This is a genomic window from Streptomyces sp. NPDC102406 (assembly GCF_044765725.1).
Lineage (GTDB): Bacteria > Actinomycetota > Actinomycetes > Streptomycetales > Streptomycetaceae > Streptomyces.
In genome coordinates this window covers 226,086-283,756 of the sequence record NZ_JBIWKP010000003.1, presented here as the reverse complement: position 1 = coordinate 283,756, position 57,671 = coordinate 226,086, and the positions used below count along the sequence as shown (strand labels likewise).

46 protein-coding genes and 2 pseudogenes (1 of these 48 only partly in view) are annotated in these 57,671 nt (G+C 70.3%); 19 read left to right on the top strand and 29 right to left on the bottom strand.

Annotated features, from left to right (window positions below):
- The 5 genes from ACIRF8_RS14880 to ACIRF8_RS14860 all read left to right on the top strand — a co-directional run.
- Positions 1 to 327 carry the end of a DUF3000 domain-containing protein gene (locus ACIRF8_RS14880; protein WP_404214722.1) on the top strand. It extends 339 nt beyond the left edge of the window, so 327 of the gene's 666 nt are visible here — the last part of the coding sequence; its start codon lies beyond the left edge, outside the window; the stop codon is at positions 325 to 327.
- Positions 328 to 579: 252 nt separating this feature from the next.
- Positions 580 to 1,242, top strand: a complete 663-nt coding sequence (locus ACIRF8_RS14875) for a response regulator transcription factor (RefSeq protein WP_353945341.1) — start codon at positions 580 to 582, stop codon at positions 1,240 to 1,242.
- Positions 1,243 to 1,350: 108 nt separating this feature from the next.
- The gene (locus tag ACIRF8_RS14870; protein ID WP_404214720.1) at positions 1,351 to 2,625 is read left to right on the top strand and encodes an HRDC domain-containing protein; all 1,275 of its coding nucleotides are present in this window, start codon (positions 1,351 to 1,353) and stop codon (positions 2,623 to 2,625) included.
- A gap of 200 nt (positions 2,626 to 2,825) precedes the next feature.
- A complete protein-coding gene (locus ACIRF8_RS14865) occupies positions 2,826 to 4,052 on the top strand; it encodes a thiolase family protein (protein ID WP_404214718.1) in 1,227 nt (408 codons plus the stop codon).
- Complete coding sequence (locus tag ACIRF8_RS14860) at positions 4,049 to 6,181, top strand: 3-hydroxyacyl-CoA dehydrogenase NAD-binding domain-containing protein (protein WP_404214716.1); 2,133 nt, start codon at positions 4,049 to 4,051, stop codon at positions 6,179 to 6,181. The genes ACIRF8_RS14865 and ACIRF8_RS14860 overlap by 4 nt, the downstream gene beginning before the upstream one ends.
- A 93-nt stretch (positions 6,182 to 6,274) precedes the next feature.
- Here ACIRF8_RS14860 and ACIRF8_RS14855 read toward each other — a convergent pair whose 3' ends face one another.
- Positions 6,275 to 7,306, bottom strand: coding sequence for a hypothetical protein (locus ACIRF8_RS14855; protein WP_404214714.1), 1,032 nt, complete (start codon positions 7,304 to 7,306; stop codon positions 6,275 to 6,277).
- 60 nt (positions 7,307 to 7,366) lie between these two features.
- On the opposite strand from ACIRF8_RS14855, the gene ACIRF8_RS14850 reads away from it, so the two are divergent.
- Complete coding sequence (locus ACIRF8_RS14850) at positions 7,367 to 7,717, top strand: NTP pyrophosphohydrolase (RefSeq protein ID WP_404214712.1); 351 nt, start codon at positions 7,367 to 7,369, stop codon at positions 7,715 to 7,717.
- Between the two features lie 18 nt (positions 7,718 to 7,735).
- Here ACIRF8_RS14850 and ACIRF8_RS14845 read toward each other — a convergent pair whose 3' ends face one another.
- The 9 genes from ACIRF8_RS14845 to ngcE form a co-directional block, all read right to left on the bottom strand.
- The gene (locus ACIRF8_RS14845; protein ID WP_404214710.1) at positions 7,736 to 9,274 is read right to left on the bottom strand and encodes an amino acid permease; all 1,539 of its coding nucleotides are present in this window, start codon (positions 9,272 to 9,274) and stop codon (positions 7,736 to 7,738) included.
- Between the two features lie 106 nt (positions 9,275 to 9,380).
- Positions 9,381 to 11,312, bottom strand: a complete 1,932-nt coding sequence (dxs, locus tag ACIRF8_RS14840) for a 1-deoxy-D-xylulose-5-phosphate synthase (protein WP_404215900.1) — start codon at positions 11,310 to 11,312, stop codon at positions 9,381 to 9,383.
- 203 nt (positions 11,313 to 11,515) lie between these two features.
- A complete protein-coding gene (locus ACIRF8_RS14835) occupies positions 11,516 to 12,805 on the bottom strand; it encodes a sugar ABC transporter permease (protein WP_404214708.1) in 1,290 nt (429 codons plus the stop codon).
- The gene (locus ACIRF8_RS14830; protein WP_404214706.1) at positions 12,802 to 13,593 is read right to left on the bottom strand and encodes an ATP-binding cassette domain-containing protein; all 792 of its coding nucleotides are present in this window, start codon (positions 13,591 to 13,593) and stop codon (positions 12,802 to 12,804) included. Before ACIRF8_RS14830 ends, ACIRF8_RS14835 begins: the two co-directional genes overlap by 4 nt.
- A 193-nt stretch (positions 13,594 to 13,786) precedes the next feature.
- Entirely contained in the window at positions 13,787 to 14,911 is a 1,125-nt protein-coding gene (locus tag ACIRF8_RS14825) for a sugar ABC transporter substrate-binding protein (protein WP_404214704.1), read from the bottom strand.
- Positions 14,912 to 15,032: 121 nt separating this feature from the next.
- Positions 15,033 to 16,232, bottom strand: coding sequence for an ROK family transcriptional regulator (locus ACIRF8_RS14820; protein WP_404214702.1), 1,200 nt, complete (start codon positions 16,230 to 16,232; stop codon positions 15,033 to 15,035).
- Between the two features lie 200 nt (positions 16,233 to 16,432).
- Positions 16,433 to 17,386, bottom strand: a complete 954-nt coding sequence (locus ACIRF8_RS14815) for a carbohydrate ABC transporter permease (RefSeq protein ID WP_404214700.1) — start codon at positions 17,384 to 17,386, stop codon at positions 16,433 to 16,435.
- 14 nt (positions 17,387 to 17,400) lie between these two features.
- A complete protein-coding gene (locus tag ACIRF8_RS14810; RefSeq protein ID WP_404214698.1) occupies positions 17,401 to 18,324 on the bottom strand; it encodes a carbohydrate ABC transporter permease in 924 nt (307 codons plus the stop codon).
- Positions 18,325 to 18,433: 109 nt separating this feature from the next.
- Entirely contained in the window at positions 18,434 to 19,891 is a 1,458-nt protein-coding gene (gene ngcE / locus ACIRF8_RS14805; RefSeq protein WP_404214697.1) for an N-acetylglucosamine/diacetylchitobiose ABC transporter substrate-binding protein, read from the bottom strand.
- A gap of 864 nt (positions 19,892 to 20,755) precedes the next feature.
- Here ngcE and ACIRF8_RS14800 point away from each other — a divergent pair.
- Positions 20,756 to 21,088: a hypothetical protein gene (locus tag ACIRF8_RS14800; protein WP_404214695.1), complete on the top strand. Its 333-nt coding sequence runs from the start codon at positions 20,756 to 20,758 to the stop codon at positions 21,086 to 21,088.
- Between the two features lie 177 nt (positions 21,089 to 21,265).
- The gene (locus ACIRF8_RS14795) at positions 21,266 to 25,108 is read left to right on the top strand and encodes a GH92 family glycosyl hydrolase (protein ID WP_404214694.1); all 3,843 of its coding nucleotides are present in this window, start codon (positions 21,266 to 21,268) and stop codon (positions 25,106 to 25,108) included.
- Positions 25,109 to 25,175: 67 nt separating this feature from the next.
- On the opposite strand, the gene ACIRF8_RS14790 is transcribed toward ACIRF8_RS14795, so the two are convergent.
- Positions 25,176 to 25,943, bottom strand: coding sequence for a class I SAM-dependent DNA methyltransferase (locus tag ACIRF8_RS14790; protein ID WP_404214692.1), 768 nt, complete (start codon positions 25,941 to 25,943; stop codon positions 25,176 to 25,178).
- Between the two features lie 154 nt (positions 25,944 to 26,097).
- Here ACIRF8_RS14790 and ACIRF8_RS14785 point away from each other — a divergent pair, with 154 nt between their 5' ends.
- Together ACIRF8_RS14785 and ACIRF8_RS14780 are read left to right on the top strand one after the other, a co-directional pair.
- On the top strand, positions 26,098 to 26,934 hold the full coding sequence (locus ACIRF8_RS14785; protein ID WP_404214690.1) for an arylamine N-acetyltransferase: 837 nt from the start codon (positions 26,098 to 26,100) through the stop codon (positions 26,932 to 26,934).
- Positions 26,935 to 27,239: 305 nt separating this feature from the next.
- Positions 27,240 to 28,253: a hypothetical protein gene (locus ACIRF8_RS14780; RefSeq protein WP_404214688.1), complete on the top strand. Its 1,014-nt coding sequence runs from the start codon at positions 27,240 to 27,242 to the stop codon at positions 28,251 to 28,253.
- On the opposite strand, the gene ACIRF8_RS14775 is transcribed toward ACIRF8_RS14780, so the two are convergent.
- Positions 28,223 to 28,660 (bottom strand): ATP-binding protein, encoded by a 438-nt coding sequence (locus tag ACIRF8_RS14775; protein ID WP_404214686.1) that lies wholly within the window; start codon positions 28,658 to 28,660, stop codon positions 28,223 to 28,225. The genes ACIRF8_RS14780 and ACIRF8_RS14775 overlap by 31 nt on opposite strands.
- Positions 28,661 to 28,773: 113 nt before the next feature.
- On the opposite strand from ACIRF8_RS14775, the gene ACIRF8_RS14770 reads away from it, so the two are divergent.
- Both ACIRF8_RS14770 and ACIRF8_RS14765 read left to right on the top strand, forming a co-directional pair.
- The gene (locus tag ACIRF8_RS14770) at positions 28,774 to 29,622 is read left to right on the top strand and encodes a Scr1 family TA system antitoxin-like transcriptional regulator (RefSeq protein ID WP_404214684.1); all 849 of its coding nucleotides are present in this window, start codon (positions 28,774 to 28,776) and stop codon (positions 29,620 to 29,622) included.
- On the top strand, positions 29,619 to 29,849 hold the full coding sequence (locus ACIRF8_RS14765; RefSeq protein WP_404214682.1) for a DUF397 domain-containing protein: 231 nt from the start codon (positions 29,619 to 29,621) through the stop codon (positions 29,847 to 29,849). The genes ACIRF8_RS14770 and ACIRF8_RS14765 overlap by 4 nt, the downstream gene beginning before the upstream one ends.
- A gap of 60 nt (positions 29,850 to 29,909) precedes the next feature.
- Here the strand turns inward: ACIRF8_RS14765 and acnA are convergent, their stop codons facing one another.
- Entirely contained in the window at positions 29,910 to 32,624 is a 2,715-nt protein-coding gene (acnA, locus tag ACIRF8_RS14760; RefSeq protein ID WP_404214680.1) for an aconitate hydratase AcnA, read from the bottom strand.
- Positions 32,625 to 32,949: 325 nt separating this feature from the next.
- Here acnA and ACIRF8_RS14755 point away from each other — a divergent pair.
- Together ACIRF8_RS14755 and ACIRF8_RS14750 are read left to right on the top strand one after the other, a co-directional pair.
- Positions 32,950 to 33,149: pseudogene (locus ACIRF8_RS14755) on the top strand (DUF4236 domain-containing protein).
- A gap of 75 nt (positions 33,150 to 33,224) precedes the next feature.
- The gene (locus ACIRF8_RS14750; RefSeq protein WP_404214679.1) at positions 33,225 to 34,754 is read left to right on the top strand and encodes a helix-turn-helix domain-containing protein; all 1,530 of its coding nucleotides are present in this window, start codon (positions 33,225 to 33,227) and stop codon (positions 34,752 to 34,754) included.
- A gap of 15 nt (positions 34,755 to 34,769) precedes the next feature.
- Here ACIRF8_RS14750 and ACIRF8_RS14745 read toward each other — a convergent pair whose 3' ends face one another.
- The 3 genes from ACIRF8_RS14745 to ACIRF8_RS14735 all read right to left on the bottom strand — a co-directional run bounded on the left by ACIRF8_RS14745 (position 34,770) and on the right by ACIRF8_RS14735 (position 37,311).
- Positions 34,770 to 35,894 (bottom strand): hypothetical protein, encoded by a 1,125-nt coding sequence (locus ACIRF8_RS14745; protein ID WP_404214677.1) that lies wholly within the window; start codon positions 35,892 to 35,894, stop codon positions 34,770 to 34,772.
- A gap of 128 nt (positions 35,895 to 36,022) precedes the next feature.
- Positions 36,023 to 36,727, bottom strand: a complete 705-nt coding sequence (locus ACIRF8_RS14740; RefSeq protein WP_404214675.1) for a cysteine hydrolase family protein — start codon at positions 36,725 to 36,727, stop codon at positions 36,023 to 36,025.
- Positions 36,727 to 37,311 (bottom strand): isochorismatase family protein, encoded by a 585-nt coding sequence (locus tag ACIRF8_RS14735; protein ID WP_404214673.1) that lies wholly within the window; start codon positions 37,309 to 37,311, stop codon positions 36,727 to 36,729. Before ACIRF8_RS14735 ends, ACIRF8_RS14740 begins: the two co-directional genes overlap by 1 nt.
- A 120-nt stretch (positions 37,312 to 37,431) precedes the next feature.
- On the opposite strand from ACIRF8_RS14735, the gene ACIRF8_RS14730 reads away from it, so the two are divergent.
- A complete protein-coding gene (locus ACIRF8_RS14730) occupies positions 37,432 to 38,451 on the top strand; it encodes a GlxA family transcriptional regulator (RefSeq protein WP_404214671.1) in 1,020 nt (339 codons plus the stop codon).
- Between the two features lie 26 nt (positions 38,452 to 38,477).
- On the opposite strand, the gene ACIRF8_RS14725 is transcribed toward ACIRF8_RS14730, so the two are convergent.
- From ACIRF8_RS14725 to ACIRF8_RS14715, 3 genes are read right to left on the bottom strand one after another with little or no spacing between them, the layout of a single operon-like run.
- A complete protein-coding gene (locus ACIRF8_RS14725; RefSeq protein ID WP_404214669.1) occupies positions 38,478 to 39,314 on the bottom strand; it encodes an alpha/beta fold hydrolase in 837 nt (278 codons plus the stop codon).
- Positions 39,315 to 39,341: 27 nt separating this feature from the next.
- Positions 39,342 to 39,746: a RidA family protein gene (locus tag ACIRF8_RS14720; RefSeq protein WP_404214667.1), complete on the bottom strand. Its 405-nt coding sequence runs from the start codon at positions 39,744 to 39,746 to the stop codon at positions 39,342 to 39,344.
- A complete protein-coding gene (locus ACIRF8_RS14715; protein ID WP_404214665.1) occupies positions 39,743 to 40,909 on the bottom strand; it encodes an acyl-CoA dehydrogenase family protein in 1,167 nt (388 codons plus the stop codon). The genes ACIRF8_RS14720 and ACIRF8_RS14715 overlap by 4 nt, the downstream gene beginning before the upstream one ends.
- Positions 40,910 to 41,039: 130 nt before the next feature.
- On the opposite strand from ACIRF8_RS14715, the gene ACIRF8_RS14710 reads away from it, so the two are divergent.
- Entirely contained in the window at positions 41,040 to 42,686 is a 1,647-nt protein-coding gene (locus ACIRF8_RS14710; protein WP_404214663.1) for an AMP-binding protein, read from the top strand.
- A 4-nt stretch (positions 42,687 to 42,690) separates the two neighbouring features.
- Complete coding sequence (locus ACIRF8_RS14705; protein ID WP_404214661.1) at positions 42,691 to 43,560, top strand: PaaX family transcriptional regulator C-terminal domain-containing protein; 870 nt, start codon at positions 42,691 to 42,693, stop codon at positions 43,558 to 43,560.
- Here the strand turns inward: ACIRF8_RS14705 and ACIRF8_RS14700 are convergent.
- Positions 43,544 to 45,832, bottom strand: coding sequence for a bifunctional salicylyl-CoA 5-hydroxylase/oxidoreductase (locus ACIRF8_RS14700; protein ID WP_404214659.1), 2,289 nt, complete (start codon positions 45,830 to 45,832; stop codon positions 43,544 to 43,546). The genes ACIRF8_RS14705 and ACIRF8_RS14700 overlap by 17 nt on opposite strands.
- A gap of 7 nt (positions 45,833 to 45,839) precedes the next feature.
- On the bottom strand, positions 45,840 to 46,670 hold the full coding sequence (locus ACIRF8_RS14695) for an enoyl-CoA hydratase family protein (RefSeq protein ID WP_404214657.1): 831 nt from the start codon (positions 46,668 to 46,670) through the stop codon (positions 45,840 to 45,842).
- A gap of 297 nt (positions 46,671 to 46,967) precedes the next feature.
- Here ACIRF8_RS14695 and ACIRF8_RS14690 point away from each other — a divergent pair, with 297 nt between their 5' ends.
- On the top strand, positions 46,968 to 47,420 hold the full coding sequence (locus tag ACIRF8_RS14690; protein ID WP_404214655.1) for an ATP-binding protein: 453 nt from the start codon (positions 46,968 to 46,970) through the stop codon (positions 47,418 to 47,420).
- On the opposite strand, the gene ACIRF8_RS14685 is transcribed toward ACIRF8_RS14690, so the two are convergent.
- From ACIRF8_RS14685 to ACIRF8_RS14665, 5 genes are all read right to left on the bottom strand, one after another.
- Positions 47,377 to 48,834 (bottom strand): amino acid permease, encoded by a 1,458-nt coding sequence (locus ACIRF8_RS14685; RefSeq protein WP_404214653.1) that lies wholly within the window; start codon positions 48,832 to 48,834, stop codon positions 47,377 to 47,379. The genes ACIRF8_RS14690 and ACIRF8_RS14685 overlap by 44 nt on opposite strands.
- 120 nt (positions 48,835 to 48,954) lie before the next feature.
- Positions 48,955 to 49,971, bottom strand: coding sequence for an ornithine carbamoyltransferase (argF, locus tag ACIRF8_RS14680; RefSeq protein WP_404214651.1), 1,017 nt, complete (start codon positions 49,969 to 49,971; stop codon positions 48,955 to 48,957).
- A gap of 91 nt (positions 49,972 to 50,062) precedes the next feature.
- Positions 50,063 to 51,289, bottom strand: coding sequence for an arginine deiminase (locus tag ACIRF8_RS14675; protein ID WP_404214649.1), 1,227 nt, complete (start codon positions 51,287 to 51,289; stop codon positions 50,063 to 50,065).
- A gap of 82 nt (positions 51,290 to 51,371) precedes the next feature.
- Complete coding sequence (locus tag ACIRF8_RS14670; protein WP_404214647.1) at positions 51,372 to 53,924, bottom strand: polynucleotide kinase-phosphatase; 2,553 nt, start codon at positions 53,922 to 53,924, stop codon at positions 51,372 to 51,374.
- Positions 53,921 to 55,420: a 3' terminal RNA ribose 2'-O-methyltransferase Hen1 gene (locus ACIRF8_RS14665; RefSeq protein ID WP_404214646.1), complete on the bottom strand. Its 1,500-nt coding sequence runs from the start codon at positions 55,418 to 55,420 to the stop codon at positions 53,921 to 53,923. Before ACIRF8_RS14665 ends, ACIRF8_RS14670 begins: the two co-directional genes overlap by 4 nt.
- On the opposite strand from ACIRF8_RS14665, the pseudogene ACIRF8_RS14660 reads away from it, so the two are divergent.
- Positions 55,320 to 55,547: pseudogene (locus ACIRF8_RS14660) on the top strand (PT domain-containing protein); the annotation flags it as partial. The gene ACIRF8_RS14665 and the pseudogene ACIRF8_RS14660 sit on opposite strands and share 101 nt — an antisense overlap.
- A 60-nt stretch (positions 55,548 to 55,607) precedes the next feature.
- Here ACIRF8_RS14660 and ACIRF8_RS14655 read toward each other — a convergent pair.
- The 3 genes from ACIRF8_RS14655 to ACIRF8_RS14645 form a co-directional block, all read right to left on the bottom strand.
- Positions 55,608 to 56,528 (bottom strand): LLM class F420-dependent oxidoreductase, encoded by a 921-nt coding sequence (locus ACIRF8_RS14655; protein WP_404214644.1) that lies wholly within the window; start codon positions 56,526 to 56,528, stop codon positions 55,608 to 55,610.
- A gap of 107 nt (positions 56,529 to 56,635) precedes the next feature.
- Positions 56,636 to 57,127 carry a DUF6099 family protein gene (locus tag ACIRF8_RS14650; protein WP_404214642.1) on the bottom strand — a complete coding sequence of 164 codons (492 nt, stop codon included), beginning with the start codon at positions 57,125 to 57,127 and terminating at the stop codon, positions 56,636 to 56,638.
- Positions 57,128 to 57,295: 168 nt separating this feature from the next.
- Positions 57,296 to 57,643: a nucleotide pyrophosphohydrolase gene (locus ACIRF8_RS14645; RefSeq protein WP_404214640.1), complete on the bottom strand. Its 348-nt coding sequence runs from the start codon at positions 57,641 to 57,643 to the stop codon at positions 57,296 to 57,298.
- Positions 57,644 to 57,671: the final 28 nt, after the last annotated feature.

The window sequence follows — 57,671 nt, the reverse complement described above, 5'->3', positions numbered from 1 at the left end:
TGGTCGTGGCTGACGGGTGCGCTGGCGGCGCGCGGTCTCGGGTACGGGGAGCCCTCCGGCACGGTCACCCGCGCCGGTTCGCACTATTTCGGCGGGATCGGGGACCGGCCTCCCGCCTCGCAGATCGAGATTCGCGCGTCCTGGACGCCGCGCGAGGGGCCTGGCGGCATCCCGGACACGGCCGCGCATCTCGCCGCGTGGTGCGAGTTGTTGTGTCAGGTCGCGGGTCTGCCCCCGGTGGTGGGGGTGAACGGCCCGAGCGGTCAGATCGGTTCGGACAGCGCTGTGGTGTCCCTGCCGCAGCGCCGGGGACCCCGCCCCGCCTGATCCCGCACTATCACGGAGGGTCTGTTTTCGGCCGCGTCGGCGCATGTCCGACGCGGCCGTTACTCGTTTCGATTCGGTTTGATCTTCGGATGATCGATACTGTGTCTGAATTGCGTGGATTGTTACTCACCAAATCGTGATCTTTCTCTAAAGGCGGGCGGGTTTACTGCCGAAGACCTCTGTGACCTTGAAAGCACGGTTCGTCCCGGCTTCACCCCCGAGCCGGCTCCGTCCCGCACCCCAGGAGGCCTGGTGTCCGTTCTCCTCGAGCAGCCCTCAAGCCTGGTCGCCTACCGCCCGAACAAGCCGACCGCCATGGTGGTCGTGGCCGACCCGCGCGTCCGCTCCACCGTCACCCGCCATCTGTGGGCGCTCGGTGTTCGCGACGTGATCGAGGCCTCGTCCGTCGCGGAGGCTCGTCCCCGCATCGGCAACCCCCGCGACATCTGCGTAGCCGACGTCCACCTCCCCGACGGATCCGGCCTGACGCTCCTCTCCGAAACCCGAGCCGCGGGCTGGCCCAATGGCCTCGCCCTCTCCGCCGCCGACGACATCGGTGCCGTGCGCAACGCCCTCGCGGGCGGCGTCAAGGGCTATGTCGTCACCGGCACCCGCACGAACGTAGGACTCCCCACCCGTCCCGGCGCCGCCCCCATCGGGTCCGCCGCCGCCCGTATGCACCGCCGCCCCCCGGGTGCCCCGAGCCACCCGGGCGGCTACCGCGAACTGTCCGGCCGCGAGGTGGAGGTGCTCCGCCTCGTCGCCGAGGGCCAGTCGAACAAGGCCATCGGCGTCTCGATGGGCCTGTCCGCCCTGACCGTCAAGAGCCACCTCGCCCGGATCGCCCGCAAGCTCGGCACGGGCGACCGTGCCGGGATGGTGGCGGTCGCCCTGCGCACCGGAATCATCCACTGAACCGACCTGTCACAACCTGGCCGGATCTTTCCGGTTCACACACCTTCAGCGCCCGTCGACGGAACGTTCCGTCGACGGGCGCCGTCCGTTCACAGATACCCTTGACAGGTGACCGACGCCCAAGAGACCGCAGCAGACAGTTCACTGCGCACCACCGGAGGCGCCCCTCCGGACGACGTCGAGACGGCGCCGATCCCCCTGCTCGAACCGCGCGAGGGCATTCCGCCGGTGATCGCCGACGAGGCCGCGCTCGCGCAGGTGGTCGCGGCCTTCGCCGCGGGCACCGGACCTGTCGCCGTCGACGCCGAGCGCGCTTCCGGTTATCGCTACGGACAGCGCGCCTATCTGGTGCAGTTGCGCCGCGAGGGCGCGGGCAGCGCGCTCATCGATCCCGTCGCCTGTCCGGACCTCTCCGGTCTCGGCGCGGCCGTCGAGGACGCCGAGTGGGTGCTGCACGCGGCCACTCAGGACCTGCCCTGCCTGCGCGAAATAGGCATGGTGCCCGTCGAGCTGTTCGACACGGAACTGGCCGGACGGCTCGCCGGATTCCCGCGCGTCGGCCTCGGCGCGATGGTCGAGAACGTGCTGGGCTTCGTCCTGGAGAAGGGCCACTCGGCGGTCGACTGGTCCACGCGGCCCCTGCCCGAGCCCTGGCTGCGCTACGCGGCCCTCGACGTGGAGCTGCTCGTCGATCTGCGCGACGCCCTGGAGAAGGAGCTCGACCGGCAGGGCAAGCTCGACTGGGCCCGCCAGGAGTTCGAGGCGATCGCCTCCGCGCCGCCCGCGCCGCCGCGCAAGGACCCCTGGCGGCGGACGTCCGGCATGCACAAGGTGCGCAGGCGCCGGCAGATGGCCGTGGTCCGTGAACTGTGGACCGCGCGGGACCGGGTCGCGCAGCGCCGTGACGTGTCGCCGGGCAAGGTCCTCGGTGACACGGCGATCGTCGAGGCCGCGCTCGCCCTGCCGCCCAACGTGCACGCGCTGGCCGCGCTCCCCGGCTTCGGGCACCGCATGGGCCGACGCCAACTGGAGCAGTGGCAGGCCGCCGTGGACCGGGCCAGGGAGTTGCCGGAGGCGGAGCTGCCGCAGCCCGGGCAGCAGATCGCCGGACCGCCGCCGCCCCGGGCCTGGGCGGACAAGGACCCGGCGGCGGCGGCCCGGCTGTCCGCGGCGCGGGCCGCGGTGTCGACGCTGGCCGACACGTTGAACATGCCGCAGGAGAACCTGATCACGCCCGACACCGTGCGGCGGGTCTGCTGGGAGCCGCCGTCGGTCGTCGACCCGGAGTCCGTGGCGGCGGCGCTCACCTCGCACGGGGCGCGGCGCTGGCAGGTGGAGCAGGTCACTCCCGTACTGGTCGCGGCGCTGGCGTCCCGGGCGTAGGGGTTGGCTGTCCGCGGGCCGGTAAGGGGCTGAGCGCGCGTTCCCCGCGCCCCCACCGGCCCGCACCCGGCGATGTGACGTTCGCCGCTCCGGCCCGGGGGGCTGGGCAGCATGGTTACTCGCAAGTAGCATGAGGGCATGAGCGCGCGCTCAGCCGCGCGCCGTGGCAGTGCCGTCCCGCATCTTGGAGGAGAGCCATCGTGCCTCGTACCGTCAGGGACGTCGTCTTCGTCGACGGCGTCCGCACCCCGTTCGGCAAGGCGGGCCCGAAGGGCATCTACCACGAGACCCGGGCCGACGACCTGGTCGTGAAGGCCATCAGGGAGCTGCTGCGCCGCAACCCGAACCTGGACCCGGCCAAGATCGACGAGGTCGCCATCGCCGCGACCACCCAGATCGGTGACCAGGGCCTGACGCTGGGCCGCACGGCGGGCATCCTCGCGGGGCTGCCGCAGTCCGTCCCGGGCTACTCCATCGACCGCATGTGCGCCGGTGCGCTCACGGCCGTCACGACCGCCGCGGGCTCCGTCGCGTTCGGCGCGTACGACGCCGTCATCGCCGGTGGTGTCGAGCACATGGGCCGCCACCCCATGGGTGAGGGCGTCGACCCGAACCCCCGCTTCGTCAGCGAGAAGCTGGTCGACGAGTCCGCCCTGTTCATGGGCATGACCGCCGAGAACCTGCACGACCGCTACCCGCACATCACCAAGCGGCGCGCCGACGAGTACGCCGTGCGCTCGCAGGAGAAGGCGGCGAAGGCGTACGCGAACGGCAAGATCCAGCAGGACCTCGTCCCGATCTCGGTGCGCAACACCAACGCCGAGGTGGGCGAGACCGGTTGGGGGCTCGTGACCGCTGACGAGCCGATGCGGCCGGGCACGACGCTGGAGAACCTCGCCGGGCTCAAGACGCCGTTCCGTACGCACGGCCGCGTCACGGCAGGCAACGCCGCGGGTCTGAACGACGGCGCCACCGCGTCGATCATCGCGAGCGAGGAGTTCGCCCGCGAGCACGACCTGCCGGTCAAGATGCGCCTCGTCTCCTACGCCTTCGCGGGCGTCGAGCCGGAGGTCATGGGCTACGGCCCGATCCCGGCCACGGAGAAGGCGCTCGCCAAGGCGGGCCTCGCCATCGAGGACATCAACCTCTTCGAGATCAACGAGGCGTTCGCCGTCCAGGTCCTCGCGTTCCTGGACCACTACGGCATCGCCGACGACGACGCCCGCGTCAACCAGTACGGCGGCGCCATCGCGTTCGGCCACCCGCTGGCCTCCTCGGGTGTGCGTCTGATGACGCAGCTCGCCCGTCAGTTCGAGGAGCAGCCGGAGGTCCGTTACGGCCTCACCACCATGTGCGTCGGCTTCGGCATGGGCGCCACGGTGATCTGGGAGAACCCGCACCACAAGGACGCCGGAGGCGACAAGTGAGCACCACCACCGCTGAGCTCCTGAAGGGTGCCGCCGAGCTGTTCCCCGGCGAGGTCGTCACCTCCGCGCACGTACGCCACCTCGACCTCCCGTACGGGGCGGGCCGGTTCGCGCTGATCACGCTGGACAACGGCTTCGACCACACCAAGCCGACCACCTTCGGCCCGGGCTCGCTGGCGAACCTGAACACCGCGATCGACCAGGTCGAGGCCGAGGCCGCGGCGGGCGACATCGTCGGTGTCGGCATCACCGGCAAGCCGTTCATCTTCGCGGTCGGCGCCGACCTCAAGGGTGTCGAGCTGCTGAAGAACCACGATGACGCGCTGGCCATCGGCAAGGGCGGCCACGAGGTCTTCAAGCGCCTCTCGGGCCTCGCCGTGCCGACGTTCGCGTACTACAACGGTGCCGCCATGGGCGGTGGCGTCGAGGTCGGTCTGCACTGCTCGTACCGCACCGTGTCGAAGGCGCTGCCCGCCTTCTCGCTGCCCGAGGTCTTCCTCGGTCTGGTCCCCGGCTGGGGCGGCTGCGCGCTGCTGCCGAACCTGATCGGCGCGGACCGCGCGGTCTCGGTGATCATCGAGAACTCGCTCAACCAGAACAAGCAGCTCAAGGGCAAGCAGGTCTTCGAGCTCGGCATCGCCGACGCGATCTTCGAGGGCGCCGACTTCCTGGAGCAGTCGCTGCTCTGGACCGCCCAGGTGCTCAAGGGTGACGTCAAGGTCGAGCGGCCCGACGTCGACCGTGGCGAGGCCTGGGACCAGGCCGTCGCGCGCGGCCGGTTCATCGCCGACTCCAAGGTGCACGGGGCGGCCCCGGCCGCGTACCGCGCGCTCGAGATCATCGCCGCCGCGAAGAGCGGGGACCTCCAGGCCGGGTTCGACGCCGAGGACACGGCGCTCGCCGACCTCATCATGGGCGGCGAACTGCGCGCCGGTATCTACTCGTTCAACCTGGTGCAGAAGCGCGCCAAGCGGCCCGCGGGCGCGCCCGACAAGTCGCTCGCGCGCCCGGTCACCAAGGTCGGCGTCGTGGGCGCGGGCCTGATGGCCTCGCAGCTCGCCCTGCTGTTCCTGCGCCGCCTGGAGGTGCCGGTCGTCCTGACCGACATCGACCAGGAGCGCGTCGACAAGGGTGTGGGCTACGTCCACGCCGAGATCGACAAGCTGCTCGGCAAGGGCCGCGTCAACCAGGACAAGGCCAACCGTCTCAAGGGCCTCGTCTCCGGCGTGCTCGACAAGGCGGAGGGCTTCTCCGACGCGGACTTCATCATCGAGGCCGTCTTCGAGGAGATCGGCGTCAAGCAGCAGGTGTTCGCCGAGGTCGAGGCGGTCGCCCCGGCGCACGCGATCCTCGCCACCAACACCTCCTCGCTGTCGGTCTCCGAGATGGCGTCGAAGCTGAAGCACCCCGAGCGGGTCGTCGGCTTCCACTTCTTCAACCCGGTCGCGATCCTCCCGCTCCTGGAGATCGTGCGCGGTGAGAAGACCGACGACGCGGCGCTGGCCACGGCGTTCGGCGTCGCCAAGAAGCTGAAGAAGACCGCGGTGCTCGTGAAGGACGCCCCGGCGTTCGTCGTGAACCGCATCCTGACCCGCTTCATGGGCGAGATCCAGAACGTCATCGACGAGGGCACCCCCGTCGAGGTCGCCGAGAAGGCCGTCGAGCCGCTCGGACTGCCGATGTCGCCGCTGGTCCTCCTGGAGCTGGTCGGCCCGGCCATCGGTCTGCACGTCTCGGAGACCCTGAACCGCGCCTTCCCGGAGCGCTTCACCGTCTCCCCGAACCTCGCGGCCGTCGTCAAGGCGGGCAAGCGCGGCTTCTACGTCTACGATTCCGGCAAGCCGGAGCTGGACCCCGAGGTCGCCGCGCTCCTCAAGCAGGGCGATGTCGTCCTGACCGAGGAGCAGGTCCGCGACCGTGTGCTCGACGCCGTCGCCCAGGAGATCGGGCTCATGCTCGACGAGGGCGTCGTCGCCGAGGCCCAGGACATCGACCTGTGCCTGATCACGGGCGCCGGCTGGCCCTTCCACCTGGGCGGCATCACGCCGTACCTGGACCGCGAGGGCGTCTCGGAGCGGGTGAACGGCAAGCGGTTCCTGGAGGCGGGCGTCGCGAGCGTGCCCGCGTAAGCGGTAGCGCTCCCGTCCCGGAACACCGAGGGGCGTGGGGAACCGCGGACCAGTTGGGGCTGGTCGGCGGTTTCCCGCGCCCCTTCCGGCTGCTCAGAGCACGCCGCGCCATGCCTCCAGGGCGAGCCCCGGTTCTTGCTTGCGGCGGGTGAGGTGCATCTGGGGCGGGTTGCCGGGGACGTAGGTCGCCGCCACCACCCGGCCGTGCGCGTCCTCGGCCAGCGCGATCCGGGCGTCGGGCGGCAGCGCCGGGCCCGACTCCGTCCACCACGCGCCGGCCGACTCCATCTCCGTGGGGTACGCGGCGAAGGCGACGCGGCCGCTGCGGGCGCGCTGGGCGAGCAGGGTGCAGTCCACGCCGTCGAGCGAGCAGCGGATCGCCGTCACGGAGCCGGGGCCCGCCGCGTCCATCAGGCGCACCGGGGCGTCCTCGCCGCGCCAGGCCCACAGGGCGTCGTCCTCGTCCGTGTAGAAGAGCGTGGTGTGCTCGGCGGAGGTGGCGAGGGCCCACAGCGTGTCCGGGCGGACCGCGACCTGCTGCGGCTTCTCGTCCTCGACGGGGACCGCGCCGGGCTCCTGCTGGCGCCAGCGGAAGATGCGCTCCTCACCGGCCGCGTACAGGGTGATCAGTCCCGACTCGCCTGTGACGGCGGCGAGTTCACCGCGGACGCGTCTGCCCTTGAGGTCGCGCCAGGGGCCCCAGCCGCCCTTCTCCAACTGGGCGCGCATGTTGACGCCGCCGCCCCTGTTGCGGACGAAGACGTGGGCGCGGCCCTGCGCGTCGACGGCCACGGCGGGCGGGCCGGTGCGGTCGCCCGTCTTGTTGGGGTGGCCGATGGGGGTCCAGTCGAGCGCCGCGAGGTGCGGCTGGAAGTGGGTCGAGTGGACGAGGCCCGACTCGCCGGGGACGGTGGGCCGCCAGGACACCAGATGAACGTATCCGCCGGGGGCCTGGGCGAGGGCGAGCACGGGGTGCAGGCGCTGCTCGCCGCCGACCGTGCGCGCCTCGGACCAGGTGCCGCCCGGCGTCCGCTCGGTGCGGCAGACGACCGCGTCGCCGTCGGGATGGTGCGCGTAGGCGCAGAGTCCGCCGTCGCGTCCGCGTATCAGCCAGTCGCCGTTCACCGCTCCATTTTAGGTGGCGGCGGACGCTGCCCCGGTCCCGGCCCCGGTACGGTTTCCGGTATGACGACTCTCCTGGTGGTGGACGGTGCGAACGTCGTCGGGTCCGTCCCCGACGGCTGGTGGCACGACCGGCGCGCCGCCGCCGTCCGCCTGCGGGACCGTCTCGCGGTCTACGCCGAGCTCCACCCCGGCGAGGAGGTGGTGCTGGTGGTCGAGGGCCGGGCACGCGGCATCGAACCGGTGCCCGGGGTCAGGGTGGAGGAGGCGCCGGGCGAGGGCGACGACCACATCGTGGCGGTGACGGCCGGCGCGGCGGAGGCGTGCGTGGTCGTGACGGCCGACCGCGAACTGCGGCGCAGGGTCGAGGAGTCGGGGGCGCGCTGCGTCGGCCCGCGCACGGTGTACCCGTAGCGGTCGCGGGGTCGAGAGTCACGCACTGTCGCGGCGGCCGAGCTTGCTGTGGGTGCGGCCGTACGCGGAGTAGATGAGCAGGCCGAGCACCATCCAGGCGAGGAAGCGCAGCCAGGTCTCGACCGAGAGGTTGAGCATCAGCCACACCGACGCGGCGACCGAGGCGATCGGCAGGACGGGCACCCAGGGGGCGCGGAACGCGCGCGGCAGGTCGGGGCGGGTGCGGCGCAGGATGATCACGCCGAGGGCGACGACGACGAAGGCGAACAGGGTGCCGATGTTGACGAGCTTGGAGAGCTCTTCGAGGGAGACGAACCCGGCGAGGACCGCGGAGGCGACGCCGAGGATGACCGTCGAGCGGTAGGGCGTGCGGAACTTCGGGTGGACCTCGCTGAACACCTTCGGCAGGAGGCCGTCGCGGCTCATCGCGAAGAAGACGCGGCCCTGGCCGAGGAGCAGGATCATGACGACGGTGACGAGGCCGATGATGGCGCCGAAGTTGATGAGGCCCGCCCAGAACGGCTGGCCGATCGCCTTGAACGCGTCGGCGAGCGGGGCGTCCGCGCTGAGGGTGTCGTACTTCTGCATGCCGGTGACGACGATCGACACGGCGACGTACAGGGCCGTGCAGATGGCGAGGGAGCCGATGATGCCGCGCGGTACGTCCTTGGCCGGGTCGACGGTCTCCTCGGCGGCGGTGGCGACGACGTCGAAGCCGATGTACGCGAAGAAGACGACGGCGGCGGCGGTGAAGACGCCCATGACGCCGAAGGCGGAGGGGGTGTAGCCGAAGGCCGTCTCGAGGACGGTCGCGCTGAGCCCCGACCCGCCGGGCACGTCCTTCTGCGGCGGGATGAACGGCGAGTAGTTGGCGCCGACGATGTGGAAGCTGCCGACGGCGATGATGATGAGGACGACGAGGACCTTGACGGCGACGACCAGTGAGGTGACGTGCGCGGACAGCTTGACGCCCGCGACGAGGACCCCGGTCATCGCCAGGATGAGCAGGGCGGCGGCGATGTTGAAGCCGAACCTGCCGTCGGAGGGGCCGAGCAGCGCGGTCGGCAGCGGGATGCCCCAACTGTCGAGGAGCGACTGGACGTAACCGGCCCAGCCGACGGCGACGGTGGCGGCTCCCAGGGCCAGCTCCAGGACGAGGTCCCAGCCGATGATCCAGGCGACGAACTCACCGAGCGAGGCGTAGGCGAAGGTGTACGCGGAACCGGCCACCGGCACGGTGGAGGCGAACTCGGCGTAGCAGAGCGCGGCCAGCGCGCACACGATGCCCGCGACGACGAACGCGAGGGCGACGGCGGGGCCCGCGTAGTTCTTGGCGACGGTGCCCGTGGTGACGAAGATGCCCGCGCCGATGACGACGCCGACACCGAAGACCGTGAGGTCGAGGGCGGACAGCGATTTGTTGAGCTTGTGCTCGGGTTCCTCGGTGTCCTGGATGGACTGCTCGATGGACTTCGTCCTGAACAGGCCGTTGCGTACGCGTCCCGCGTCTGGCTGGGTGCTCACCGGCTGCCTCCGTCGCCTTGTCGTCCCCGACATGATCGGGACGAGTAGCCGCCGACGGGCTGATCACTCTCGCGTTTCACGCGAAAGGGCCGGGCCGGACCGCCCGATGGGTCAATCCGGTCCGGCCCTCGACGGGGGCTCAGTCCCTGGCGGGTTCCATCTCGTCCCGCGCGGCGCGCTCGTGACGGCCGTCCAGCTTCGCGACCAGGCCGGTGACCTGGCGGGCGATGTCGGGGGCGGTGAGGCCGATCTCCGCCATGACCTCCTTGCGGGAGGCGTGGTCGAGGAAGCGGGGCGGGATGCCGAAGTCACGCAGGGGTACGTCGACGCCCGCGTCGCGCAGGGCCTGGGCGACGGCCGAGCCGACACCGCCGACCCGGGAGTTGTCCTCCACCGTGACCACGACGCGGTGGCGCTCGGCGAGCGGGGCCATGGCCTCGTCGACGGGCTTGACCCAGCGCGGGTCGACGACGGTCGTCGTGATGCCCTGCTTGTCGAGGAGGTCGGCGATCTCCAGGCACATGGGAGCCAGCGCGCCGACCGAGACGAGCAGGACGTCCGGGCGGGCCGCCTGGTCGGCGGCCGGCTCGCGCAGGACGTCCATGGCGCCGACCCTGCCGACGGCCTCGACCGCCGGGCCGACGGCGCCCTTGGAGTAGCGCACGACCGTGGGCGCGTCCTGGACCTCGACGGCCTCGCGGAGCTGGGCGCGGACCTGGTCGGCGTCGCGCGGGGCGGCGATCCTGAGGCCCGGGACGACCTGGAGGATCGACATGTCCCACATGCCGTTGTGCGAGGCACCGTCGGTGCCGGTGACCCCGGCCCGGTCCAGGACGAAGGTGACGCCGCACCTGTGCAGGGCCACGTCCATCAGGAGCTGGTCGAAGGCGCGGTTGAGGAAGGTCGCGTAGACGGCGAAGACGGGGTGCAGGCCGCCCGCGGCGAGGCCCGCGGCGCTGGTCGCACCGTGCTGCTCGGCGATGCCCACGTCGTAGACCCGGTCGGGGAACCTGTCCGCGAACTTCTTCAGGCCGACCGGCTGGAGCATGGCCGCGGTGATGGCGACGATGTCCTCGCGCTCCTCGCCGAGCTTGACCATCTCGTCGCCGAAGACGGAGGTCCAGTCGGCGCCGGAGGCCTTGACGGGCAGGCCGGTGTCGGGGTGGATGGGGCCGATGCCGTGGAAGCGGTCGGCCTCGTCCTCGAGGGCGGGCGTGTAGCCGCGGCCCTTCTCGGTGAGGCAGTGCACGATGACGGGGCCGCCGAAGCGCTTGGCGCGGATCAGCGCCGACTCCAGGGCCTCGATGTCGTGGCCGTCGATGGGGCCGACGTACTTCAGGCCCAGGTCCTCGAACATGCCCTGCGGCGCGATGAAGTCCTTGAGGCCCTTCTTGGCGCCGTGCAGCGTCTCGTACAGCGGCCTGCCGACGACCGGGGTGCGCTCCAGGAGGTCCTTGCCGCGGGCCAGGAAGCGCTCGTAGCCGTCCGTGGTGCGCAGGGTGGCCAGGTGGTTGGCGAGGCCGCCGATGGTGGGCGCGTAACTGCGCTCGTTGTCGTTGACCACGATGACCAGGGGGCGGTCCTTGGCGGCGGCGATGTTGTTCAGCGCCTCCCAGGCCATCCCGCCGGTGAGGGCGCCGTCACCGATGACCGCGACGACGTGGTCGTCCTTGCCGAGCACCTCATTGGCCTTGGCGATGCCGTCGGCCCAGCCGAGGACGGTGGAGGCGTGCGAGTTCTCGATGAGGTCGTGCTCGGACTCGGCCTGCGAGGGGTATCCGGACAGGCCGCCCTTCATCTTCAGCCGGGAGAAGTCCTGGCGGCCGGTGAGCAGCTTGTGCACGTAGGACTGGTGACCGGTGTCCCACAGGACCTTGTCCTTGGGGGACTCGAAGACCCGGTGCAGGGCGATGGTCAGCTCGACGACACCGAGGTTGGGGCCGAGGTGGCCGCCGGTCTTGGAAACCGCGTCGACCAGGAAGGTCCTGATCTCCTCCGCCAGCCGGTCCAACTGCTCCAGGCTGAGCCGGTCCAGATCGCGCGGTCCCGTGATGCGGGTCAGCAGCGGCACCCGTGCCTCCTTGCAGTAGAGCTGTAGTAGCTGGTTGAGCTGTTCGAGCATGCCGGGTCTGTCGAGTCTAATGTTCCGCCACCGGAGGTGGCGGGCGGGCCGGGCGTTGCCGGCCACGCGATCGGCCCTGTCCGGACATGACTGTGCCCGGCGTCGTCCTTGACGCCGGGCACGGTCAGCCCAGATGAACGGGGCAGAAGCGGTCAGGCGCGGCCGGCCGACTTCTGGGTCTTACGGGTGACCGAGTCGATGACGACCGTGGCGAGGAGCACACCACCGGTGATCATGTACTGGATCGGGGTGGCGATGCCCTGGAGGGCGAGGCCGTACTGGATCGAGGTGATGACCAGCACACCGAGCAGCGCGTTCCACGTGCGGCCCCGGCCGCCGAAGAGGCTGGTGCCACCGATGACGGCCGCGGCGATGACGTTCATCAGGAGGTCACCGGAGCCGGCGCTCTGGTTGGCCGCCGCGATCTTGGAGGCCCAGAAGAGGCCGCCGACCGCCGCGAAGAGACCGGCGATGGCGAAGACCGAGATACGGACCGCCGTGACGTTGATGCCCGCACGGCGGGACGCCTCGACGCTGCCGCCGAGGGCGAAGACCTTGCGGCCGTAGCCGGTGCGGCGCAGCACGAAGTCGGAGCCGACCAGGACGATCGCGAACAGCAGCACCGCGAGCGGCAGGCCCTTGTACTGGTTGAAGATGATCGCGACACCGAACGCGGCGACCGCCATCAGCACCGTGCGCAGCACGATGTCGCTGAGCGGCCGGGACGGGATGCCCGCGGCCTCGCGGCGCCGGTTGGCGAGGAAGGTCGGCACGAAGTAGCCGACGACCGCGACGACGGCCAGGCCGTAGGCGGCGGCGACGTCCGAGAAGTAGTAGCTGGTGAGCTTGCCGACCACACCGTCGCTGTCGATGTTGATCGTGCCGTTGGCGCCGAGGATCTGGAGCATGAAGCCGTTCCAGAACAGCAGACCCGCCAGGGTGACGGCGAAGGCGGGCGCGCCGATGCGGGCGAAGAAGAAGCCGTGCAGGGCGCCGATGACGGCACCGGCGGCGAGGGCGGTGAGGACGGCCAGCCACTCGTTGACCCCGTGGGTGATGCTCATTACGGCCATGATCGCCGAGGAGACACCGGAGACGGAGCCGACCGAGAGGTCGATCTCGCCGAGCAGCAGCACGAAGATGATGCCGACGGACATCATGCCCGTGGCGACCATCGCGACGAAGATGTTGTTGAGGTTCTCCGCGCCCAGGAACGCCGAGTTCAGGCTCTGGAAGATCGCGCAGATGACGATGAGGCCGATGACGACCGGGATCGCGCCGAGGTCACCGGCGCGGATCTTGCGCTTGAACTCGCCTATGTAGCCGGCGAACCCTTGCTCCCGCACGAGGAGCCGGGGGTCGACGGCGGCCACGCTGGCGCCCGCGGCGGCGGGGGCCGCGTCCACGGGGGCCTGCGGCTTGTCGGTCTTTTCGATGCTCACTTCTGAGCCTCCGCGTTGCTGCGCGCCGCACGACGGGTCACGGCGTTGTCCGTGGCGCCGGTGATGGCGGAGATGATCTCTTCCTGCGAAGTCGTCTTGACCTCGAACACGCCGTTGTTGCGGCCGAGCCGCAGTACGGCGACCTTGTCGGCGACGGCCTTCACATCGGCCATGTTGTGGCTGATGAGGATGACCGCGTGGCCGCGCTCGCGCAGCCGCTCGACGAGGTCGAGCACCTGCGCCGTCTGCTCGACACCGAGGGCGGCCGTCGGCTCGTCCAGGATGACCAGCTTGGGCTCGCCGAGCATGGAGCGGGCGATGGCCACGACCTGGCGCTGACCGCCGGAGAGCGAGGCGATCGGGATACGCACGCTGGGGATGCGGATGGAGAGCGTCTCCAGGAGCTCCCGCGAGCGGCGCTCCATCTCGATCTCGTCGAGGACACCGCGGCGCTTGATCTCGCGCCCCAGGAAGAGGTTGCCGACAACGTCGATGTTGTCGCACAGCGCGAGGTCCTGGTAGACGGTCGCGATACCGAGGGCCTGGGCGTCGTGCGGGCGGTTGACCGCGACGGCCTTGCCGTCCCACTCGATGACGCCCTCGTCGATGGGGTGCACCCCGGCGATCGTCTTGACCAGGGTGGACTTTCCGGCACCGTTGTCGCCGACCAGGGCGACCACCTCACCGGCGTGGACCTCAAGCTCTACGTCGGTGAGCGCCTGGACGGCACCGAATCGCTTGGAGACCCCGCGCAACGCCAGCACGGGCGTAGCGGACACGTGAACCATCTCCTTCGCCGCCAAAGGCCTGACCCGGCGGGAGGTTGAACAGAAGTGAAGACTGGGGGGTGTTCCGTCCGGCGCCCCGCCGTTGAGCTTTGCGGGGCTGTCGGCGGCGGGGCGCCGGACGTGCTCGCACGGGAGCGCTACCGGAAGGGGCGCGCACGTCCCGTGCGGGACAGGGGAGTTACCGCGAGGGTGACTACTTCAGACCGATCTTGTCGCAGGCGGCCTTGTACTTGGCCGTGCAGATCTCGCCAAGGGTGTAGTAGCCCTGGTCGATGACCGTGTCCTTGATGTTGTCCTGGGTCAGGGAGACGACCGGGACGATCACGGAGGGGACACCCTTCTCGGTGCCGCTGTCGACGGTGCCCGTGGCGAGGCCGCTGTCGAGCTTGCCGTTCTTGGCGATCGAGACGGCCATCTTGGCGACGGTCTCGGCCTCCTGCGGGTACGACTTGAAGACGCTCATGTACTGGTCGCCGGTGACGATGCGCTGCACACCGGCGAGCTCGGCGTCCTGGCCGGTGACCGGCGGGAGCTTGCTGAGGCCCGCGGCCTTGAGGGCGGTGATGATACCGCCGGCCATGCCGTCGTTGGCGGAGTAGACGCCCGCGATCTTGCCCTTGCCGATCGAGGAGATCGCGCCCTCCATGTTGGAGTTGGCGTTCTCCGGCTTCCACTCCTTGGTGTCGTAGGACTTGGCGATGGTCACCTTGTCCTTGAGGACGGAGAGGGCGCCCTTCTTGAAGAAGGCGGCGTTCGGGTCGGTGATCGCGCCGTTCATCATGACGATCTTGCTGCTCTTGGTGGCCTTGGAGCCCATGGCCTTCAGCAGCGCCTCGCCCTGCGTCTTGCCGACCTCCTCGTTGTCGAACGAGGTGTAGGCGGCGATCGGGCCCTCGGCCAGGCGGTCGTACGCGACGACGGGGATACCGGCGTCCTTGGCCTTCTTCACGCCGTTGGCGACGGCCTTGTAGTCGACCGCGTCCAGGATCAGCACGTCGACCTTCTTGGTGATCATCGTGTCGATCTGCTGCGACTGGAGGGTCGCGTCCTGCTTGGCGTTGAGGTACTCGAGCTTGCCCTTGCCCTTGGTCAGCGTGGATATCTGCTTCTCGATGATGGGCTTGTCGAACTTCTCGTAGCGCGCGGTCTGGTTCTCCGGCAGGAGCAGACCGACGGTGATGTCGTCGCCCTTCTTGGCGCTGGACGACTTGTCGCTGTCGTCACCCTTGGACTCCTTGGCGGAGCCGCAGGCGGCGAGAGAGACGGCCATGGCGGTGGCACAGAACGCAACGGCGGCACGACGCGTACGCGTATTCACTTCAGAAACCTCCCTGACGAGGCCGCGACGTTGCGGCCGAGGTGGCTGGAAGTCAACTCGGCCGCAACCCCAGCGTCAAGGAGTAAATCCTTAACGAGATGGCAACGGTGTCATGCGTTCTCTAAGTGAAGGCAGGTGTTACTGCGGGCATCGTGCCGTCCAAAAGGGTCGAATCGCCCATCTCGCTGAGGGCCAGGGCGAGGGCCCCGAGCACCTCGGCGCGGCCCCCCAAGGCCCCTGGGAGGACCGAGAGTTGCCGGGCGGCACTCGGGATCGCGTAGCGCCCCACGGACTCCCTGATGGGCCCCAGGACCAGCTCCCCGGCCTCCGCCAGATCGCCGCCGAGGACGACCCGGCTGGGATTGAGCAGATTGCAGAGGTTCGCGACGCCGGAGCCGATGTGCCGGCCCACGTCAGCGATCACCCGGCGACAGCCCGGGTCCCCGTCGCGGGCGAGCCGGACCACGCCCTCCAGGGTCAGATCGGTGCCGTGGCTCGACTGGAGCAGCGGCAGCACGTACCGGGCCGCGGTGAACGTCTCCAGGCAGCCGCGGTTGCCGCAGCGGCAGACCGGGCCCGACTCGTCCAGCGTGATGTGCCCGATCTCACCCGCCGTGCCGCCGGGTCCCCGGTAGATCTTCCCGTCGATCACGAGTCCGGCGCCGACGCCGCTCGCCACCTTGATGTAGGCGAGGTCCTTGACGCCCCGGCCGCTGCCCCACACCAGCTCGCCGAGCGCGCCCAGGTTGGCGTCGTTGTCGACGTGCACGGGCACGCCCAGGCGCCGGCCCAGCTCCTCGGCGGGCCTGGTGCCGGTCCAGCCCGGCAGGATCGCCGTGGAGCCCAGCGTGCCGCTCTCCACGTCGATGGGGCCCGGCACACCGAGCCCGACCCCGGCCACCTTCGAACGGTCCACGCCGGTCGCCGCCACCAGGCGCTCCACCAGCTCCTCGGCCCGGTCGAAGCCCTGCGCGGCGCTCGCGTCCACGTCCAGCGGCTCGGACTCCTCGGCGAGCACCTGGTGGGCCAGGTTGCCGATGGCCACCCGCAGGTGCGTGTGGCCGAAGTCGACGCCGATGACGATGCCCGCGTCGCCGCTGAGCGACACGCTGCGGGCCCTGCGTCCCCCGGCCGAGGTCGGCGTGACCTCGACCGTTCCCCCGTCCTTGAGCTCCCGGACGATGTTGGAGACCGTGGCCGCGGACAGCCCCGTAGTCCTCGCGATCTCCGCCTGCGTGAGCGAACCGGCGAGCCGCACGGCACGTACGACCCGCTCCAGATTGGCCCGGTGCAGCGACGACTGCGACCCCGGAGTCTCCATTGACTCTCCACCCTCTGCCCCTGGCCCGTGTCACACCGGGTGACCGGCCCTTGTACAAGTTATGAACTCCAAGCTCCGCTGAAGGGGTCTCCGCCGTCAAGCCCTTGACAGAAATCGGTTCCAGCGGGCGCACAAGGGTCCGGCCCGGAGACCGCGTCTCCGGGCCGGACCCGAGCACCGAGCGCCGTGGAGGCGGCGCCCTACTTCAGCGCTCCCGCCGTCAGGCCCGCCTGCACCTGCCGCTGGAAGATGAAGTACACGATCAGCACGGGCAGCATGGCGATCATCATGCCTGCCATCAGGGCGCCCCAGTCGTTCTCGTAGCCCTGTTGCAGCGCGATCATCGCGAGGCCCTGGGTGAGCACGTACTTCTTCTCGTCCTGGTTGAGCACCATCGGCAGCAGATACTGGTTCCACTGCCCGAGGAAATTGAAGATGCCGATGCTGATGAGGCCGGGCTTGGCCATCGGCAGCATCACCTGGAAGAAGGTACGGGTGTGCGAGGCGCCGTCGATGATGGCCGCCTCGGCGACCGATGTCGGCAGCGTACGGAAGAACGCGGTCATGAAGAAGACCGTGAAGGGCAGCGAATACGCGATATAGACGAGGATGAGGCCCTGATACGTGGCCAGGAGCGAGGTCCCGGGGAAGTCCCGCAGCACGAAGAAGAGCGGGATCACCAGCATGAAGACCGGGAAGGACATTCCGGCCACGAACAGGTAGTAGATGAATCGGTTGCCCGGGAAGGTGAACCGGGCGAGGACGTACGCGGCCATGGATCCCAGCACCATCGTGCCGATCACCGAGCCGCCCACGACAATGATCGTGTTGAGGAAGTACTGGCCCATGTTCGCCTTGTTCCAGGCGTTGGCCCAGTTCTCGAAGTGCAGCGAGGTGGGCAGGCCCCACGGATTGGTCAGAATGGCGTTGGAGTCCTTGAAGGAACTCCACAGCACCCACAGCAGCGGCACGCCCACCATGAGCGCCCACACGACGAGCATGCCGTGCGAGAAGACGTTGAGGACGCCGCCCTCGGAGCTTTTCTCCCGGGCCGCGCCGGGCTTCTTGGTGACGCCGCCGCGCTGGGCCACTACCTTCGGGGGCGCCTCGTCCGACTTGCTGACCCGACCGGATTCGCCGGTTTCGATCGTCATCTGGTGCCCGCCCTTTAGAACTCGATGCGCTCACGCCGCGCGAAGCGCATCGTGAGAATGGCGAAGGCCATGGTGACGATGAGCATCGCGATGCCCATCGCGGAGGCATAGCCGAACTGACTGTTGGTGAACGCGGTGACGTACAGGCGCAGCGGCATGACGTCCGTCGCGCCGTTCGGACCGCCCATGTTGACGGACATGATCTGGACGAGTGCGAAGGCGTCCATCGCGATGATGCCCATGTAGACCCAGCCGGTCTGCACGGTGTCCCACAGCAGCGGCAGGGTGATGCGGAAGAAGGTCTGGAAGCGGTCGGCGCCGTCGAGCAGCGCGGCCTCGTAGATGTCCCGCGGGATCGAGGCCATCGCTGCGGAGAACAGGACGACGTAGAAGCCGACGTTCGCCCAGATCATGACGACCATGATGCAGAGCAGGGCGATCGACTTCTCACCGAGCCAGGCATTGGTCAGGCTGTCCAACCCCACGGTGGAGAGCAGGGAGTTGAGCATGCCGTCCTGCGGGTCGGGGTTGTACACGTTCCACCAGATCACCGCGATGATCGTGATGGAGATGACCTGCGGGAAGAAGAAGACGAAGCGGTAGAACTTGGTTCCGGCGACGCCGGTGACGACCTCGTTCTTGCGGCGCTTTCCGCCGACGTTCAGCATGAACGCGAAGAACAGGCCCATGGCGAGCGTGACGATCGGGACGGCGACGAGCATGTAGATGTTGTGCCGCAGCGCGTTCCAGAAGTCGCTGTCGTTCCACAGGCGTTCGAAGTTGTCGAGGCCGACGAACTTGGCGGTGCCCACCAGGCCGGACCAGTCCGTCATCGAGATCTGGAAGGCCTGGACGAAGGGCGATATCACGAAGATCGCGTAGACGATGACGGGTAGGGCCAGGAAGCCCACGATGAATCGGTACTTGCCGTGTTGCATGGTGCTCCCCGGCCCTTCCCTTTCGAGTGCGGTGCCGCCGGACGGCCCGCCGACGCGGGGCCGGCGGGCTGTGGGCCCGGCAGGAGGGTGAACTGCCGGGCCGCACGGATCACTTGGTGCGCTTGAACTTCTTGATCGCGTCGTCCTTGGCGACCTTGTCGGCGTACGCCTGGGTCTTCTTGATCCACTCGGCCGCGGAGAGGTCACCGGTGAGCAGGTCGCCCGTGAGACCACCGATCTTGGCGTCGGTGAGGTCCGGGTACCACTCCTGGAGCTGGAGGCTGATCAGGTTCGTGCCGGCCGCCTTGAACACGGAGCTGGCCGAGGCGAGGCCCGGCGAGAGGGTCATGCCCTCTGTGGCGTCCACGACACAGGTCAGAGACTTCACCTTTGTCGCGAAGTTCTGCGCGTGCTTCTTGGAGAGCATGATGCGCAGCATCTCCATGCCGCCCTCCGGGTTCTTGCCCTTGCTGGCGACGATGTACGGCTCGGAGGGCTCGGCGCGCAGGGTGCCCTGCGGCATCCCGTCGCTCGCGCCGCCGTCGAAGAGGGCGCCGACGGCCATCTTGAAGTCCTTGGGCGTGGTCGGCGCCGACTCGTTCTCCACCCAGGAGCCGTTCGGGATGAAGACGGCCTTGCCCTTGTTCCAGGCGGTCTGGGACTGGATGTGGGTCAGACCCTGGCTGCCTTCGAGGAAGTAGCCCTTCTTGGCCAGCTCCTCGTAGTGCTCGACGACCTGCTTGACCGCGTCGTTGCTGGTCCAGGCGTTGGGCTCCAGGTTGTCAATCTTGATCCAGTTCTCCATGCCGCCGATCTTGGCGATCTGGGCGAACAGGTTGAAGTGGACGTAGTACGGGTACTTGCCGGCGTACGTCCAGGGCGCGATGCCCTTCTTCTTGATCTGGCCGCAGAGCTTGACCATGTCGTCGAGCGACTTGGGGTACTCCCACCCGTTGTCGTCGAGGGTCTTCTGCGAGTACCAGGTGCCGTAGATCGTGAAGGCGTAGTACAGGACGTCGAAGACGTCGCCGTGCAGGCCCTTCTCGTACGTCGACGGGTGGATGACGTCCTTGACCGTCTTGGACTTGTCGTCCAGGGACGCGGCCTCCATCAGGGCCTTGAGGTCCTGCAACTGGCCCTGGCTGGACAGGCGGTTCATGTCCAGGTGGTCGGCGCCGGAGTTGTCGATGATGTCCGGCGGGTTGCCGCCGGAGAAGCGTGGCGTCAGCTTGGGTCCGACCTGCTGGGTGCCGGTGTGCTTGACGGTGCCGCCCCAGGCCTTGGTGTAGTCGGCCTCGGCGTCCTTGGCGTACTGGTCGCCCAGGCCGCCCTTGAAGATGAACGCCTCCAGGGGGGCGCCCTTCTCCACGCCCAGCGGGTTGGCGGCGGACGTCTTGCCCTTGGGCTTGTCGGTCTTGTCGCCGTCGTCGCCACCGCCACCGGTGGCACATGCCGACAGGAAGCCCATCGACGGGACGGCGATCAGGCCGAGCGCCGCGGACCGCTTGATCAGATCGCGGCGGTTCGTGCCCTCACCGGTGTTCTTCGGGCCGGAAGTGGATCCCATGCTCAAGTCCTCGCCTTCTCCAGGACTCAGGCGGTGAACCGGATCCTCCCCGGCACCGCGGTGATGTGCTGTGTCGTGCCGGGATCGAATCCCGGGTCCCGGGCCGGAAAAGCATCTTCGGAGGCTGTCCGGAAATGCGCCGTCCCGAGGGAACGCAGTTGGAGCTGGGTGGTACGGGAAGTTCCGGGATCGGCAGAGATGCCCGGCGGTCGGTGCTCCCGCACGTCCCGTCGATTCCCCCTGATCCCCCCGAGTCCGTCCGCGGCCTGAACACGGCCGGGCCGGACGCCGACAGGTATAGTCCACTCACTGTGAGCGGGGCAAGATCGAATGCAGGTTTGGGCGTCGGTCTTTTCCGAGTTGAGACCTCCCGGAAATAAGCCGCAGCCCGGTAGATGTCGATCTCCTCAACTCCTGCGCGTACAAAGGGTGTACTGGTAGGGCACCGACCGGAAGCCGCCGACGGGTCCAGGTGGGGATGAGCGGTGCGAAATCCGTGTTCTGGGGCATCTCGGAGCGCTCTGCGTTCGGACAGTGAACGAATGGCCCGCTTTCGGCGCGGTGTTCCAGCCATGCGCGCGCACGGTGCGGTGGGTGGGTCCGATGACCGGCACGGGTGCTCCGCTTCCGAGCGGGACTATCGGTGCGGACCTCGCGGCAGTACTGTTCACAGCAGTACGTGGACGGTGTGTTGCCGTAAGCGCGGTGACACCCGTCCGGCGATCGCTCGGGCCGAGGGAGGCCCCCACGCCAGCGACTGCCTTCGCGGGATCCGTGTTCCCGCACTCATGAGCGCCGTTCAGAGTTCGCGTGACCGAGTCCCTTTTTCCGTCACAGGGCGGCACCTCGCCTCCGGGATCACATATGCGCGGCTATTTCGTGGACGACCTCCTCCTCATCGCACCCCTGCACCAACGCACCGGCATCCGCCTGTTCGGCGAGGTCATCGGTGCCCACAAGGCGTCGCTGGCGGTCGCGGTCGCCGAGTGCGGCCGCTCGGCCGAAGAGATCACGGTGGATCTCACGCAGGTCGACTATCTGGCCAACGGCGCCCTGGAGACCCTCGTGGCCCTCGCGCGCAGCCTCAGCGGCGAGCAGTGCCTGCGGGTCCTGGCCGCTCCGGAACTCCGCGTGAGGGAGCGACTCAGCGCCCGCGGCTGGGACCGCATCGAGACGCTCCGGTTGATCGCCGCCTGACGGCACGCCCCTGCCGTCCTCGACGCGGGGGCCGATCGACCGCGTCCGAGGTCAATACGGCCGGGCCCGCCGCCGACACACGCCAACACCCTTGACACCACTGTCCACTTACCTCCCTACTGGACGTTGCGTAGCGAACTGACAACGTTGTCGACTCCGCCGGGAGGGTGCTCATCCATGCAGGGCAGACGGATCCGATCCAGCCGGGCCAGCCGATCCAGACACAGACTCGCCAGCACGGCGGCCCTCGGAGCGGCCGCGCTGGTCCTGACGGCGGTCGGTCAAGGGACCGCGGCCAGCGCGCCGGCGCAGAAACCGCGGTCGGCCCAGGAGTTCAGCTCCTCCTTCGAGGAGGGCCAGCCCGCGCCGGACTGGCTGAACACGGTCGACACCGCCCCGGACGGCGCGAAGCGCTCCAGCGGCGTCGACGGCGGCTACAGCGGCGGCGTCCCGGGCAGTGTCAACGGGCACGTCACGGAGGTCCGCGCCAGTGACGAGAACGCGGGCGGCGGCGAGACCAAGGAGAATCTGCTCGACGGCGAGTCGAGCAGCAAGTGGCTGGCGTTCACGCCGACCGCCTGGGTCGAGTACGACCTGGACGCCCCGGCGAAGGTCACGAAGTACGCGCTGACCTCCGCCAACGACCACGCCGAGCGCGACCCGAAGGACTGGGTCCTCAAGGGGTCGGCCGACGGCAAGGAGTGGACGACGCTCGACACCCGCTCCGGCGAGACGTTCGGCGAGCGGTTCCAGACGAAGACGTACGAGATCGGTGAACCGGCCGCGTACGCCCACTTCCGGATCGAGTTCACGAAGAACAACGGCGCGGGCGACGCCACCCAGCTCGCCGACCTCCAGTTGTCGACCGGGGACGAGCAGACGCCGACGCCCGAGGACATGCTCTCGCTCGTGGACCGCGGGCCGAACGGTTCGCCCACGGCCAAGGCGGGCGCCGGCTTCACCGGGAAGCGGGCGCTGCGCTACGCCGGTACGCACAAGGGCGACGGGCGCGCGTACTCGTACAACAAGGTCTTCGACGTCGATGTGGCGGTGCAGCGTGACACCGAACTGTCGTACAAGGTCTTCCCGCAGATGGCGGACACGGACCTCGACTACGACGCCACGAACGTCTCCGTCGACCTCGCCTTCACCGACGGCACGTACCTGAGCGACCTCAAGGCGGTCGACTCGCACGGCGGGCTGCTGACCCCCCAGGGTCAGGGCGCCGCCAAGCGGCTGTACGTCAACCAGTGGAACGCGGTGAAGTCGTCCATCGGGTCGGTGGCCGCGGGCAGGACGATCGACCGGGTGCTGGTCGCGTACGACTCCCCCAAGGGCCCGGCGAAGTTCCGCGGCTGGGTCGACGACATCAGCGTCGCGCGGGCCGAACCGACGCGCCCCAAGGCGCACGTGAGCGACTACGCGTCCACGACGCGCGGCACCAACTCCACCGGCGGCTTCTCGCGCGGCAACACCTTCCCGGCGACGGCCGTCCCCCACGGCTTCAACTTCTGGACGCCGGTGACCAACGCCGGGTCGCTGAGCTGGCTGTACGACTACGCGCGCGACAACAACGCGGACAACCTGCCCACGATGGAGGCGCTGGCCGCGAGCCACGAGCCGAGCCCGTGGATGGGCGACCGGCAGACGTTCCAGATGATGCCGTCGGCGGCGGCCACGGTGGACACCTCCCGGACGGGCCGCGCGCTGCCCTTCAAGCACGAGAACGAGACGGCGAAGCCGTACTACTACGGCGTGCGGTTCGAGAACGGCGTGAAGGCGGAGATGGCGCCGACCGATCACGCCGCCGCGCTGCGCTTCAGTTACCCGGGCGACAACGCGAGCGTCGTCTTCGACAACGTCTCCGAGCAGGGCGGCCTCACGCTCGACAAGGACAACGGGATCGTCACCGGCTACTCGGACGTCAAGTCGGGCCTGTCGACGGGGGCGACGCGCCTCTTCGTCTACGGCGTCTTCGACAAGCCGGTGAAGGACGCCGACTCCGCCGGGGTCAAGGGCCACTTCACCTTCGAGGCGGGCAAGGACCGTACGGTCACCCTGCGGCTCGCGACGTCGCTCATCAGCATCGACCAGGCGAAGGACAACCTGGCGCAGGAGCTGCCGCAAAAGCGGTCGTTCACGTCGGTGCGCAACGCGGCGCGCGCGCAGTGGGACGCGCTGATGAGCAAGGTGGAGGTGGAGGGCGCGACGGAGGACCAGCGCACGTCGCTCTACTCCTCGCTCTACCGCCTGTACCTGTACCCGAACTCGGGCTTCGAGAAGGTCGGCGACAAGTACCTGTACGCGTCGCCGTTCACCGCGATGACCGGCCCGGACTCGCCGACCCACACCGGCGCGAAGATCGTCGAGGGCAAGCCGTACGTCAACAACGGCTTCTGGGACACGTACCGGACGACGTGGCCCGCGTACTCGCTGCTCACGCCGAAGAAGGCCGGTGAACTGGTCGACGGGTTCGTGCAGCAGTACAAGGACGGCGGCTGGATCTCCCGCTGGTCCTCGCCCGGCTACGCGGACCTGATGACGGGCACGTCGTCGGACGTGGCGTTCGCCGACGCGTACGTGAAGGGCGTCGACTTCGACACCGAGGACGCGTACAAGGCTGCCGTGAAGAACGCGACCGTGGTGCCGCCGATCTCGGGCGTGGGCCGCAAGGGCATGGAGACCTCGCCCTTCCTCGGCTACACGAGCACCGACACGCACGAGGGTCTGTCGTGGGCGCTGGAGGGATACCTCAACGACTACGGCATCGCGCAGATGGGCCAGGCCCTTTACAAGAAGACGGGCAAGAAGCAGTACAAGGAGGAGTCGGAGTACTTCCTCAACCGTGCCCGTGACTACGTCAACATGTTCGACGACAAGGCGGCGGGCACCGGCTTCTTCCAGGGCAAGACCGCCAAGGGCGACTGGCGTGTGCCGTCGGAGAAGTTCGACCCGGCGATCTGGGGCTACGACTACACGGAGACCAACGCCTGGGGCTACGCCTTCACCGCCGTCCAGGACAGCAAGGGGCTCGCCAACCTCTACGGCGGCAAGGACGGCCTCGCGAAGAAGCTCGACACGTACTTCGCGACGCCCGAGACCGGATCGTCGAAGGTCGCCGGATCGTACGGCAGTGTCATCCACGAGATGACCGAGGCGCGTGACGTGCGGATGGGCATGTACGGCCACTCCAACCAGGTCGCGCACCACGTCACGTACATGTACGACGCGGCGGGACAGCCGTACAAGACGCAGGAGAAGGTCCGCGAGGTCCTCTCCCGCCTCTACACGGGCAGCGAGATCGGGCAGGGCTACCACGGCGACGAGGACAACGGTGAGCAGTCGGCCTGGTACCTCTTCTCGTCGATGGGCTTCTACCCGCTGGTCATGGGCAGCGGTGAGTACGCCATCGGCTCCCCGCAGTTCACGAAGATGACGCTGCACCTGGAGAACGGCCGCGACCTCGTCATCAAGGCGCCGAAGAACAGCGCGAAGAACATCTACGTACAGGGCATGAAGGTCAACGGCAAGGCGTGGAACAAGACGTCGCTGCCGCACTCGGTCGTCGCCAAGGGCGGGGTCATCGAGTTCGCGATGGGCGACAAGCCGTCGAAGTGGGGTACGGGGGCCGACGCGGCGCCCACGTCGATCACCCAGGACGACAAGGTGCCGTCGCCGCGCAGGGACGCGATCACCGGGTCCGGACCGCTGTTCGACAACTCCTCCGCCACCGAAACGAGTTCGGCCTCGGTGGAGCTGCCGGTCGGCGCGGACGGCACGAAGGCCGTGCAGTACACGCTGACGTCGGCCGACAAGGCGAAGGCCCCCACGGGCTGGACCCTGGAGGCGTCGGAGGACGGCACGACCTGGAAGACGGTCGACGAACGCTCCGGCGAGTCCTTCACCTGGGACAAGCAGACGCGGGCGTTCACGGTGGCATCGCCGGGCACGCACAAGCACTACCGGCTGGTGTTCGCGGGTGGCGCGGCGACGGTGGCGGAGGTGGAGTTGCTGAGCTAGCGCGCACACCCGGGGCAAGTGCTTCCGGTGGGCGGGCGTGGAGGGTTCACGCCCGCCCTTCGCGATGTCACGGCAAGCCGTACACCGATACGTGGCTGCCGCTCTCGGAGGTGAACGGAGCGCGCTCCCAGTCCTCGTACCGCTGCTCCAGGCGCATCCCGGCCAGCCGCGCCATGAGGTCGAGCTCGGCGGGCCAGACGTAGCGGAAGGGAATGGACCGGTGGCTGCCCCGGCCGTCGGCGCCGACCGTCACGTAGTGGGAGCTGAAGCGCTGGCGGGTGAGGTCCTCGTACCGGTCGAAGGCGACCCGCTCGCCGGACAGGCCGAAGATCACCGCTTCCTGGCCGGGCGGGAGCCGCCGCAGTTCCGGCACGCCGACCTCGACGACGAAACGGCCGCCGGGCGCGAGATGGGCCGCGGCGTTGCGGAACGCGTCAACCTGGGCGTCCTGCGTGGTCAGGTTGTTGATGGTGTTGTAGACGAGGTACGCGAGCGTGAAGGTGCCGGCGCCCTCGACCACGGTCGTCGTCATGTCGCCGATAGTGACGGGGAGTTCGGCTCCACCGGGTTTGGCGCGGAGTCTCGCCACCATGGCGCGGGAGAGGTCGATCCCCGTGACCGGCACGCCGCGCCCGGCCAGCGGGAGGGCGATGCGGCCGGTGCCGACGGCGAGTTCGAGAGCGGGTCCGCCGTCGGCGAGCGCGGCGAGGAAGTCGACGGCCGAGGCGGCGGCGCCGGAGTCCTCGCCGTCGTCGTAGCCGGCGGCGACGCTCTGCGGGAACCAGCCGTCCTCGGGGGCGTCGGTCGCGTGGAGGGACGTGCGGTCATCGGTCACCGGGCGACGGTAGCCCCGCCGGGCCGGCCGGGTCATCCGGTTTTCGGGGTACGGTGCGTGCGGGCGCAGGACCCGCCGGACCGCATGCCAGGAGAGCGATGAGTACCGCACCGAACTGGTTCAAGTCGAGCTGTGACGAGGGCGAGGGCGGCGCATGATCGACGTCGACGCGTATCTGGCCATGTTGGGAGTGGAGCGGCCGTCGGCGCCGACCGCCGACGCGCTCTGGGAACTGCACCGGGCCCACGCCGAACGCATCCCGTACGAGACCCTCGACAACCAGCTCGGGCGCCGGACGGGCATCGGCGCCGCCGAGTCCGTCGCCCGGATCCTGCGGGGGCGTGGCGGCTACTGCTTCCACCTCAACGGGGCGTTCGCCGCGCTCCTGGCGGCGCTCGGCTACGACGTGACGTTGCACCGGGCCGGGGTGCAGGACGAGGTCGAGGACCCGGACGGGCCCGATGGTGACCATCTCGCGCTCACGGTCGGGCTCGACGGTGAGCGGTGGCTCGTCGACATCGGGCTGGCGGGCGGGATGTACGAACCGCTGCCGCTGCGCGAAGGCACGTACACGCAGGGGCCGTTCACGTACGGGATGGCGCCCTCGACCGTCGTGCCCGGCGGGTGGCGGTTCGCCCATGATCCGCGCGGCGCGTTCGAGGCGATGGTCTTCGCGCCGGAACCCGTGGAGCTGAGCTCCTTCGTACCGAAGCACCTGGAGCTGTCCACCTCGCCCGACTCCGGGTTCGTCCGCGTGCTCCAGGTCCAGCTTCGCGACGCCAAGGGCGTGGACATGATGCGCGGCTGCGTACTGCGCCGGATCGACGCCGGGGGCACGCAGGAGCGGGTCATCGACACGGCCGACGACTGGTACGACGTGCTGGCCGACGTGTTCCACCTCGACCTGGCCGACGTCGACGCCGCCGCGCGGGCGGGGCTGTGGCGCCAGGTGCGCGTCGCGCACGAGGGGTGGGAAGCCGCGCGGGGGTGAGGCCCCCGCGTCGGGCTCGGGCAAGCTGAGCGGGGTGCTGCGCCTCCTTTGCGCATACCCTGTGCCTTCGTTACGAAGGTGACTAGAATGCGGCCTCCCTGAGCTGGGCATCACGCCCGATCGAGGAGTGGCTGATGCCGGAGAACCCCGTTCCGCCGCCCCCGTCCCGGCCGCCGTGGCCCCCTCCGGTGCCGCCCGTCCCCGGGGCCCCGCCTTTCCCGATGCACCCACCCCATCCAGCCGCCCCGGCCGTCCCACCGGCCGCGCCCGGTCCGCCCGCCGCCGGTCCCTCTCCGGTGGTCGGCGTGCTCGACAGCCGGATCCCCGGGTTCGCCGGGGCCGACCGCCGGGGCCGCTGGAAGATCGTGGCCGCGACCGTCGCGTTCGCGCTCGTCACCTCCGTCCTGACCAGCTACTTCCAGTTCGGCTTCAACCTGCTGACGATGAGCGCCACCGCGCGGGCGGAGGATTCGGCCGGGGGCGCGATCGAGGCCGGGAAGGAACCGTTCACGACAGCGGTGACCTCGTCCGACGACGCGGATTCCGTCCTACGCGACAACAGGCTCGACGCGCAATGGATCGTCTTCGACGAACCGCTCACCCCGGCGGAGCAGACCGCCGTCGTCACACACCCGCTGGGCACCGAGACGACCATTCCGGAATTCCTCTCCATGCTGAACGGGTTCGCCCACAAGCCCCACCTGGTCTATCCCGGTGACGGCGGTCGGCAGGACAACGGGGCCTCGCCCCGCGCCGCCTTCCCCTACAAGCTGACGCTCCAGAGCGACCGCTCACACGCCGTGTCGGTCAGGGGCATGGACGCGACCGACGTGCACTGCTCCGACTCCTCCGCGCCCACGGTCATCCACCTGCCACCGGAGGGCGGCGAAGAAGTCGACAACGTGGCGGTGGACCTGGCCGACGGTGTCGCGCCCCTGCTCCGTCAGTCGCGCGACGGGACCTATCCGTACTTCTCCCGCGGCTACATCGAGCTGGGGAACGGCCAGACCTCCTGGGCCGCCAACCTGGACGTCCTGACGGGTGCACGCGCGTGCACCTGGTCCTTCCAGGTCTCCTACGTCAGTGAGGGCGTCCAGTACACGAAAAGTATCCGCTCACCCCGGTTCCGGACCACCGGCCTTCCCGCGCGACCGGCCCAGTTGATCGAGTTCCGGCCCGACGGTGTCGGGAACGGATGGCGGTGCTGGGGCGAGCGGATCGCCCCGGAGACCCTGTGCACGGAGCGCGCCGCCGCCGACGATCCGAGCGTGGGCGAAACCACCCTGCGCTACTGGGGCAGCCGGCGCGGAATGCCCTGAGCAGCCACCTCGCACCACACCACCTTCCCCGGGTCCCGCGCCCCCACGCCCCACTTGTCCGCCAGCGTCTCCACCAGGAACAGGCCCCGGCCGCCCTCCGCGTCCCGGGCGCCGTGGGGCACGGCCGGTTCGCCGTCGCCGCTGTCGTGGACCTCCACGCGGATGCCGCCCCCGTACGGGATGACGCTCAGCAGGAAACCGCGGCCGGGCGGCACTCCGTGGACCAGGGCGTTCGTGGCGAGTTCGCTGACGCAGAGCAGGATGTCGTCCGCCCGTTCGCCGTCCACGCCCCAGTCGGTGAGCGCCGCCCGTACGAACGCCCGTGCCGCCGGAACCGACTGGCGTTCCCGCCGGTAGAACCGCTCGCGGGCGCCGGGGAGTTGGAGTGTCTGCTTCGCCTCGTTCACGCGAAGAGCGTCGCGGACGGTGACGGCGCGTATACAGTACGTCAACCCCGACAGATTCTCTGTCGGGGTTCGCATGGGGTCGAGTCAGATCGGAGGCGGGGAGATTGTCCGTCATGAGCCCCGGCAAGCGCCCGCAGAGAACTCCCCAGAAGAACACGCCGAAGAACCCGTCGGCGATAAGGATGGTGGCCGATCTCGTCGCCCTGTTCCGCAAGGCCGCCGGGTTCACACAGGCGGGGCTCGCGGAGCGCCTTGTCGTCGCCGAGGCGACCATCGCCGCCATTGAGCAGGGGCGGCGGCCGTTGTTGCCGGACCTGGCCGCCGCCATGGATGAACTGCTGGAGACCAAAGGGGCGTTGGCCGTCGCGGTGGCCAACCTGCCGGAGATCGACCAGTTTCCGTTGTGGGCAGAGTCGTACATCCAGCATGAGCAGGAGGCCATCGCCCTGTCGTGGTACGACACCCTGGTCGTGCCGGGCCTGCTCCAGACGCCGGACTTCGCCCGCACCCTGCTGCGGCAGCGTGTACCCGCGTACGACGAGGACGAGATCGAGACCAAGACGGCGGGCCGCGTCCAGCGGCAGGAGATCCTGCACCGCAAGTGTCCGCCGACGATGAGCTTCGTCGTCTGGGAACCGGCGCTGAAGATGGCTATCGCCGAACCCAGCGTGCGGGTGCAGCAGTTGCGGTTCTTGCGCGAGTACGCAGATCTGCCGGGGCTGTCCTTGCAGGTGCTGCCGCTCGACGCTCCCGAGAATGCCGGGGACGCGGGACCTTTCATCCTCCTGGAGACACCGGACCATCAGCACCTCGCGTACACCGAGTCTCAACGCGGAAGCCAGTGGGTTTCTGACGCCGACGAGGTGTCCATCCTGGCGCGCAAATATGCGATGCTGCGATCACAGGCCCTCACTCCTCAGGTGACAAAGGGCCTGCTGGACCGGCTGCTAGGAGAGCAATGAGCACCGCATTGAACTGGTTCAAGTCGAGCTACAGCAGCAGCGAAGGCGGCCAGTGCCTCGAAGTCGCCTACGACTGGCGGAGGTCGAGTTACAGCAGCAGTGAAGGCGGCGCCTGCGTCGAGGTCGCCGCCCACCCCACCGCCGTCCACGTCCGCGACTCCAAGAACCCCGACGGCCCCCACTTCACCGTCAGCCCCGCCGCCTGGGCCACCTTCTTGCGCCACTAAGGAAAGGGCCGCACCCCCGGGCTTCCGGGGATGCGGCCCTCAACTGCTTTACCTGACCGCCTACTTACGGATCAGGCTGCGCAGCACGTACTGCATGATGCCGCCGTTGCGGTAGTAGTCCGCCTCGCCGGGGGTGTCGATGCGGACGACCGCGTCGAACTCCACGCCGGTGTCGGTGGTGACCTTGACCGTGCGCGGGGTGGTGCCGTTGTTCAGCTCCTCGACGCCGGTGAAGGAGAAGGTCTCCTCGCCGGTGAGGCCGAGGGAGGACGCGGACTGGCCCTCCGGGTACTGGAGCGGCAGGACGCCCATGCCGATGAGGTTCGAGCGGTGGATGCGCTCGTAGGACTCGGCGATGACGGCCTTGACGCCGAGGAGCGCGGTGCCCTTGGCGGCCCAGTCACGGGACGAGCCGGAGCCGTACTCCTTGCCCGCGAGGACGACCAGCGGGATGCCCTGGTCGATGTAGTTGCGCGAGGCGTCGTAGATGAAGGAGACGGGAGCGTCCTCCTTCGTGAAGTCGCGGGTGTAGCCGCCCTCGGTGCCCGGCGCGATCTGGTTGCGCAGGCGGATGTTGGCGAACGTGCCGCGGATCATGACCTCGTGGTTGCCTCGGCGCGAGCCGTAGGAGTTGAAGTCACGACGCTCCACACCGTGCTCGGTGAGGTACTTGCCGGCCGGGGTGTCGGCCTTGATGGCGCCGGCCGGGGAGATGTGGTCGGTGGTGACCGAGTCGCCCAGCTTGGCCAGGACGCGGGCGCCCGCGATGTCGGAGACCGGGGTGGTCTCCATCGTCATGCCCTCGAAGTACGGGGGCTTGCGGACGTAGGTGGACTCGCTGTCCCACTCGAAGGTGTCACCGGTCGGGATCGGCAGCGCCTGCCACTGGGCGTCGCCCGCGAAGACGTCCTGGTAGGACTTGTTGAACATGTCCTCGCCGATGGCGTTGGCCACGACGTCGTTGACCTCGGCCTCGGTCGGCCAGATGTCGGCCAGGTGGACGGGCTTGCCGTCCTGGTCGACGCCGAGCGCGTCCTTGGTGATGTCGACCTTCATCGAACCGGCGATGGCGTACGCGACGACCAGCGGCGGGGACGCCAGGTAGTTCATCTTGACGTCGGGGTTGATACGGCCCTCGAAGTTCCGGTTGCCGGAGAGGACCGAGGTGACGGCGAGGTCGTGGTCGTTGACGGCCTTGGAGACCTCCTCGGGCAGCGGGCCCGAGTTGCCGATGCAGGTGGTGCAGCCGTAGCCGACGAGGTTGAAGCCGACCTTGTCGAGGTAGGGGGTGAGCCCGGCCTTGTCGAAGTAGTCGGTGACGACCTTGGAGCCCGGGGCGAGCGTGGTCTTGACCCACGGCTTGCGGGTCAGGCCCTTCTCGACGGCCTTCTTCGCGACGAGCGCGGCGGCGACCATCACGTACGGGTTCGACGTGTTGGTGCAGGAGGTGATGGCCGCGACCGTCACCGCGCCGTGGTCCAGCTCGTACGTCGAGCCGTCGGGGGCGGTCACGAGGACCGGGTTCGACGGGACGCCGTCCGTGGTGGCCGGGGCGTCGGAGGCCGGGAAGGACTCCTTGCCCGCCTCGTCGACCGAGTCGACGTAGTTGCGCACGTCCGTCTTGAACTGCTCGGCGGCGTTCGCGAGGACGATGCGGTCCTGCGGGCGCTTCGGGCCGGCGATCGAGGGGACGACCGTGGAGAGGTCGAGCTCCAGCTTCTCGGAGAAGTCGGGCTCGGCGGCCGGGTCGAGCCAGAGGCCCTGCTCCTTGGCGTACGCCTCGACGAGCGCGACCTGCTGCTCGGAGCGGCCGGTGAGCTTCAGGTACTTCAGCGTCTCGCCGTCGATCGGGAAGATCGCGGCGGTGGAGCCGAACTCCGGCGACATGTTGCCGATGGTGGCGCGGTTGGCGAGGCTCGTGGCCGCCACACCCTCGCCGTAGAACTCGACGAACTTGCCGACGACGCCATGCTTGCGCAGCATCTCGGTGATCGTGAGGACGAGGTCGGTGGCGGTGGTGCCGGCCGGGAGCTCGCCGGTCAGCTTGAAGCCGACGACGCGCGGGATCAGCATGGAGACCGGCTGGCCGAGCATCGCGGCCTCGGCCTCGATGCCGCCGACGCCCCAGCCGAGCACGCCCAGGCCGTTGACCATCGTGGTGTGCGAGTCGGTGCCGACCAGCGTGTCGGGGTAGGCCTGGCCGCCCCGGACCATGACCGTACGGGCCAGGTGCTCGATGTTGACCTGGTGGACGATGCCGGTGCCCGGAGGGACGACCTTGAAGTCGTCGAAGGCGGTCTGTCCCCAGCGCAGGAACTGGTAGCGCTCCTTGTTGCGGCCGTACTCCAGCTCGACGTTCTGGCCGAAGGCTTCCTTGGTGCCGAACTTGTCGGCGATGACGGAGTGGTCGATGACCAGCTCGGCCGGGGAGAGCGGGTTGACCTTCGACGGGTCGCCGCCGAGCTCCTTGACGGCCTCACGCATGGTGGCGAGGTCGACGACACAGGGCACGCCGGTGAAGTCCTGCATGATCACGCGGGCCGGCGTGAACTGGATCTCCTGCGAGGGCTGGGCCTGGGAGTCCCAGCCGCCGAGCGCGCGGATGTGGTCGGCGGTGATGTTCGCGCCGTCCTCGGTGCGGAGCAGGTTCTCCAGCAGCACCTTGAGGCTGTAGGGAAGGCGAGCAGAGCCCTCGACCTTGTCCAGCCTGAAGATCTCATACGACTCGTCGCCCACGCGCAGCGTGCTGCGGGCGTCGAAGCTGTTCGCCGACACGACAGTCTCCTTCATATATGTGCGCGTTCCACCGCAATCCTGCCGCCACGCCACGTTGCCTATCCGGTGAGGTAAGGCTAAGTTAGGTAAGCCTTACCCGCTGGGACCGTCAGACTCGGCGGTGCCGTGCGGCCGCGGTGCGCCTCGGCAGATATCTCGATGTCGAGATAACTCTAATACATCACCCGGCGGTGCCATCAAGCGGTGCCGTCGATGTCCCTCATCGTCGTACGCGCCGAGGGGAAGCACCAGCGCTGCCCGGGGGCCGACTGATCGCGGCGCGCCGGGGTACGCGGAAGCCTCCGCACGGAAGGAGCCCTCCGTCATGCCGCTCACGTTCCGCAAGAGCTTCCGGATCCTGCCGGGAGTGCGCCTCAACATCAACCGCAAGTCCTGGTCGCTCACGACGGGCGGCGGCTCGCACGGGCCGCGGCACACGCACAGCAGCACCGGCCGCCGCACCACGTCGATGGACCTGCCGGCCCCTTCGGCTGGCGCAGGACCCGTACAGCCAAGCGTCACTGACACCCCACCAGAAGGACGCTCCCTCCGTCGGACCCGCCGGGATGCGTCATCTCATATGTGAGATAGCCTGCCGCCATGGCAGACGACTACCTCGTACGTATCGGCAAGCTCATCCGTGACGCCCGCCAGCACCGGGGCTGGACACAGAGTCAGCTTGCCGAGGCGCTCGGCACCAGCCAGAGCGCCGTCAACCGCATCGAGCGCGGCAATCAAAACATCAGCCTTGAGATGATCGCTCGAATTGGCGAAGCGCTCGACAGCGAGATCGTCTCCCTGGGCTACGCGGGACCGATGCACCTGCGGGTGGTCGGCGGTCGCCGCCTCTCGGGCTCGATCGACGTGAAGACGAGCAAGAACGCGTGCGTGGCGCTGCTGTGCGCGTCCCTCCTCAACCGGGGGCGCACGGTGCTGCGGCGCGTCGCCCGGATCGAGGAGGTGTACCGGCTCCTCGAGGTGCTGAACTCGATCGGCGTCCGCACGCGCTGGATCAACGACGGGGTCGACCTGGAGGTGGTCCCGCCCGCCCGGCTCGACATGGACGCCATCGACGCGCAGGCGGCCCGCCGCACCCGCTCCATCATCATGTTCCTCGGCCCGCTGCTGCACCGCATGGACCGCTTCAAGCTGCCCTACGCGGGCGGCTGCGACCTCGGCACCCGCACGATCGAGCCGCACATGATCGCGCTGCGCCGCTTCGGCCTGGACATCACGGCCACCGAGGGGCTCTACCACGCGGAGGTGCGCGGCGACGTCGTGCCCGACCGCCCCATCGTGCTGACGGAGCGCGGCGACACCGTGACGGAGAACGCGCTGCTCGCCGCGGCCAGGCACGACGGCACCACGGTGATCCGCAACGCCTCGTCCAACTACATGGTCCAGGACCTGTGCTTCTTCCTGGAGGCTCTGGGCGTGCGGGTCGACGGTGTCGGCACGACGACCCTGACCGTCCACGGGGTGCCGCACATCGACGTGGACGTGGACTACTCGCCGTCCGAGGACCCGGTCGAGGCGATGAGCCTGCTCGCCGCCGCGGTCGTCACCGAGTCCGAGCTGACCGTGCGCCGCGTGCCGATCGAGTTCCTGGAGATCGAGCTGGCCGTCCTGGAGGAGATGGGGCTCGACCACGACCGCACGGCCGAGTACACCGCCGACAACGGGCGCACGCGCCTGGTGGACCTCACCGTCCGGCCCTCCAAGCTGGAGGCGCCGATCGACAAGATCCACCCGATGCCGTTCCCCGGTCTGAACATCGACAACGTGCCGTTCTTCGCGGCCATCGCCGCCGCGGCCCAGGGCAAGACCCTCATCCACGACTGGGTCTACGACAACCGCGCCATCTACCTCACCGACCTCAACCGGCTCGGCGGCCGTCTCCAGCTCCTGGACCCGCACCGCGTGCTGGTCGAGGGCCCGACGCGCTGGCGGGCCGCCGAGATGATGTGCCCGCCCGCGCTGCGCCCGGCCGTGGTCGTGCTCCTCGCGATGATGGCGGCCGAGGGCACCTCGGTCCTGCGCAACGTGTACGTCATCAACCGCGGTTACGAGGACCTGGCCGAGCGGCTCAACTCGGTGGGCGCGCAGATCGAGACGTTCCGGGACATCTGAGCCCCGCGCTCAGACCTAGTGCGGGACCGGGCACACCCCCGCGGCGGCGACCGTGTTGTAGGACGGGGCGGACAGGGTCGTCACCGTGGTGCTGCCGAGCTGGTTGAGGATCTCGTCGGAGAGCAGGTCCTGCTGGCCCTTGAGGGCGTCGGCGACCTTCGTGTCCTTGGGGAACACCAGCTCGGCGGCGATGTTGTCCTGCACGATGCGGGCCAGGTTGTCCAGCGCGGTGAAGACCGGGTCCGCCGGCGGCTCCAGGCCGGGCAGGTCGATGAGGTGCGTGGACACCTTCGCCGCGTTCATGCAGTCCTTGAGGATGATGGTGTTCTGGTTGAGGACGCTGGTCGTCCACTGGGAGAGCACCACGCAGTAGAGGTCGGCCCACGCCGCCTCGCCGACCTTGGCGCGCCAGGTCTTCATGATGTCCTGGACGCCCGCGATCTGGGCTTTCGAGGCGTGCTCCATGTTGGTGCGGATGGCGGGGTAGACGCTGCCGGAGAAGTCCTCGAAGGACTTCATGTCGAAGCGCTTCGCGGCGATCGACGCGTTGATGAACTTCAGGCCGCCGTCCAGGATGGTCGCGCAGGACGTGGCCAGCGTGGCGGGCAGGGCCGCCGCGGGCAGATTGGCGCGCGCGGTGGTGAGCTTGGCGGCGTACGCCTTGAGCGGCTCGATCCAGGCGGTGGACGCCTCGTCGTTGAAGGCGACCATGACCAGGTCGTGCGGGTCGATGCGGTTCGCGTTGGGCAGGTTCGGGATCTTGTCCGCGAGGTAGGAGGCGATCACCGAGAAGATGCCGAGCGGGACGTGGGCGATGGACTTCGCCAGCTCGAACGTCTGCGAGACGGGGTTGGCGGACTCCTGGCCGTCCTTGGTGACGAGGGTGAACCGGCCGCCCTTGGCGTCGTTCTGGACCACGACGACCGGTGCGAGGTGCTTGATCAACTCGGCTTTCAGCGTGGCGTAGTTGGCCCGCATGCCCGCGTTGACCGCGAACAGTGACTCGCGCGCCTGGGTCTGGGTGACCGCGGCCGCCGCGCCGTCACCGGCGTCCGCGGCGCTCGGGGTCGCCGCGTAGCCGATGAGGGCGGCGGTGCTGATGCCGGTGGCGCCGCCTATGAAGCCTCTGCGCGTAGCCATCTTCGTTTTCTCCTTGATGATGTGGGGTTCAGCTTCTGGTGCTTGGACATGGGGGGAAACCTCTGGTTGGGGGGATGGGGGGAAGTAGCTGGGGGGGAAGCTGGGGGGCAACTGGGGGGAGGATTACGTCACTTGATGTCGCGCTGCTTCGGGACGACGACGCCGAAGCGGTCCTGGATCGTGGCGAGCGCCGACTCGTGCACCTGCTTCGCCGGGATGCCGCGGGGGTTGCCGTTCACCGGCAGCGGGCGGGTGGCGGACGCGTCACCGACGACGGTGGGGGCGTAGCCCTTGTAGACGGCGCCCTCGGTGGTGAACAGGGTGCACATGTGCGTCATGAAGCCGGAGATGATGACGTTCTTGCGGCCGGTCTTCTTGAGCACGGCGTCGAGGTTCGTGTCGTGGAAGCCGTTGGGGACGGCCTTCTCCACGACGGTCTCGCCCTTGGCCGGCTTGAGCGCCGGGATGATCTGGCCGGCCTTCGACGTGAGGTCGTAGCCCTTCTCGACGATGTGCACGACCGGTGTGTGGGCCTCGCGGGCCCGGTCGAGGAGCGCCTTGGTGTTGTCGACGGCCTGGCGCCAGCCGGTCAGCTCCATCGCGCCACCGGTGTAGACGTTCTGGTAGTCGACCAGGACCAGTGTGGCGTTCGACAGCTTCGCGGGGGTCTCGTCCAGCTTCATCAACTGGCGCAGCGTCGTCGTGTTCTTCGCATGGTCGCGGTCCTGCTTGTCCGTGCGGGTCGCCGCCTGCGAGTCGCCCCCGCACGCGGTCATGGTGGCGGCGAGGACGGCGGCGGCGCCCAGGGCGGCCGCGGTACGGAGCAGCTTCATCAGACGATCTCCTTCTGGGACTGGACGACGACGCCGTACAGGTCGGCGATGGTGGCGAGGGCGGACCGGTGCACCTGCTCGGCGGGTACGTCGGCGCCCGCGACCGGGAGCGAGCGGGTGGCGGCGGCCTCGGCGACGACGGTGGGCCGGTGACCGGCGAGGAACGCGCCCTGCGCCGTGAACGCGACGCACATGTGCGTCATCCAGCCCGCGATGATCACGTCCTGGCCCTCGGTGAGGTGGGTGGCGAGGTCCGTGCCGACGAAGGCGTTCGGGACCTGCTTGACGACGACCGGCTCGCCGTCGACGGGCGCGACCTTCGGGTGGATCGCGCCGATCTCCGCGCGGATGTCGTACGGGGTGCCCTCGCCGCCGTCGTTGATGACGTGGACGACCTTGGTGCCCGCCTCTCGTGCCCGTGCCAGGAGGTGAGCGGCGGCGTCGAGGGACGCCTCCCAGCCGTCGAGCTCCATGACGCCCCGCGTGTAGGTGTTCTGGAGGTCGATGAGGATGAGCGTCGAACCGGCCAGCGTCGCGGGCGTCTCGTCGAAGCCGTTGAGCTCGCGCAGGGTGGTTCGGGACATGGGTGTACCGCCTTCGGAATTCGGGTGGGAGGCGCGGCCCGCGGTGTCCGCCGGGCTACGTCCCTCACGCTATGACCCGGCTGCGACGTCGGCAATGACGTCTAACATGCAGATACCGACATGCCGAACAGGGGGGTCTCCGTGCCGGACACCGTGGAACGCGCCATCGTCATCGTGGTCTTCGAGGGCGTCGACCTGCTCGACGTCACCGGGCCGCCCGAGGTCTTCTCGCTGGCCCGGCGCGAGAGCGAGGAGGCGCTCGGCTATCAGGTGCTGCTCGCCGCCGAGACCATGGAGCCGGTCACCACCGGTGCGGGGGTGCGCATCCTGCCGGACATCACGTTCGCGCGGGCCGCCGAGGGCACCATCGACACGCTCATCGTGCCGGGGGCGGTCGAGTTCGACGAGGAGCGCCGCGTCCACCCGCTCGTCGACCCGCACCTGGTCGAGTGGGTGGGGGTGCTCGCCGGGCGGGCGCACCGGATCACCTCGGTGTGCGTCGGGGCGCATCTGCTCGCCGCCGCCGGGCTGCTCGACGGCAAGCGGGCCACGACGCACTGGTCCACCGCGCAGCAACTGGCCGCCGACCACCCGGCCGTCGAGGTCGACGCCGACCCCATCTTCATCCGCGAGGGCAACGTGTGGACGGGGGCCGGGATCAGCGCCTGTCTCGACCTCTCGCTCGCGCTCATCGCCGACGACCTGGGCGAGGCGGTCGCCCTGCGGGTCGCGCGGCAGCTCGTGATGTATCTGAAGCGGCCCAGCGGGCAGAGCCAGTTCAGCGTCCCGCTGGAGCAGGTGTCCACGACGCGGCGCATCGAGGACCTGCGCCACCACATCCTGCGGCACATCGGCGAACCGCTCACCGTCATGGACCTCGCCGCGTACGCGCATGTCAGCGACCGGCACCTGACCCGGCTGTTCAAGACGGAGCTGGGGACGACCCCGCACGCGTACATCGAGTCGGTCCGCGTCGAGAAGGCACGCCATGAGCTGGAGTCCTCCGACGCCACCCTGGAGCGCGTGGCGACGCTGTGCGGGTTCGGCACGACGGACACGCTGGTACGGGCCTTCCGCCGACGCCTGAACACGACGCCGACGGAGTACCGGCGCCGGTTCCGCGTGCCCCAAGCGCTCTGAGGGGCAGGGGGTTCGGAGAAAAGCTCTCAGGCCGTCGCGAACTCCCGGATCGCCGCCGCCAGGGCGCGGGGGCGGTCCAGCGGGATGAGGGTGCCGCACGCGTCCAGCTCCACCAGGCGTCCCTGGGGCAGGAGTTCGGCCAGGCGGCGTCCGTGGGCGGGCGGCATCATCTTGTCCTGCCGCCCCCAGACGACGAGGGCCGGACGGTCGTACCGGCGCAGGGCGTCGGCCGCCTCCATCATCTCCGACCTGACCGTCGCCCGGAGGTAGTGCAGGAGGACGGCGCGGGCCACCGGGTCCGTGCGCAGGGGTTCGACCCAGCGGTCGATCAGGTCGTGCGGGACGGGCCGGTGGGCCATCACCGCGAATCCGGTGCCGGGCACCCGGCGCAGGGCGCGCACGGAGAGGACCCGTGCCAGGGCCGCCAGGCCGCCCGGGACCCGGGACGCCATGTCGAGGAGCTTGCCGCTCGGGCCCGGCGGGTAGTTGTCGAACGCCTCGCAGCCCGCGATGACCAGGCGGCCCACCCGCTCGGGCCGCTCCGCGACGAGCTGCTGGAGGCGGCCCGCGTCGTTCTCCACGAACACGGTGTCGTCGCCCAGCTTCAGCGTGTCGGCGAACTCGCCGATGAGCGAGGCCATGGTGCGGGGCGAGAGTTCGGCGCCGGGCCGCAGCGGTGTGCGGTGGCTGCCGTACGGGAGGGTCGGCACGATGCAGCGTACGGACGCGCCCAGTTCGTCCACGACGTGCCGCCACACCGTCCCGTCCTGGACGAGCCCGTGCAGCAGGACCACGGGCGTGCCGTCGCCGCCCGTGTCGTCGTACGCGATCGGACCTACGGAGAGTTCCGCCTGATGCGTCATGGCAGCGACCCTATGCCGCCGGCCTTCTCAGGGCAGGACCGCTGTGCCGTCGAGTTCGACCAGGGCCTGTTCGTCCCAGAGGCGGACCACGCCGATCACCGCCATCGCCGGGTAGTCCCGGCCCGCCAACTGCCGCCATAGGCGGCCGAGTTCACGGGCGTGGGCGCGGTAGTCCGGCACGTTTGTCGTGTAGACCGTGACGCGCGCGAGGTCGGCCGGGGTGCCGCCCGCGTGCCGCAGGGCCGTGAGGAGGTTGGTCAGGGCCCGCTCGAACTGCTCGGGCAGCGTCGCGCCTGTGATCTTGCCGTCGGCGTCCAGGGCGGTCTGGCCGGCCAGCAGGACGAGGCGGGTGCCGGTGGCGACGACGGCGTGCGAGAAGCCGGTGGGCGGGGAGAGTTCGGGCGGGTTCAGCCGCTCGGGGCCCTGGCTCATCGAGCGGCCTCCTGCCGGTGAGCCTCCGGCGTGCGTGCATGCTGTTTGTACAACTCCTTGGCGATGATCGCGCGTTGGACCTCCGTCGCGCCTTCGTAGATGCGCGGCGCGCGCACCTCGCGGTACAGGTGTTCCAGGAGGTGGCCGCGGAGCAGGGCCCGCGCGCCGTGCAACTGCACCGCCGCATCGACGACGTGTTGCGCCGTCTCCGTGGCGAGGAGTTTGGCCATCGCCGCCCGGCGCGGCACGTCCTCGGCGCCCGCGTCGTACGCCGCCGCTGCCGCGTAGACCATGAGGCGGGCCGACTCGACGCGTACCGCCATGTCGGCGACCTGGTGGGCGACGGCTTGCAGGTCCTTCAACGGGCCGCCGAACGCCTGGCGTTGGGCCGTGTGCCCGAGCGTCGCGTCGAGGGCGGCCTGAGCCATGCCGACGGCGAACGCGCCCACGCTGGGCCGGAACAGGTTCAGGGTCCGCATCGCCACCTCGAACCCGCCGCCCACCTCGCCGAGCACGTCCCCCTCCCCCACCGGTACGCCGTCGAAGGTGAGCGAGCCGATGGGGTGCGGGCAGAGCATGTCGAGGTGGTCGCCGGTCAGTCCGGGGCGGTCGGCGGGGAGCAGGAACGCGGTGACGCCACGGGCGCCCGCGTCCGGGCCCGTCCGGGCGAAGACGGTGTAGAAGTCGGCCTCGGGGGCGTTGGAGATCCAGTACTTCTCGCCGGTCAGCCGCCAGCCCGCGCCGTCCCCGGTGTCGGTCTTCTCGGCGCGCAGGGCGAGCGCGGCGGCGTCGGAGCCCGCGCCCGGCTCGCTCAGCGCGAACGCGGCGACCGCGCGCCCCGCGCCCGCCTCGGGCAGCCAGCGCCCGCGCTGCTCCTTCGTGCCGTACGCGTGCACGGGGTGCGCCCCGAGCCCCTGGAGGGCGAGGGCCGTCTCGGCCTCGGAGCAGACCTGGGCGAGCGATTCGCGCATGAGGCACAGATCGAGTGCCCCGGAGGTGAACAGGCGCTCCAGGAGCCCGAGTCGGCCGAGTTCGGCGATGAGAGGGCGGTCGACGCGGCCCGGTTCGGCGGCCTCGGCGAGCGGGGCGAGTCGCCGCTCCGCGAGGTCGCGCAGCTCCGCGCACCAGGCGAGTTGGTCGGGTGCGAGCGAGAACGTGCCCATACGCCGGTGCTCCTCTCACGACGGCGGCCGGCCGGCCCCTCGATCCCGCACCGTATCGCGCGCCGTTGACTGTCGTCACCATCACGATACGCTCGAAGCGCGACCACGCCACGGCAAGGGGGCGCCCCGCATGAGCCCGCAGTCCCTGGAGTCACCGAAGTCCCTGCACCCGTCCGCCCACAGCGACACCTTCGCGCGCGACCATCTGCCGCCCGCGTCGCTGTGGCCCCGCCTCACCTTCGACCTGCCGGAGCTGCGCTATCCGCGGCGGCTGAACTGCGGCGCCGAACTGCTGGACGCGACCGTGCGGCGGTTCGGCGCGGACCGGCCCGCGTTCCACTCCCCCGGCCGACCGCCGCTGACGTACGGCGAATTGCTGGCGCGCGTCGACCGGACGGCGCACGTGCTCACCGAGGACCTCGGGATCGTGCCCGGCAACCGGGTGCTGCTGCGCGGCCCCACCACGCCCGAGCTGGCGGCCTGCTGGCTCGCCGTGATGAAGGCGGGCGGTGTCGCCGTGACCGTGCTCGCGCAGGCGCGCGCGGCCGAGCTGGCCACGATGTGCGAGATCGCCCGGGTCCGGCACGCGCTCTGCGACGTACGGTCGGTCGACGATCTGGTGAAGGCGGACGTGCCGGGGCTGCGGATCACCACGTTCGGTGGTGAGGGGGTCGATGACCTGCGGCATCTCGCCGCCTCCAAACCGGCGTCCTACGCGGCCGTGCCGACCGCCGACGACGATGTCGCCCTGATCGCCTTCACCTCGGGAACGACCGGGCGGCCCAAGGGGTGCATGCACTTCCACCGGGACGTGCTCGCCGTCGCCGACACGTTCGGGCGGCACGTCCTCAAGGCGACGCCGGACGACGTGTTCGCGGGCAGTCCGCCGCTCGGCTTCACCTTCGGACTCGGCGGGCTCGTCGTCTTCCCGCTGCGGGCCGGGGCCTCGGCGCTGCTGCTGGAACAGGCGGGCCCGCGGCAGTTGCTGCCCGCCGTCGCCGCGCACCGGGTGTCGGTCCTGTTCACGGCGCCGACGGCGTACCGGGCGATGCTCGCGGACCCGTCCTGGCCCACGTACGACGTGAGAAGTCTGCGGCGCTGTGTCTCCGCCGGGGAGAACCTGCCCGCCGCCACCTGGCACGCCTGGCGGGAGGCGACCGGGCTGCGCCTCGTCAACGGCATCGGGGCGACCGAGCTGCTGCACATCTTCGTCTCCGCCGCCGACGACGCCGCCCGGCCGGGTACCACCGGGCTTCCGGTCCCCGGCTGGCAGGCGCGCGTCATCGGCGAGGACGGCACCGAACTCCCGGACGGCGAACCGGGGTTGCTCGCCGTCCGGGGCCCCGTCGGCTGCCGTTACCTCGCCGACGCACGGCAGACCACGTACGTGCGCGGCGGCTGGAACATCACCGGGGACACCTACGTCCGCGACGGCGACGGCTACTTCCGGTACGTCGCCCGCGCCGACGACATGATCATTTCCGCTGGGTACAACATCGCGGGCCCGGAGGTGGAGGAGGCGCTGCTGCGGCACCCGGACGTGACGGAGGCGGCGGTCGTCGGCCGGGCCGACGAGGCGCGCGGTCAGATCGCCGTCGCGTACGTGGTGCTGCGGCCCGGGGCGCGGCGGGCGCCGGACGGCCTGCGGGAGTTCGTGCGGGCGGAGCTGGTGCCGTACAAGTGCCCGCGCGAGATCGTGTTCCTGGACGCGCTGCCGCGCACCGCCACCGGCAAGCTCCAGCGGTTCCGGCTGCGCGGACCCGGAACCGTACAGTGATCAGGTGTCCGAGCAGACCCCGCCCACCGGCCAGGCCCACACCCCGCGCTCCCTCATCGTCACGCTGTACGGCGCCTACGGGCGCGGCTTCCCCGGCCCCGTCCCGGTCGCCGAGCTGATCCGGCTGCTCGGCGCGGCCGGGGTCGACGCGCCCTCGGTCCGGTCGGCCGTGTCGCGCCTGAAGCGGCGCGGGCTGCTCGTGCCCGCGCGCACCGCGTCGGGGGCCGCCGGGTACGCGCTGTCCGACGACGCCCGCCAGCTCCTCGCCGACGGCGACCGGCGGGTGTACGGGACCACGGACGCGGCGGAATCCTCGGCAGAGGGCGGCGGCTGGGTCCTCGCCGTGTTCTCCGTGCCGGAGTCGCAGCGCGCCAAGCGGCATGTGCTCCGCTCCACCCTCGCCGGTCTCGGCTTCGGCACCGCCGCGCCCGGCGTGTGGCTCGCCCCCGCGAAGCTGTACGAGGAGGCGCGGCACACGCTGGAGCGGATCGGCTGCGCCGGTTACGTCGAGCTGTTCCGGGGCGAGCATCTGGGGTTCGCGGCGACGGCCGACGCGGTGGCCCGCTGGTGGGACCTGGACACCCTGGCCGGGCTGCACGAGGCGTTCCTGGACGAGCACGCGCCGGTGCTGCGGGCCTGGCAGGCGCGGACCGACACCCCGCCGCAGGAGGCGTACCGCGATCATCTGCTGGCCCTGGACTCCTGGCGGCACCTGCCCTACGCGGACCCCGGTCTGCCCGCCCGGTTGCTGCCGGAGGGGTGGCCGGGGCTGCGGTCGGCGCGGGTCTTCCGGGCGCTGCACGAGCGGTTGCACGAGGCCGGTGGCCGGTTCGTCCACGGCGGCGGTCCCCGTGCGGTCAGCCCGGCAGGGTGAGGCGCGGCTTGGGGGCGTCGGAGCGTCCGGTCCTCGGGGGGCGGCTTCCCGCGCGGTACTGCCGCGGCCACGGCGCCCCAGGCCCCGTGTAGCCCTGCTCGGCGGCGGCGTGCAGGGTCCAGTTCGGGTCGTACAGGTGAGGGCGGGCCAGGGCGCACAGGTCGGTACGGCCCGCGAGGATCAGGGAGTTGACGTCGTCCCAGGAGGAGATCGCGCCGACCGCGATCACCGGGACGCCGGTCTCGCCGCGGATCCGGTCGGCGTAGGGCACCTGGTAGGAGCGGCCGTACGCCGGTTGTTCCCCGGCCACGACCTGGCCCGTGGACACATCGATCGCGTCGGCCCCGTGTGCGGCGAACGCGCGGGCCGTCGCCACCGCGTCCTCGGCGCTCGTCCCGCCCTCCGCCCAGTCCGTCGCCGAGATGCGCACGGTCATGGGGCGGTCGTCGGGCCACACCTCGCGCACCGCGTCGAACACTTCCAGGGGGAACCGCAGCCGTCCCTCCAGCGGGCCCCCGTACGCGTCCCTACGCCGGTTCGTCAGCGGTGACAGGAAGCCGGACAGCAGGTAGCCGTGCGCACAGTGCAGCTCCAACAGGTCGAAGCCCGCGCTCACCGCCCGGCGCGCCGCCGACACGAACTCGGCGCGGATGCATACGAGTTCACGGTGCGTCAGTTCACGGGGCGTCTGGCTGCCGGGCTTGTACGGCAGGGGGGAGGCGGCCACCAGGGGCCAGTTGTCCTCGGACGCGGGCAGGGGTTCGTCGATGCCCTCCCACATGAGCCGGGTGGAGCCCTTGCGGCCCGCGTGCCCGAGCTGCACGCCGATCGCCGTGCCGGGTGCCCGCGTGTGCACGAACTCGGTGATCCGCCGCCAGGCCGCGCCCTGCTCGGGGCTGTAGAGCCCGGCGCAGCCCGGGGTGATGCGGCCCTCCGGGCTGACGCAGACCATCTCCGTCATGACCAGTCCGGCCCCGCCGAGCGCCCGCGCCCCGAGGTGGACGAGGTGGAAGTCGCCGGGGACACCGTCCGTCGCCGAGTACATGTCCATCGGGGAGACGACGACCCGGTTCCGCAGCCGCAGCCCCCGCAGGGCGAACGGCGTGAACATCGGGGGGGTGCCCGCCGGGCAGCCGAACTCCTCCTCGACCGCCGCCGTGAAGCGGGCGTCCCGCAGCCGCAGGTTGTCGTGGGTGACCCGGCGGCTGCGGGTGAGGAGGTTGAACGCGAACTGCCGCGGCGGCTGGTCCAGATGGCGCGCCAGATCCTCGAACCACTCCAGGCTGGCCCGCGCGGCGCGCTGCGTGGAGGCGACGACGGGCCGCCGCTCCGCCTCGTACGCCTTCAACGCCACCTCGGTCGTGGGGTGTTCGTGCAGGCACGCGGCGAGCGCGAGGGCGTCCTCGACGGCGAGCTTGGTGCCGGACCCGATGGAGAAGTGCGCCGTGTGCGCCGCGTCCCCGATCAGTACGCAATTGCCGTGCGACCAGCGGTCGTTGACGACGGTGCGGAACGTCAGCCAGGACGAGTGGTTCGACCTCAGGGCGCGCCCGCCGAGCGCGTCGGTGAAGACCTCGGCGACGCGCCCGACACTCTCGCGCACGTCCAGGTCGGCGAGGCCCGCGGCCCGCCACACCTCCTCCCGCATCTCGACGATGACCGTGGACGCGTGGTCGCTGTACGGATAGCCGTGGAGCTGCATCACGCCGTGCCCGGTCTCCGCGATCTCGAAGCGGAACGCGTCGAAGGCCATGTCGGCGGCGAGCCAGATGTACCGGTTGCGGTGCTCCTCGACGCGCGGCCGGAACACGTCGGCGTACGTCTCGCGGGTCCGGCTGCGCACCCCGTCGGCGGCGATGACCAGGTCGTGGCCGGCGCGGAGCACGTCGACCGGCGGCGCCTCGGTACGGAAGCGCAGGTCGACGCCGAGCGCTCGGCAGCGCTCGTGCAGGATCTCCAGGAGCCTGCGCCGGCCGAGCGCGGCGAACCCGTGGCCGCCCGAGGTCCGGCGCACGCCCCGGTGCACCACGTCGATGTCGTCCCAGCGCACGAACTCGTCCTTCAGGGCCGCGTACACGACCGGGTCGGCGTGCTCGATGCCGCCCAGGGTCTCGTCGGACAGGACGACGCCGAAGCCGAACGTGTCGTGCGGTGCGTTGCGCTCCCAGAGGGTGACGGTGCGGTCCGGGGCGAGGCGCTTGAGGAGCGCCGCCGCGTAGAGGCCGCCCGGGCCGCCGCCGATGACGGCGACGCGCTGCGCGCGGGTGCTCACGCCCGGCTCACCTCCCCTGCCACGCGGGCGGGCGCTTCTCGGTGAAGGCCGCGTGGAACTCGGCGTAGTCCTCGCCGTTCATGAGCAGTGCCTGCGTCGCGGCGTCCATCTCGACGGCCGCCGCGAGGGGCATGTCGAGTTCGGCGGTGAGCAGGGCCTTCGTCTGCGCGTACGCGAGGGCGGGGCCTTCGGCGAGGCGTCCGGCGAGGGCGAGCGCCGCCTCGTCGGCCCTGCCCTCGCCGGTCAGCTCGCTGAGGAGGCCGATGCGTTCGGCCTCGGGGGCGCGAACGGTGTCGCCCAGCATCAGCAGCCGGGTGGCGTGGCCGAGGCCGACCACGCGGGGCAGCAGATAGGCCGCGCCCATGTCGCCGCCGGACAGACCGACCTTCGTGAACAGGAACGCGAAGCGGGCGCTCGGGTCGGCGACCCGGAAGTCGGCGGCCAGGGCGAGCACGGCTCCGGCGCCCGCCGCGACTCCGTGCACGGCCGCGATCACGGGGAACGGCGCCTCCCTGACCGCCCGCACGACCTGGCCCGTCATCCGGTTGAAGTCGAGGAGCTGGGCGGTGTCCATGGAGAGGGTGGCCCCGATGATCTCGTCGACGTCGCCGCCGGAGCAGAAGCCGCGCCCCCGCCCGGCGAGGACGAGAGCGCGCACCGCCTTCTCGCGGGCCAGCTCGGCGAGCAGGTCGCGCAGGTCGGCGTAGGCGCCGAAGGTGAGGGCGTTGAGCTTCTCGGGCCGGGCGAGCGTCACGGTCGCGACGCCACGCGCGTCCACGGCGTGGTCCAGGTGGCGCCAGGTCTCGGTGGCTGGGGTGGAGCCGGTGAAGGGACTCATTCGCGTGCGGCCTCCTACGGGGGCGGGCGTGCGCGGCGGCTACCCTCCGAAGTTATCACCGCTTTGTGACTGTCGTCAGCTAAGCGCTATAACTTCGCCCATGCCCGGCTCGACCGACCGGGCACAAGTACCGGCCGGGCATAAGTACCGGGTCGGCCGATAAGGCCCAATGTCCTGAGGAACACCTCCGGGAGCCCCTATCGGCGCACGCCGTACCATTCATAAGGTTGAAAGCCCGACGGAGTCCCCGGTCCGTCCCGCCAGCCCGTCCCCGAGCCATCCCACTCAGGACTCGCCTTGCCCCCTCCCTCCGGTCCTCCCACGCCCACCTCATGGCGCCTGGCGCTGCCGCACACGGCCGCCGCCGTACCGGTCGCGCGCTCGCTGGTGCGCTCCGCCCTGGCCGAGATCGAGTCCCCGCCGACCGACACGTACACCGCCGAGCTGCTCACGGCGGAGCTGGTGGCGAACGCGGTGGAGCACACGACGGGTGACAGCCCCATCGAGCTGGTCGTGGAGCTTCTGGAGACGGGCTGCCAGGTCGAGGTGCACGACCCGGACCCGTCGCCGCCCGCGGACCTCACCAACCCCGACGACGCCGAGATGCCCGACCCCTGGCAGGAGCACGGCCGCGGCCTGCTGCTGATCCGCACGCTCAGCGCGTCGTGCGGGCACCGCCCCACCGCCTCCGGCAAGGCGGTCTGGTTCACCCTTCCCGCGGTGCCGCGCCAGCGTCCGCCGTCGGAGTAGCGGGCGCGCCGAGCCGCGAGTGCCTGCGACCGTAGAGCGCGTAGACCAGGAATCCCACGGCGAGGAACACCACGAACTGGACCCACGTCGTCCAGCCCGTCCCCCAGATCAGATAGAGGCACATCGCGACGCCGAGGACCGGGCTGAGCGGGTACAGCGGCACCCGGAACGAGCGCGTGAGACCGGGGTGCGAGCGGCGCAGCGCGACGACGGCGACATTGACGACGGCCATGGTGGCGAGCGTGCCGATGGTGGTCAGGTTGACCACGGCGTCGAGCGAGGAGAAGGCCGCCGGGACCGCGAAGACGAGCGCGACGATCCAGGTGTTCGAGACGGGCGTCGACGTCCTCGGGGAGACCCGCTCGAAGACGCGCGGGATCAGCCCGTCCCGGGACATCGACATCAGGATGCGTGTCTGCCCGTACATCACCGCGAGCACGACGGAGGCGATGGCGACGACCGCGCCGAACGCGATGATGCCGCCGCCGACGGCGGAGTCCGTGACCTGATCGACGACGAGGGAGAGCGCGGCGGGCTTGTCGCCGACGGCGTCCGCGCCGAGCGCGCCGATGGCCGCGACGGCGACCGCGCAGTACAGCAGCGTCACGAGGCCGATGCAGATCAGGATGGCGATCGGGATGTTCCGCCGTGGGTCCTTGACCTCCTCACCGGCCGTGGTGATCGCGTCGAAGCCGATGTACGAGAAGAAGGCGAGGGAGGCGCCCGAGGTGATGCCGCCGACACCGGCCGACATGAAGGGCGTCAGGTTGCCTGCCTCGAAGGCGCCGAAGCCGATCGCGCAGAACGCGATCAGAATGCCGATCTTGAGGATCGCCATGGCGGCGGTGGCCCGCGCGCTCTCGCGGACGCCGCGCACCAGGAGCGTGGCGGCCATCAGGATCACGAGTACGGCGGGCAGGTTGACGACACCGCCGTCGCCGGGCCCGGCGGACAGGGCGTCGGGCAGTTGCCGTCCGAGAAGGCTGTCCAGCAGCTCGTTCAGGTACTGGCTCCAGCCGACGGCGACGGCCGAGACGGAGACGCCGTACTCCAGGAGCAGGCACCAGCCGACGAGGAACGCGACGCGCTCGCCGAGGCTCGCGTAGGCGAAGGAGTACGAGGATCCGGAGACCGGGATCGCGCCGCCCAGCTCGGCGAAGGAGAACGCGGTGAAGACGCAGGTGATCGCGGCGAGCACGAACGACACGATGACGGCGGGACCGGCCTTCGCCACCGTGTCGGACAGGCCGACGAAGATGCCGGTGCCGACGATCGCGCCGACCCCGAAGCACACGAGCTGGAAGAGGCCCATGGTGCGCTTGAGGCCGTGCCCCTCCAGATCTGTGCCGGACTCGGCGAGGAGGGACTCGGGGGACTTGATGCGCAGGCCGGTGGGGGTCGGCGACGGCGACATGGGGTGGCGCTCATTTCCTGTGGTGCGGTGCGGCCGGGGGTGGGGCCGCGGGCCGGTGCGCCGGAGAAGGTGTTCCGGCTCCACCAGTTTGTACGATTCGAGACGTTTTGGAGCTGTGTGTTACTTCTGGCCGAGCGTGGCGACCATGATGGCCTTGATGGTGTGCATCCGGTTCTCGGCCTCGCCGAAGACGACGGAGTGCGCCGACTCGAACACCTCGTCGGTGACCTCCAGGGAGTCCAGGCCGTACTTCGCGTGGATCTCGCGGCCGACCTTGGTGCCGAGGTCGTGGAAGGCGGGCAGGCAGTGCAGGAACTTCACGTCCGCGTTGCCCGTCGCGCGCAGCACGTCCATGGTCACCGCGTACGGGGTGAGCGCCTTGATGCGCTCGTCCCACACCTCTTCCGGCTCGCCCATGGACACCCAGACGTCGGTGACGACGAAGTCCGCGCCGGCCACGCCCTCCTCGACGCTCTCGGTCAGCGTGATGCGGGCGCCGCTCCCGGCGGCGAGCTCGCGCGCCGTGGCGACGACGTCCTCCGTCGGCCAGTAGGCCCGGGGCGCGACGATCCGGACGTCCATGCCGAGGAGGGCGCCGGTGACGAGGTAGGAGTTGCCCATGTTGAAGCGGGCGTCGCCGAGGTACGCGAAGGTGATGCCGGTCAGCGGTTTGTCGCTGTGCTCGGTCATCGTCAGCACGTCGGCGAGCATCTGGGTGGGGTGCCAGTCGTCGGTCAGCCCGTTGTAGACGGGGACGCCCGCGTGCGCGGCGAGCGTCTCGACGGTCTCCTGCGCGTCGCCCCGGAACTCGATGGCGTCGAACAACCGACCGAGCACCCGAGCGGTGTCCTTGCTCGACTCCTTCTTGCCGATGTGCGAACCGGCGGGGTCGATGTACGTCGTGGAGGCGCCCTGGTCGGCGGCGGCCACCTCGAAGGAGCAGCGGGTGCGGGTGGAGGACTTCTCGAAGATCAGGGCGATGTTCCTCCCCCGCAGGTACTGCGTCTCGGTGCCCGCCTTCTTGGCGGCCTTCAGCTCCGCGGCGAGCGCGACCAGGCCGCGGAACTCCTCGGCGGTGAAGTCCACCTCCTTGAGGAAGTGGCGGCCGGTGAGGTCGGGACGCTGGTCAGTCGCCATGGGGGCGCTCCTGGGATACGACGGGGCAGAACAAGAGAACGATGGAAGTCTATACGACCATCCACATTTCTATACGTTCGCGCCGGGCGGTTCAGGCGACCGGGTCCCGTTCGACCGGGCAGCTCATGCACCGGGGCCCGCCCCGCCCCCGGCCCAGCTCGCTGCCGGGGATCTCGATCACCTCGATGCCCTGCTTGCGCAGATACGTGTTCGTCGTCGCGTTCCGCTCGTAGGCGACCACCACGCCGGGCTCCACGGCGAGGACGTTGCAGCCGTCGTCCCACTGCTCGCGCTCGGCGGCGTGCACGTCCTGGCTGGCGCTCAGGACCCGGACGCCGCTCAGCCCGAGAGCCGCGGCGATGGCCCGGTGCATGTGCTCCGGCGGATGATCGGTGACCTTCAACTCCCTTGCGCTGCCGCCCGGTTCGATCGTGTAGGAGCGCAGCATGCCGAGCCCCGCGTACTGCGTGAACGTGGCGCCGTCGACCATCGTCATCACGGTGTCCAGGTGCATGAAGGCCCGCCGCTTCGGCATGTCGAGCGCGACGATGGTCCGCGCCGAGCCCGCCGCGAACAGCTTGTGGGCCAGCATCTCCACGGCCTGGGGCGTGGTGCGCTCACTCATCCCGATCAGTACCGCGCCCTGTCCGATCACGAGCACGTCGCCGCCCTCGATCGTGCTGGGGAAGTCGGCCTGCCCCTCGGACCAGACGTGGAAGTTCTCCTCGCGGAAGAGGGGGTGGTGCCGGTAGATCGCCTCGAAGTGGACGGTCTCGCGCTGGCGGGCCGGCCACCGCATGGCGTTGATGGAGACACCGTCGTAGATCCAGGCCGAGGTGTCGCGCGTGAACAGGTGGTTGGGCAGCGGTCCGAGCAGGAAGTCGTCCAGCTCCATGACGTGGAAGCGCACCGAGGTCGGCTCGGCGTGCCGCTCCAGGAACTCCCGCTTGGTCATGCCCCCGATGAGCGCCTCGGCCAGCTCGCGCGCCGACAGCGTCTCGAAGGCGTCCCGCAGCGCTCCGGTGGCCAGCGGGCCGTACTCCTTCTCGTCGAAGACCCGGTCCAGGACGAGGTCGCGGGCCGCGCCGGATGCGAGCGTCTCGGCGAGCAGGTCGCCGAAGAGGTGCACGGTGACGCCCCGGTCGCGCAGCACGTCGGCGAACCCGTCGTGCTCCTGCCGGGCACGCCGCACCCACAGCACGTCGTCGAAGAGGAGCTGGTCCTTGTTGCTGGGTGTGAGCCGCTTCAGCTCCAGGTCGGGCCGGTGCAGAATGACACGGCGCAGCCGCCCGGCCTCGGAGTCGACATGGAATGACATAGGGACATCCTTGCCCCTTCCGAGGCTCGGGGAACTGGCGAACGACCACGACACCGGCGCGCGGGGGCCCGGGGACAGGCTCTCAGAGCCGTGGGTCGACCGGCTCCGACTCCAGGGCGAGCACGGCGAACACCGCCTCGTGCACCCGCCACAACGGCTCCCCGCCACCGAGCCGCTCCAGGGCCTCGAGACCCAGCCCGTACTCCCGGATCGCGAGCGACCGCTTGTGCCCGAGGGACCGCCCGCGCAGCTTCGCCAGGTTCTCCGGCCGCGTGTACTCGGGGCCGTAGACGATCCGCAGGTACTCCCGCCCCCGGCACTTGACGCCGGGCTGCACGAGCCGCCCCTTCTCGTCCCTGACCAGCGCGCCGAGCGGCTTGACGACCATGCCCTCGCCGCCGCGTCCGGTCATCTCCAGCCACCAGTCGACGCCGCTGCGCACCGATCGCGGGTCCCCCGTGTCGACGTACAGCCTGCGCGTGGTGCGCAGCAGCCCGCTCCCGTCGTGCTCGACCATCCGGTCGACGAGCGCGAGCTGCTCGTCGTGCGGCAGCCCGGCGAGCGAACGGCCCCGCGCGGCGAGTATCTGGAACGGCGCGAGCTGTACACCGTCGAGCCCGTCCGTGCTCCAGCAGTAACGCCGGTACGCGTCCGTGAACGCGGCGGCGTCCGCGGCCCGGCCGCGCTGGCGCGTCAGGAGTCCGGCCACGTCGACCCCGCGCCCCGCCGCCGTCTCCAGCGCGCCGAGCACCCCCGGGAACACGGCGCCCGAGGCGGCGCCGACCGCCGCGTACTGCGAGCGCAGCAGCCCGGACGCCTTCAGCGACCACGGCATCAACTCGGCGTCGAACAGCAGCCAGTCGGTGTCGAGCTCGTCCCAGAGACCGGCCGCCGTCGCGGCGCCCCTGACCCGGCCGAGCACCTCCTCGGTCGTCTCCCGGCTGTCGAAGAACGGGCGCCCGGTACGCGTGTACAACGACCCGGTGACCGTGCCGTCCTCCACGCCGAAGCGCTCCCGGGCGGTATCCGCGTCCTTGCAGACGAGCGCCACGGCCCGGGACCCCATGTGCTTCTCCTCGCACACGACGCGGGGCACCCCGTCGGCGGCGTACTGGGCGAACGCCTCGGCCGGGTGTTCCAGGTAGCCGGGGACTTCGGACGTCGCGGTCGGCGCCATCGTCGGCGGCAGGTACGGCACCAGGCGCGGGTCGACCGCGAACCGGCTCATGACCTCCAGGGCCGCCGCCGCGTTCTCCTCGCGCACGGTGACGCGGCCGGCGTGCCGGGTCTCCACGGTGCGGCGGCCGTGCACGTCGGCCAGGTCGAGCGGCCGGCCCTCGTGCCCGCCGGGCGCCTCGGACGCGAGGGGCCTGGCCGGCTCGTACCAGACCCGCTCGGCCGGTACGTCGACGAGTTCGCGCTCCGGCCAGCGCAGCGCGGTCAGCTTGCCGCCGAACACGGCGCCGGTGTCGACGCAGATCGTGTTGTTGAGCCAGGTCGCCGTGGGTACCGGGGTGTGGCCGTAGACCACGGCCGCCCTGCCCCGGTAGTCCTCGGCCCACGGGTAGCGCACGGGCAGCCCGAACGCGTCGGTCTCCCCCGTCGTCTCCCCGTACAGCGCGTGCGAACGCACCCGGCCGGAGGTCCGCCCGTGGTACTTCTCGGGCAGTCCCGCGTGGCACACGACGAGCCGGCCGCCATCGAGGACGTAGTGGGAGACGAGGCCGCGGACGAACGCGCGCACCTCGGCGCGGAACTCCTCGCTCTCCTTCCCCAACTGCTCGACGGTCTCGGCGAGTCCGTGCGTGGGCCGCACCTGGTGTCCCTTGAGCCAGCGCTCCAGCTTGTTCTCGTGGTTGCCGGGCACGCACAGCGCGGTGCCGCCCTTCACCATCCCCATGACGCGTCGCAGCACGCCCGGAGTGTCGGGCCCGCGGTCGACGAGGTCGCCGACGAACACGGCGGTACGCCCCTCGGGGTGCACCCCGTCCACGTAACCCAGCCCGGTGAGCAGCGACTCCAATTCGTTGGCGCAGCCGTGGATGTCACCGATGATGTCGAACGGTCCCGTGAGGTGCGTCAGGTCGTTGAACCGTTTCTCGCGCACGACCCTCGCGCCCTCGACCTCGGCGACGCCGCGCAGGACGTGCACCTTGCGGAAGCCCTCCCTCTCCAGGTGCCGCAGCGAGCGGCGCAGTTCGCGCGCGTGCCGGGTGATGACGCGGCGCGGCATGTCGGCGCGGTCGGTGCGGGCCGCGTTGCGCGCGGCGCACACGTCCTCGGGGACGTCGAGGACGATGGCGATCGGCAGCACGTCGTGGGCGCGGGCCAGTTCGACGAGCTGACGACGTCCGTCCTGCTGGACGTTGGTCGCGTCGACGACGGTGAGGCGCCCGGCGGCGAGGCGCTTGCCCGCGATGTAGTGCAGCACGTCGAAGGCGTCACCGCTGGCGCCCTGGTCGTTCTCGTCGTCGGCGACCAGGCCGCGGCAGAAGTCGCTGGAGAGGATCTCGGTGGGCGCGAAGTGGCTGCGGGCGAAGGTCGACTTGCCCGAGCCGGACGCGCCGACCAGCACGACGAGGGAGAGGTCGGTGACGGCCAGCGTCCGCGCGCCGTTGTTGTCCGTGGTACTCATGCGGCCTTCTCCTCCTTCTCGTCGTTCGGCTGCTCGGCCCGGGTGAACACGGCCATCTGGGTCGGCGGCCCGACCTCGGGGTCGTCGGGCCCGACCGGCACGTACCGCACCTGGTATCCGTGGCGCCCGGCGACGCGCTCCGCCCAGTCGCGGAACTCCGCCCGGGTCCACTCGAACCGGTGGTCCCCGTGCCGGGCGTGCCCGGCGGCCAGCGTCTCCCAGCGCACGTTGTACTCGACGTTCGGCGTGGTCACGAGGACGGTGCGGGGCCGCGCGGAGCCGAACACGGCGTATTCGAGGGCGGGCAGGCGCGGCAGATCGAGGTGTTCGACGACCTCGCTCAGCACCGCCGCGTCGTACCCCTTGAGCCGCTTGTCGGTGTACGCGAGCGACCCCTGCACCAGCCGCACCCGCGCGGCCTGCCGCTCCCCCATGCGGTCCAGTCCGAGCCGCCTGGCGGCGACGGTGAGGGCCCGCACGGACACGTCGACGCCCACGATCTCGGTGAACCGCACGTCCTTGAGCAGCTCCTGCACCAACTGGCCCTGCCCGCAGCCGAGATCGAGCACCCGTGCCGCGCCGGACGCGCGCAGTTCGGCGAGGATCACCTCACGTCGCCGCACGGCCAGCGGCACGGCCCGCTCCTCCGTGGCGCCCGGCTCGTCCGCCGCGTCCACGGCATCGACGGCGTCGACGGCATTGTCGAGGGTCTCGACCTCCATGTCGTCGGCGTTCGCCAGCCGCAGCAGTTCCAGCCGCTCCGTCGCCTGCCGGGTCAGCGACCAGCGCCGCGCGAGATAGCGGCTGGTGATCAGCTTCTGCTCGGGGTGCTCGGCCAGCCACCCCTCGCCCGCGCGCAACAACTTGTCGACCTCGTCGGCCGACACCCAGTAATGCTTGGCGTCGTCCAGGACCGGCAACAGCACGTACAGGTGGCGCAGCGCCCGCGCCAGCCGCACCTCGCCCTCCAGCACGAGCCGTACGTACCGCGACACCCCCCACTGGGGAAACGCCTCGTCCAGCGGCACGGCCTCGACCGTGACGGCCCAGCCGAGCGGCTCGAACAGCTTCCGTACGAGATCGGGCCCGCCCCGCGCGGGCAGCGCGGGTATCTCGACGCGCAGCGGCAGGGCCTCCTCGGCGCGCTCGGGGCGTGCCTTGCAGACCCCGCGCAGCGCGCTGGAGAACACGCCGCTCAGGGCGACCGCGAGCAGCGACGACGCGGCGTAGGGCCGGTCGTTCACATACTGGGCGAGCGCCGCGTCGGGGGCGCCGCCGTGGCCCTTGCCCTTGCCGCGCCGGACCAGCGCCACCGGATCGACCTCCAGGAGCAGCGCGGCCGTGCAACGCTCCGCGCTCGCCTCGGGGTAGAAGACGTGCGCGGTGCCGTAGGACGTGGTGAACGCCTGCGCGCTCTGCGGGTGCTTGTGCAGCAGGAACCCGAGGTCGGTCGCGGGGCGTTCCGGGGTGCCTGAGGTGCTGATCGTGAGGAACACAAGGCCGAGTCTCCCGCGCTCCAGGGCCCCCGGCCAGCGAGTTTCCTCAGCCGACCGACCGACCAACCGGCCGACCGACCAACCGGCCGACCGACCAACCGGCCGACCGACCAATCGACCAACTGACCGACCGGCCGACCGGGAGCGCGGTGGGACAGCGCCCTGTCGACCTCACAGGGCAATACACCTAGAGCTGCGACTGCACCTGCGAGGAGATCAGTTCCAGGTGGTCGAGGTCGTCGAGGTCGAGCACCTGGAGGTAGACGCGGTCCGAGCCGATCGCCGCGTACCGGCCCAGCTTGTCGACCACCTCGGCCGGTGAGCCCGCGAGCCCGTTGGCCTTCAGCTCCTCCACGTCCCGGCCGATCGTCTCCGCCCTGCGCTTCACCTCCTCGTCGTCCTTGCCGACACACACCACCAGGGCGTTGGAGTACACCAGGTCGCTGCCCGCGCGCCCGGCCTGCTCGGCCGCCGCCCGCACCCGGCCGAACTGCCGCTCACTGTCCTCGATCGACGCGAACGGGATGTTGAACTCGTCCGCGTACCGCGCGGCCAGCCGGGGCGTGCGCGTCGCCCCGTGCCCGCCGATCAGTACCGGCACCTTGGCCTGCGCGGGCTTGGGCAGCGCCGGGGAGTCGGTCAACTGGTAGTACGTGCCGTCGTAGCTGAATGTCGAGCCGATGTCCGTGGACCACAGGCCGGTGACGATCGCGAGCTGCTCCTCGAGGCGGGCGAACTTCTCCTTGGGGAACGGGATCCCGTACGCCTTGTGCTCCTCCTCGAACCAGCCCGCGCCCAGGCCCAGTTCGACCCGGCCGCCCGACATCTGGTCGACCTGCGCCACCTGGATCGCGAGCACGCCCGGCAGCCGGAAGGTACCGGCGGTCATCAGCGTGCCGAGCCTGATCCGCTTGGTCTCCCGGGCGAGACCGGCCAGCGTGATCCAGGCGTCCGTCGGGCCGGGGAGACCGTCGGACGTGCCCATGCGCACATAGTGGTCCGACCGGAAAAAGGCGTCGAAGCCCAGATCCTCCGTCGCTTTGGCCACGGTGAGCAGTGTGTCGTAGGTGGCCCCTTGCTGGGGCTCGGTGAAGATTCGAAGATCCATACCTCCATCCTGCACGGTCCCGGTCGGGGGGCGTCGACCCCACTGGCCCGCCGGTCCCGTTCCCCCACGGTCGGGTGACACCGGTCGGCCCGGAGCGCCGGGGCCGCTCAGGCCGCCGAGTCCGAGCCGGGCTCCGCCTCATGTCTGCGCGGGCGGCTGTCCCACTGCGGAAGTCGCCGCAGTATCTCCAGGACGCGGTCCCGGGACTCGTCCGCCGCGTCGATCGATTCCATGCACTGCCAATAGGCCCCTTCCTCGAAGGACGCGCTCGCCACGGCGACGAGTGCGATCCCGACATCACCGAGCAGCGCGCCGAGGTCGCGCAACGCCTCCTGCACATCGCCCAGTTCGGTGATCTGCGCCGCCCGGATCCCGCCCGCTCCCACCACGGGGATCGCCGAGCCGCCGCTGCCGCGTGCTCCCGCTTCCGTCAGGGCGTGCGCCTCGCCCCGTAACTCCGGTGGCCCCTGTAGCGCGAGTCGGCTGCCGATCGCCTGGGCCAATGCCTGTGCCTGCCACGCCTCCCTCATGATGTCCGGCGCGTCCTGGCTCTGTGCCAGGGCCCGTCGGCCGATCCCGATGAGCCGCACCGCATCCATTCGCGTCCCCGTCCGTCCCGCTCCAACTCCCTTGCTCACTACCCAGAGTGAGGGTCCGCGAGACGAAAAGCCAGAGGAAGTCCGAAATCTGTGGGCGCCGGGGTCGATGTGGATATTTCTATGACTCCGGAGAGTGACGAAAGCGGGTTGAGGGCGGGGCGTGTGGATCTACGCGTCGGGGACCGGGAAACGGCTCTCGTTGCGGTCGATCTTCGCCGCGAGCGCGGCCAGCGCGTCGATGCCGAGGACCTCGCAGAGCTGGAGGAGGTAGGCGAGGACGTCGGCGACCTCGTCCCGGACGCGGTGAGCCGATTCCGGGTCGTCCATGACACGGGCCGACTGCTCGGGGGTCAGCCACTGGAAGATCTCGACCAGTTCGGACGCCTCGACGCTGAGCGCCGCGACCAGGTTCTTCGGGGTGTGGAAGGGCTCCCAGTTCCGGGCGGCGGCGAAGCGCGCGAGCCGGTCCTGGAGAGTCGCCACGTCCAGCGGGCGGGTGTCTCCCTCGCCGCGCACCTCACGCGAACCCGGCCCAGACCCAGAC

Excerpts from the sequence above, each read along its gene's own strand:
- ACIRF8_RS14815 (WP_404214700.1), bottom strand. The coding sequence starts at position 17,386 with ATGACGATCGAAACCGGCGAATCCGGTCGGGTCAGCAAGTCGGACGAG.
- ACIRF8_RS14695 (WP_404214657.1), bottom strand. The coding sequence starts at position 46,670 with ATGAGTCCCTTCACCGGCTCCACCCCAGCCACCGAGACCTGGCGCCAC.
- ACIRF8_RS14710 (WP_404214663.1), top strand. The coding sequence starts at position 41,040 with ATGAGCCCGCAGTCCCTGGAGTCACCGAAGTCCCTGCACCCGTCCGCC.
- ACIRF8_RS14750 (WP_404214679.1), top strand. The coding sequence starts at position 33,225 with ATGGCAGACGACTACCTCGTACGTATCGGCAAGCTCATCCGTGACGCC.
- ACIRF8_RS14785 (WP_404214690.1), top strand. The coding sequence starts at position 26,098 with ATGATCGACGTCGACGCGTATCTGGCCATGTTGGGAGTGGAGCGGCCG.
- ACIRF8_RS14745 (WP_404214677.1), bottom strand. The coding sequence starts at position 35,894 with ATGGCTACGCGCAGAGGCTTCATAGGCGGCGCCACCGGCATCAGCACC.
- ngcE (WP_404214697.1), bottom strand. The coding sequence starts at position 19,891 with ATGGGATCCACTTCCGGCCCGAAGAACACCGGTGAGGGCACGAACCGC.
- ACIRF8_RS14795 (WP_404214694.1), top strand. The coding sequence starts at position 21,266 with ATGCAGGGCAGACGGATCCGATCCAGCCGGGCCAGCCGATCCAGACAC.
- ACIRF8_RS14685 (WP_404214653.1), bottom strand. The coding sequence starts at position 48,834 with ATGTCGCCGTCGCCGACCCCCACCGGCCTGCGCATCAAGTCCCCCGAG.
- ACIRF8_RS14800 (WP_404214695.1), top strand. The coding sequence starts at position 20,756 with ATGCGCGGCTATTTCGTGGACGACCTCCTCCTCATCGCACCCCTGCAC.
- ACIRF8_RS14725 (WP_404214669.1), bottom strand. The coding sequence starts at position 39,314 with ATGACGCATCAGGCGGAACTCTCCGTAGGTCCGATCGCGTACGACGAC.
- ACIRF8_RS14730 (WP_404214671.1), top strand. The coding sequence starts at position 37,432 with ATGCCGAACAGGGGGGTCTCCGTGCCGGACACCGTGGAACGCGCCATC.
- ACIRF8_RS14830 (WP_404214706.1), bottom strand. The coding sequence starts at position 13,593 with ATGGTTCACGTGTCCGCTACGCCCGTGCTGGCGTTGCGCGGGGTCTCC.
- ACIRF8_RS14675 (WP_404214649.1), bottom strand. The coding sequence starts at position 51,289 with ATGTCATTCCATGTCGACTCCGAGGCCGGGCGGCTGCGCCGTGTCATT.
- ACIRF8_RS14655 (WP_404214644.1), bottom strand. The coding sequence starts at position 56,528 with ATGGATCTTCGAATCTTCACCGAGCCCCAGCAAGGGGCCACCTACGAC.
- ACIRF8_RS14720 (WP_404214667.1), bottom strand. The coding sequence starts at position 39,746 with ATGAGCCAGGGCCCCGAGCGGCTGAACCCGCCCGAACTCTCCCCGCCC.
- ACIRF8_RS14770 (WP_404214684.1), top strand. The coding sequence starts at position 28,774 with ATGAGCCCCGGCAAGCGCCCGCAGAGAACTCCCCAGAAGAACACGCCG.
- ACIRF8_RS14650 (WP_404214642.1), bottom strand. The coding sequence starts at position 57,127 with ATGGATGCGGTGCGGCTCATCGGGATCGGCCGACGGGCCCTGGCACAG.
- ACIRF8_RS14765 (WP_404214682.1), top strand. The coding sequence starts at position 29,619 with ATGAGCACCGCATTGAACTGGTTCAAGTCGAGCTACAGCAGCAGCGAA.
- ACIRF8_RS14850 (WP_404214712.1), top strand. The coding sequence starts at position 7,367 with ATGACGACTCTCCTGGTGGTGGACGGTGCGAACGTCGTCGGGTCCGTC.
- ACIRF8_RS14670 (WP_404214647.1), bottom strand. The coding sequence starts at position 53,924 with ATGAGTACCACGGACAACAACGGCGCGCGGACGCTGGCCGTCACCGAC.
- argF (WP_404214651.1), bottom strand. The coding sequence starts at position 49,971 with ATGGCGACTGACCAGCGTCCCGACCTCACCGGCCGCCACTTCCTCAAG.
- ACIRF8_RS14820 (WP_404214702.1), bottom strand. The coding sequence starts at position 16,232 with ATGGAGACTCCGGGGTCGCAGTCGTCGCTGCACCGGGCCAATCTGGAG.
- ACIRF8_RS14845 (WP_404214710.1), bottom strand. The coding sequence starts at position 9,274 with ATGTCGGGGACGACAAGGCGACGGAGGCAGCCGGTGAGCACCCAGCCA.
- ACIRF8_RS14735 (WP_404214673.1), bottom strand. The coding sequence starts at position 37,311 with ATGTCCCGAACCACCCTGCGCGAGCTCAACGGCTTCGACGAGACGCCC.
- ACIRF8_RS14810 (WP_404214698.1), bottom strand. The coding sequence starts at position 18,324 with ATGCAACACGGCAAGTACCGATTCATCGTGGGCTTCCTGGCCCTACCC.
- ACIRF8_RS14740 (WP_404214675.1), bottom strand. The coding sequence starts at position 36,727 with ATGAAGCTGCTCCGTACCGCGGCCGCCCTGGGCGCCGCCGCCGTCCTC.
- ACIRF8_RS14715 (WP_404214665.1), bottom strand. The coding sequence starts at position 40,909 with ATGGGCACGTTCTCGCTCGCACCCGACCAACTCGCCTGGTGCGCGGAG.